This is a genomic window from Pseudomonas sp. MYb13 (assembly GCF_002980075.1).
Taxonomy (GTDB): Bacteria; Pseudomonadota; Gammaproteobacteria; order Pseudomonadales; family Pseudomonadaceae; genus Aquipseudomonas; species Aquipseudomonas lurida.
Map to the genome: position 1 here is coordinate 1 of NZ_PCQI01000011.1, position 57,671 is coordinate 57,671.

Sequence of the window (57,671 nt, forward strand, 5' to 3'; positions counted from 1 at the left end):
CCCAGCAGCCCCAACAACCCCGCCACCCACAGCACACCGCTGAACCCGCCCACAAACGCCTGCCGCGCCAGCGGCTGCACCTGTGCGCGTGCCGCCTCCGGCAATAAACCCATCGCTGCCGGCATATCACCCGCCACCACCCGCGACGCAATGCCTGCCACCTGCGCCTGCCACTGTGTGTCGACACTCGCGCTCAACAATTGCTCGCTATGGCTGCTCAACAATGCCCCATACACACCAATCGCCAGCATGATCGCGCTGAAACGCATCGTCGTGCTCATGCCCGAGGCCATGCCCGCACGGTCCCGTGGTACGCAGGCCATGATGTTTTTCTGCGTGTCGCCATTGAGCAGGCCGGCCCCCGCACCGGTGACCGCAATCGCCAGGGCAAAGGGCAGGTAGCCGCCGACATCGAGCGCCCAGGCGCTCAACAGGTTGCCGCTGCCCACCAAGGTCAAGCCGGTCGCCATCATCGTTGCTGGCGCGAAACGCGCAGCCAACCGTGCGCCGATCCTTGGGCAGATCAACATAGTCAAGGCAAACGGCAACATACCCAGGCCCGAGGCAATCGCGGAGAACCCCAGGCCGTTCTGCAGGTAGAACGGCAACAACGTCATCATCACCTGGGCACAGCCGGCGTAGGCAAACATCCCCAGCAGGGCCCCGATAAAGCGCGGGTGACGGAACAGTTGCAGGTCGACCATGGGCCGCTGTTGCATACGCTCGACGATGGCGAATACGCCGAGTAAAGCCGCGCCGCCGATCAGCCGGGCGTAGGTCAGCGGGTTGTCCCAGCCGATGCGATTGGCCTCGATCAACCCCCAGATCAGGCACAGCAGGCTGGCGCTGAAGGCCAGGCTGCCCCACGGGTCGAGACGCGCGGACTGGGTATCGCGCGATTCCGGAATCGCGCGCAGCACCAGCGCCATCAGCCCCAGGCCCACCGGCAGGTTGAGATAGAAAATCCAGCGCCAGCCCAGGTACTCGGTGATCAAGCCGCCGAGGGTCGGCGCGGCGGTCATCGCCACGCCCATGCACGCGCCCCAGAAGGCCCAGGCTTTTGCGCGTTCGACTTCATCGTGGAAGGTGTGGCCGATGGAGGCGAGCGCCGAGGTCAGTAGCAACGCCGCGCCGACGCCTTTGATGGCGCGCGCGATGTCCAGGAACAGCGCGCTGGGCGCGGCGCCGCAGCCAAGGGATGCGAGGATAAAGATGCCCAGGCCCCAGACCAGGGTCTTCTTGCGTCCGAAACGGTCGGCGATGCTGCCGGCGGGTAATAACAGTGCGGCGAAGGCCAGCATGTAGGCGCTGACGACCCACTCGATATCGGCAAAGTTCGCCCCCAGGTCCCGGGCGATGCTGGGCAATGTCACGGCGACGATGTTGGTGTCGAGCACGATCAGCGAACAAACGCCGGACGCCGTCAACAAGGTATAGCGTGGGCTGACCCGGCTCATCGTTGAATTACCTCACAAGCAATAGTGAAAACACGGTTGACGGACATCGAAAAGGCTCTCTAATGTTCAAGTACTGTGAGCTTATTCCCGTCCGGCAATGTCTTTGTTAGCCGCCATGAAGTACTTCATTACCTTTGAGCTAATCCTGTCATGGACATCCGCCATTTCCGCTACTTCCTGGCCGTTGCCCGGCAACGCAATTTCACGCGGGCCGCTGAGCAATTGGGCATTGCGCCACCGACCTTGAGCCGCCAGATCCAGGAGATGGAAGCGGCGCTGGGCACGCGCCTGTTTGTCCGCCAGCACCGCGAAGTCAGCCTCACCGAAGCCGGTGCCGCCTTGCTGATGGAGGCCGAAGCCACCGTACGCCAGTTCGAGTTCGCCCAGCGCAGTGCCCAGCGCGCCGGGCGCGGCGAGATCGGGCATATCGAGCTGGGCTACGTGGCTTCTGCGGTGTATTCCGGGCTGTTGCAGCGACAAATGCAGGCGTTCAGCCAGGCGTTTCCCGATGTCAGCGTCAATGTGCGCGAATGTGCGATGGCGATGTTGCCTGGCGCGGTGGCGGACGGGCGTGTCGACATCGGCTATATCCGCTCGCCCATGACCCTGCCGGAGGGTGTGGAGGCAGTCCCGCTGGACAGCGAGGGGTTCGTACTGGCGTTGCCCCAGCATTCCTGGCTGCTGGGGCTCAGGGCGATTGGCTGCGAGCACCTGCAGAACGAGACGTTTATCTTGCCGGAGCAAATCAGCGGCACCTTGCATGTGGCAGCGCAAGGCGGCTTTGCACCGCGCCTGGGGCCGCAACCGGGTGGGCTGGTGGCGGTGATGGCGTTGGTGTCGCTCGGGCAGGGCGTGGCGGTGGTGCCCGCATCGCTGGTCGGGCACGTGAGTTTACCAGGCGTGGTTTACCGCAGTATCCACGGCAGTGATGCGTCATCGTGGTTGTCGTTGATTCACCGGCGCTTCGAGAAGGCCCCCGTGGTGGCGCGGTACATCCAGCAGGTCAAGGGCTCAGTCGGGGCTGCACGGAATCCGCCAGGCGCGTGAAGATCAGGCGGCAGGATAACGTCCCACATGCAGCCCGCAGGGCGCGCTGTACAGGTTTTGTAATAGTTTTGCGTTGTGGGAAGTTTGTGTTTCGGTTGTAGCATTCAAGTCCTTTTGCTGATTCAGGACCTGCATGAACACCCTCTCGGAGCCTCCCAGTCGTCTTTCCCCAAGACAACCGCTGTCGCTGTTCCCACTCAAGCACCCCGTATTCCGATTGCTAACCTTGTCCCGGTCCCTGACCGTGCATCGCCGTGTCCGGTATTCTGAAATCTGTAAAGAGACTCTATAAATGGAATGGTTAGCGGATCCAACGGCCTGGCTCGGCCTGTTGACCTTGATTGTGCTGGAACTGGTGCTTGGCATCGACAACCTGGTGTTTATTGCGATCCTGGCGGACAAACTGCCGCCGGAGCAGCGCGACCGTGCGCGCCTGATCGGTTTGTCCCTGGCATTGCTGATGCGCCTGGGCCTGCTGGCGAGTATTTCCTGGTTGGTGACCCTCACCCAGCCGCTGTTCGAGGTGTTCGACAAGAGCTTCTCGGGCCGTGACCTGATCATGTTGTTCGGTGGTGTGTTCCTGCTGTTCAAGGCCACCATGGAATTGCACGAGCGCCTGGAAGGGCATGTGGCCCAGCGTACGGGCAACGCGGCCTATGCGATGTTCTGGCCGATCGTGGCGCAGATCGTGGTGCTCGACGCGGTGTTCTCCCTCGACGCGGTGATCACCGCCGTGGGCATGGTCGACGAACTGGCAGTGATGATGATCGCGGTGATCGTGTCCATCGGCCTGATGATCGTGGCGAGCAAGCCGCTGACCCGCTTCGTCAATGCGCACCCGACCGTGATCATGTTGTGCCTGGGTTTCCTGATGATGATCGGTTTTGCCCTGACCGCCGAGGGCCTGGGCTTCCATATTCCGAAGGGCTACCTGTACGCGGCCATTGGTTTCTCGATCCTGATCGAAGTGTTCAACCAGATCGCCCGTTCGCGCCGCAAGAAGTCCGCGCAAGGCGTGTTGCCGGTACGTGAGCGCACCGCCCATGCGGTGATGCGCTTACTGGGTGGCCGCAGCCTGGCGGTGGAAGAGGTGGATGAGGAGGTCGCCGATCTGCTGGGTGAACCGGATGCTGCGCAGGGTCCGCTGTTCGATCGACGTGAGCGCGTGATGATCAGTGGTGTGCTGCAACTGGCCGAGCGGCCGATCCGTACGCTGATGACGCCGCGTGCCAAGGTCGACTACATCGATCTGGCGGACGATCCTGACAGTATTCGCCTCAAACTGATGCATTCGTCCTACTCGCGGCTGCCGTTGATCCGCAACGGTGCTATCGATGAGCCATTGGGCTTTGTGCACAAGAAGGAATTGCTCAAGGAATACCTGGCCGGCAACGTGCCTAACCTGGAGCACCTGGCGCGCCGGGCGATCAATTTGCTGGAGAGCTTTTCGATTCTCAATGCCCTGGAGCAGATGCGCCAGGAGTCGACCCATATCGCGTTCGTGATCAACGAGTTCGGTGATTTCATGGGGGTGTTGAGCATGACCGATATCCTTGAGTCCATCGCGGGTGAGTTGCCGGATGCCAGCGAAATCGAGGGCCCGGATATCGTCGAGGAGGGCGATGGCTTCCGCGCCAATGGCGCCTTGAACCTTAACCTGGTTCGCCAGCGCACCGGCTTCAAGGCGACTGCGACCGAGGACTACCAGACGCTGGCGGGCCTGGTCATGAGCCTGCTCGACCGCCTGCCGGTAGTGGGCGATAGCCTGGAGCATGAGGGCTGGCGCCTGACGGTGGCGGCGGTGGAGGAGCGGCGGGTGACGCAGGTTTGCCTGGCGCCTTTACCCCAGGCGTAACCGCGGCTCGTCCGGCGTACTGCTCGAAGGCGCGTACCAGCGCTTGCTCGCCAAGACCGGGAAGGGCTTCGAGCAACGCCTGGTGGTGGTAGATCAGCAGCATCGGGATACGGTCGACACGGGGATGCCGTGGCGTGTCGACGCAATCAAGGATCAGGATTTTGACGTGGTCCTTGTAGCCTTGGCTGATTCGCATGAATCGCGGCATCGCATCACTGCATGCGGTGCAGTCATGTGACATGAACACCACAAAGACGGGCTGTACCGTATCCAGTTCGTGCTCAAAAGCGGCCTTGTCTGCAATCACGGCATTGACATAGTTCATCGACATTTCCCTCCAGGACCCTGGCTCACGCTAGGGCGGGAAATCGTCCCGGTCTACTGTCAATCTTCACAGGTCGCCGTCACGCTCCACACGCTCGCGCGCCTTGCGTGCCTGGCTCGCGCATTTCTTGTATTCCAGATTGTCCCTGGAGGCTTTCGCCTGGCGATAGCCATGATGATTCTGGCTGGTGTAGTTGGTGCTCAAGGCTTCATTGAGCTTGCGCAGTTCTTCCTTGCATGCACGACGATCATTACTGGCCGAGGCATTGCCGGCCACGAGAAGGGAGAGCACTAACAGGGTAACGCCGAATTTCATCAAAGCAGGTTCCTCATCGAATCGTCCTACAGGTGCCACGTAAAAGTTAGATTGAGGCTAGCCCAGCATCCTGATTTTTCCACGGTGCTCTCGCACTGCAACAGTGCGCAGTAACACCCTTGCAGGGCATGCGATTGGGCCTGTCACCGCGGTGTGGGGCCTTGGGTAGCAAAGCGATTGCAGGTAATGGCGCAACGCCTTAAGCCACGTCCACATTTATCCAGCTGATTTCTAAAGACTTTATTCCCATCATATTTTTCTGTTACTGCGTGTGGCACACTTTCTGCTGTCTATTCCGTTGTTACATACTAAGTTCCGGTATAGCGGAATACACAACCCCTGGAGTGCTTGTCATGCATCACCGACCTTCCGTGTTCAAAGCGTGTGTTTTTCTCTTCGCCGCATCGGCTTCCCTCGCCAGCATCGTGCAGGCGGCGGACAGCAAGCTCGATAATGTGCTCAAGCGTGGGCACCTGATCGTGGGTACAGGCAGTACCAATGCGCCGTGGCACTTCCAGGGAGCGGATGGCAAGTTGCAAGGTTTTGATATCGACATCGGCCGCATTGTGGCCAAGGGGTTGTTCAACGACCCAAGCAAGGTCGAGTTCGTGGTGCAGTCGTCCGACGCACGCATTCCCAACCTGTTGACCGACAAGGTCGACATGAGTTGCCAGTTCATCACCGTCACCGCCAGCCGTGCACAACAAGTGGCCTTTACCCTGCCGTACTACCGCGAAGGCGTGGGCCTGCTGTTGCCGAACAACAGCAAGTACAAAGAGATCGAAGACCTGCAGGCTGCCGGCGACGGCGTCACCGTGGCCGTGCTGCAAAACGTCTACGCCGAAGAGTTGGTGCACCAGGCATTGCCCAAGGCCAAGGTCGACCAGTACGACAGCGTGGACCTGATGTACCAGGCGGTGAACTCCGGTCGCGCCGATGCCGCCGCCACCGACCAGTCCTCGGTCAAGTACCTGATGGTGCAGAACCCAGGTCGCTACCGCAGCCCGGCTTACGCCTGGAGCCCGCAGACCTACGCGTGCGCCGTCAAGCGTGGCGACCAGGACTGGCTGAACTTCGTCAATACCGCGCTGCATGAAGCCATGACCGGCGTCGAGTTCCCCACCTACAAAGCCTCGTTCAAGCAATGGTTCGGTGTGGACCTGCCAGAACCCGCGATCGGCTTCCCGGTTGAGTTCAAGTAAATCGAAAACCTGGGGCGTCGCTGATGGCGCCCCAATCAGGTACTGCCGACCATGAACTATCAGTTGAACTTTGCCGCCGTGTGGCGCGACTTCCCCAGCTTGCTGGCGGGGCTCGGCCTGGGCCTTGAGCTGGCGCTGCTGTCGATCGCGATTGGCTGCGTGATCGGCCTGATGATGGCATTTGCCATGCTGTCGAAACACAGGGCATTGCGCGTGCTGGCTTCGGTGTATGTGACGGTGATCCGCAATACACCGATCCTCGTGTTGATCCTGTTGATCTACTTCGCCTTGCCCAGCCTGGGTATTCGCCTGGACAAGATCCCGTCGTTCATCATCACCTTGTCGTTGTACGCCGGTGCCTACCTGACCGAAGTGTTCCGCGCCGGGCTGCTGAATATTCCCAAGGGCTTGCGTGAGGCCGGGTTGGCGATCGGTTTGGGTGAGTGGCGGATCCGGGCCTATATCACGGTGCCAGTGATGCTGCGCAACGTGTTGCCCGCGCTGTCGAACAACTTCATTTCGCTGTTCAAGGACACTTCGCTCGCCGCCGCCATCGCGGTGCCGGAGCTGACTTATTACGCCCGCAAGATCAACGTCGAAAGCTACCGGGTGATTGAAACCTGGCTGGTCACGACGGTGCTCTACGTGGCTGCCTGTTACCTCATTGCCATGCTGCTCCGTTACCTGGAACAGCGTCTGGCGATCCGTCGTTAAGGAAGGTTTCCATGTACGAATCCCCCAGCTGGTTGCATGAGTTGTGGATCGCCCGGGATACCCTCTGGGCGGGCTTCCAGGCCAGTGTGTATGTGTCGGCGCTGGCCATTATCTTTGGCACCTTGATCGGTATCGTGGCGGGGTTGATCCTCACCTACGGCAAGTTCTGGATGCGTGCGCCGTTTCGCCTGTACGTCGACCTGATCCGTGGTACGCCGGTGTTTGTGCTGGTCTTGGCGTGTTTCTACATGCTGCCGGCACTCGGTTGGCAGATCACCGCGTTCCAGGCTGGTGCGGTCGGGTTGACCCTGTTCTGCGGCTCCCACGTCTCGGAGATCGTGCGCGGTGCGTTGCAAGCCATTCCCCGTGGGCAACTGGAAGCGGGCAAGGCGATCGGCCTGACGTTCTATCAGTCCCTGGGCTATGTGCTGTTGCCTCAGGCGCTGCGCCAGATCCTGCCGACATGGGTCAATTCCTCCACGGAAATCGTCAAGGCCTCGACCTTGCTGTCGGTGATCGGCGTGGCCGAGTTGCTGCTAAGCACCCAGCAAGTGATCGCGCGTACCTTCATGACCCTGGAGTTCTACCTGTTCGCCGGGTTTCTGTTCTTTGTCATCAACTACGCCATCGAGTTATTCGGGCGCTACATAGAAAAGCGGGTGGCCTTGCCATGAACCAACCTCAAACCAACCAACCGCTGCTGAACATCCGTGGCCTGCGAAAGCAATACGGCCAGGTGGAAGTGCTCAAGGGCGTCGACTTGTCCATGCAGCGTGGCAACGTGGTGACCCTGATCGGCTCCAGCGGCTCGGGCAAGACCACGCTGTTGCGCTGCGTCAACCTGCTGGAAGAATTCCAGGGGGGGCAGATCACCCTGGATGGCGAGTCCATCGGCTACAGCGAAATCGCCGGCAAGCGCGTGCGTCATCCCGAACGTGTGATTGCCCAGCATCGGGCGATGACTGGCATGGCGTTCCAGCAGTTCAACCTGTTCCCGCATTTGACCGCGTTGCAGAACGTCACCCTCGGCCTGCTCAAGGTCAAGAAGATGGGCAAGGACGAAGCTGTCGCGCTGGCCGAGAAATGGCTGGACCGCGTGGGCCTGCTGGAACGGCGCAATCATTTTCCCGGCCAGCTTTCCGGCGGCCAGCAGCAACGCGTGGCGATCGCCCGCGCGATTGCCATGAACCCCAGCCTGATGCTGTTCGACGAAGTCACCTCGGCCCTCGACCCGGAGCTGGTGGGCGAAGTGCTCAGCGTGATCAAGGGCCTGGCGGAGGAGGGCATGACCATGCTGCTGGTCACCCACGAAATGCGCTTTGCCTATGAAGTCTCGGACAAGATCGTTTTCATGAACCAGGGCCGCATCGAAGAGCAGGGTTCGTCGAAGGACATTTTCGAACGCCCGCAATCGCCGCGCCTGGCGGAATTTCTCAAGAACATTCGTTTTTAATCAGGAGCATCTTTTTATGAGCATCACTCGTTACGGTGCCGGCAGTACTGCTGGCGGTGGCCAGCCTCGTCCTTTCGCCCGCGCCGTGGAAGCGGACGGTTGGTTGTACGTCTCCGGCCAAGTGCCTGCGGTGGACGGCGAAATCATCACCGGTGGGATCATCGAGCAGACCCGCCAGACCATGCGCAACGTGGTGGCGATCCTCGAAGAAGCCGGCTATGAGCTCAAGGATGTGGTGCGTGTCGGCGTATGGCTGGAAGACCCGCGTGACTTCTGGAGTTTCAACAAGGTCTTCGGCGAATACTTCACCCCGGAACACGCCCCGGCGCGCGCCTGTGTACAGGCCAACATGATGGTGGACTGCAAGGTCGAGATTGATTGCGTGGCCTACAAGAAAAAGGGCTAAATTGCCCCACTCTTAAGCCCACCAGAGATCAAATGTGGGAGGGGGCCTGCCCCCTCCCGCAGTGGACCTGCGCCAGCCCTACCATTGCGACCGGACCGAAATTGCCATGACCGAAGACACCATCAAACGCCGCGCCAAAGGCCTGGACCGTGCATTCGATATCCTCGACTTCCTCAAGGAAATTGGCCAGCCCCTGCGCCCGAATGATATCGCCAGCGGCATCGGCAGCCCCAAATCCACCGTGTACGAACTGGTTGCGTCCCTGCTTGAGCGGCGCATCCTGGAGACGGTGGGCAAGGACGGTCACGTCTACCTCGGCCGGCAGTTGTATTTTCTGGGCCAGGCACACTTGCGCCATTTCGACCTGACCCGCGAGGCCGACCATGCCTTGCAGGAGATTGTCAGCCAGACCCACGAAACCGCGCAGATGTGCCTGCTCAACGGGCGCAAATACACCGTGGCGTTGATGCGCGAGGGCGAACGGCATTTCCGTATTTCCTCGGACATCGGTGAGAACGCGCCAATCCCGTGGACGGCCTCCGGGCGCCTTCTGCTGGGACACTTGAGTGACCAGCAGATCGTCGACCTGATCGACCACGATGACTTCATCCTGCCGGACGGCCAGCGCTTGCCGCTGGAGACCTTCCTGGCACAGATCCGCCAGGCCACCCTCGACGGTTTCTTCTCCTTCGACAGTGTGGCCGACACCTTTACCCATTGCTTTGCCGCCCCGGTGCGTGACGCCCAAGGTATCAGCATTGCGACCCTGTGCATCGTGGCGCCACGCGCCGATGCCAGCAAGAACTACAACGACTATCGCCGGGTGTTGATCGACAGCGCCAACAACCTGGCCCGGCGCATCAACGAATAGGAGTTTTCCATGTCTGCCAACAACGCCGTTGAAAAAGGCGCCGCCGCCGTCGGTGCCCACCTGGTCCGCGACGTCAGCCTGCCCGCCCTGGTGCTGCACCGCGACGCCTTGGAACACAACATCCGCTGGATGCAGGACTTTGTGAGCAAGAGCGGGGCGCAACTGGCGCCCCACGGCAAGACCAGCATGATGCCGGCGCTGTTCCAGCGTCAGGTCGCCGAAGGCGCCTGGGGCATTACCCTGGCCAACGCCGTGCAGACCCGCGCCGCCTACGCCGGTGGCGTACGCCGCGTGTTGATGGCGAATCAGCTGGTGGGCGCGCCGAACATGGCGCTGATCGCCGACCTGTTGGCCGACAAGGAATTCGAGTTCCACTGCATGGTCGATCATCCCGACAACGTCGCCGACCTGGGCCTGTTCTTCGCCGCCCGTGGCCTGCGTCTGAACGTGATGATCGAATACGGCGTGGTCGGCGGCCGTTGCGGTTGCCGCAGCGAGCAGGAAGTGCGCGACCTGGCCAAGGCGATCAAGGCTCAGCCCGCCCTGGCCCTCACCGGTATCGAAGGCTATGAAGGCGTGATCCACGGCGAGCACGCCATCAGCGGCATCCGCGATTTTGCCGCCAGCCTGGTGCGCCTGGCGGTGGACCTGCAGAACAACGGCTCTTTCGACTTGCCCAAGCCTATCGTCACGGCCTCGGGGTCGGCCTGGTATGACCTGATTGCCGAGTCGTTCGAAGAGCAAAATGCCGCCGGTCGCTTCCTCAGTGTGCTGCGCCCGGGCAGCTACGTGGCCCATGACCACGGTATCTACAAAGACGCGCAATGCTGCGTGCTCGACCGCCGCAGCGACCTCAGCGAAGGCCTGCGCCCGGCCCTGGAAGTCTGGGCCCACGTGCAATCGTTGCCGGAGCCGGGTTTTGCCGTGATCGCCCTGGGCAAGCGCGACGTGGCCTACGACGCCGGCCTGCCGGTGCCGCTCAAGCGCTACAAGGCCGGTATATTGCCGGCCGAAGGTGATGACGTGGGCGCGTGCAAGGTCACGGCGGTGATGGACCAGCATGCGTTCATGACCGTGGCGCCGGGGGTAGAATTGCGTATCGGCGACATCATTTCGTTCGGCACTTCGCACCCGTGCCTCACCTTTGACAAGTGGCAGGTCGGATGCCTGGTGGATGAGCAGTTGCAGGTGATCGAGTCCCTGCATACCTGCTTCTGAATCGCGTCGCGTCCATTGCAGGCACGTCCGCTCCCGCCTTTGGAAGGCATTCCAGAGGTGGGAGCGGGCTTGCCCGCGAAGGGGCCATCAGCCACACCAGAGATTAAACGGCATGAACACATCCCCCCGCATCGCCCTGATCGGCGAATGCATGATCGAACTGCAACACCGCGCCGACGGCAGCCTGCACCAGAGCTTCGGCGGTGACACCTTGAACGCGGCGGTCTACCTACGCCGCGAACTGGGTGGCACCGGCAGCGTCGACTACGTCACCGCCCTGGGCGACGACAGTTTCAGCGATGCCATGTGCCAGCAGTGGACGGATGAAGGCCTGGGCCTGGGCATGGTCCAGCGCCTGGCTGGACGTTTGCCGGGGTTGTACTGCATTCAGACCGACGCCAGCGGCGAGCGCAAATTCCTCTACTGGCGTAACGAAGCCGCCGTACGCGACTGCTTCACCACGCCCGCCGCCGAGCCGATCCTGGCTGCATTGCCGGACTATGACGTGGTGTATTTCAGCGGCATTACCCTGGCGGTGCTGGGTGAGGTCGGCCGCGGTCGGTTGCTGCAAGCCCTGATCGAAACCCGTCGTCGCGGGGGCAAGGTGGTGTTCGACAACAATTACCGGCCGCGTTTGTGGGCGAGTATCGAGGCGGCCCGCGCTGCGTATCACACGGTGTTGGCAGCCGTGGACATTGCATTGCTGACCGAGGATGACGAGCGCGCATTGTTTGGGTATGCCGACAGTGAGCAGGTGTTTGCGGCGTACCCGAGCATTGAAGAGGTCGTGCTCAAGCGTGGCGCCGATGAATGCTTGATCCGCTGCAATGGCGAGCGCTTTGCCGTGCCGGCGCTGAAGGTGGAAAAGGTGGTGGATACGACAGCGGCGGGGGATTCGTTCAGTGCGGCGTATCTGGCCGCTCGGCTCAAAGGCGGCTCTCCAGAGGACGCCGCTGTGGCCGGGCATTGGCTGGCCAGTCGCGTGATCCAACTGCCGGGGGCGCTGATTCCCAGGGGGTGAATGGCCGCCTGCGGCGGTTCGCGGGCAAGCCCGCTCCCACAGTGGGTTGCATGCTCTCGGTCAAAATGCAGTCAGTTGTGGGTGTCAGGCAACCGCTCAGTCGCGGTAAAACACCTGCACCAAGTGGTACCCAAACTTGCTTTTGATCGGCCCGTGAACCACTTTCACCGGCTTCTTGAAGATCACCGCATCAATCGCCCCCACCATCTGCCCGGGCCGCACTTCACCCAGGTCACCCCCGCGCTTGCCGGACGGGCAGGTGGAGTACTTCTTGGCCAGCACATCAAAGGCTTCGCCCTTGGCAATACGCTGCTTGAGCTGTTCGGCTTCTTCGCTGGTTTTCACCAGGATATGACGGGCTTGGGCTTTCATTGATCTCTACCAGGTGTGCGACGGCGCGCGATTATGCCTGAACTCATGGGTCAACGCTGATCATGCTGCGGATTTTGGTCGCCAGCACGTCGATGGAAAACGGCTTGGCCACCATGTCCATGCCGTCCTCCAGGAAGCCCTGGCGCTCGGCAGCTTTCTCGGCGTAACCGGTCATGAACAATACGCGCAGGCCTGGACGATGCTGGCGGGCGATCTCTGCCAACTGCCGGCCGTTCATGCCCGGCAGGCCGACATCGGTCACCAGCAAGTCGACGCGCAAATCCGATTCCAGCAGCGGCAGTGCGGTGCGCGCGTCCGCCGCCTGGTGCGCGGTGTAGCCCAGTTCGTCGAGTACATTGACCACCAGCATGCGCACCGCCGGGTCGTCCTCGACCACCACCACCGCTTCACCGGCCATGGCCACCGGCGCTTCGCTCGAGTGCGGCGGCAGGCTGCTTTCCAGCGCGGTGCCGTGCAGGCGCGGCAGGTACAGTCGCACACAAGTGCCCTGGCCCGGTTCGCTCTGGATGGTGACATGGCCGCCGGACTGCTGGGCAAAGCCGTAGATCATCGACAGGCCCAGGCCGGTGCCCTGGCCGATGGGCTTGGTGGTGAAGAAGGGGTCGAACGCCTTGGCGAGGATTTTCGGCGCCATGCCGGTGCCGTTGTCGCACACGCCGAGCATCACGTAGTCGCCGGCCTTGACCGGTTCCAGGGTGGTGATATCGGTGCCGTCCAGGTAGCTGTTGGCGGTTTCGATAAGTATCTCGCCGCCATCGGGCATCGCGTCACGGGCGTTGATCACCAGGTTGAGCAGGGCATTTTCGAGCTGGCTGGCGTCGGTGTTGACCGGCCAGATGTCGTTGCCCAGTTGCACCTTGAGTGCGATATGCGCGCCCTTGGTCCGTCGGAACAGGTCTTCCAGCGACGCCACCAATTGGTTGGGGTCGAGCGGGCGCCGGTCCAGCGACTGGCGTCGCGAGAAGGCCAGCAGCCGGTGGGTAAGGGCGGCGGCGCGGTGGGCGGAGGACACGGCGGCGTCGGCAAAACGGCCGATATCATCGCTGCGCCCGGCGGCGATATAGCGCTGCATCAGGTCCAGGCTGCCGATGATGCCGGTGAGCATATTGTTGAAGTCGTGGGCGATACCGCCGGTGAGCTGACCCACCGCTTCCATCTTCTGCGCATGGCGCAGCGCGTCTTCGGCGCGTTCGCGTTCGAACATTTCGTTTTGCAGGCGCTGGTTGGCCTCTGCCAGTGCCTGGGTGCGCTGGGTCACGCGTTCCTCAAGGTTTTCGTTGAGGTGGCGCAGCGCTTCTTCGGTGAGTTTGCGTTCGGTCTCATCGATCACAAAGATGTAGAAACCATTCACCGAGCCATCATTGCTGAAGCGCGGCAGGTACTTCATCAACGCATGCCGTGGCCGGCCGTCACGGTGCGGTGTCACGGTCATGAAGCTGCAAGCCTTGCCCTTGAGCGCGGCCGCGATCTTGTCCGCCCGCCCGGCATACACTTCGTCGCCGAGCACGTCGCGGATGGTCTTGCCGTACAGCTCCTGAGGCGTCATGCCGTACCACTCCAGGTACGCACTGTTGTTCAAGCGGAACCGCTCCTCATGGTCGACGTAGCCAATCAGCACTGGCATGGCGTTGATGATCAGTTGCAGTTCGGTCTGGCTTTGGCGCAAGGCCTGCTCGGTGTGTTTGCGCTCGGTAAGGTCCAGCGCCGCGCCGAGGAACCGCGCCGGGCGACCCTGGTGGTCCTTGTAGCAACGGCCTCGGGCAAACACCCAGCGCACCTGGCCGTCGGCTTGCAGCAGACGGTATTCCTCGGCGTATTCCGTGCCGAAGGTGATGCAGTGCTTGATGCTGCGGGCCACCATGCTGCGGTCTTCGGGGTGTACGCCTTGCAGGTAGTCACTGATGGGCAGCCGGCCGGCCTCGCTCGGGTCGACACCGTGCAGGTAGGCGAAGTGCGCGTCGGCGATAAAGAGGTCTTCGCCGATATCCCAATCCCAGGTCCCTACGGCGTCGGTGGCGGCCAGCGCCAGTTGCAGGCGTTGCTCGGTGTTCTGCCGGGCCCTGCGCCGCTCGTTGGTTTCGATGGCGGTGACCAGGATCCCGGCCACACTGCCGCTCTCATCGCGTATCGGGCTGTAGGTCAGGTCCAGCCAGATTTCAGTGTCGCGATTATGCCGCTGCAGCACGAAGCGCTGCTCGCTGAAGGTGCGCACCTGGCCGCTGAGCACGGCGTCGTAGACCGGCGCGGTAAAGCTTTCGAGCTCCGGCCAGGTCTGGTGCGCAGGCTGCCCCATGGCCTCGGGGTGTTTGTTGCCCGCGAGCAAGGCGAAACCGTCGTTGTAGAGCTGCGTGAGCTGGCTGCCCCACAACAGGAGCATTGGCATTGGCGAATGGACGACGATATCCACGGCGGTACGCAGGCTTTGTGGCCAATCATTGGCCTCACCGAGAGGGCTTTGTGCCCAGTCCAGCCGCGCGATCAATGCGGCGGCTTCGCTGCCGGTGGATGGTCCATTCATGAAAAAAACCCTGAGCGTAACGCTTTGAACGATGACAACACCCATTATCACGCGAGTCGGGAATGGGTGACCAGCCCCGAAAAATAGCATGCATTGTGAGTTTGTCTTCAAATGAGTCGGTCAGGGCTGAAACCTTTCATCCTTCCGCCAGCTCAGGGCGGTCGCGAAACTGGTCCAGGGCCTGTGGGTTGGCCAGGGCGTCCGTGTTCTTCACGGGCTCGCCGTGCACCACGTTGCGTACCGCCAATTCAACGATCTTGCCGCTGATGGTGCGCGGGATATCGGTGACCGCGAGTATCTTCGCCGGGACGTGCCGCGGTGTGGTGTTGGCGCGGATCACCTGGCGGATCCGTTGCTCCAGCGGTTCATCCAGGTCAACCCCGTCATCGAGGCGCACGAACAACACCACGCGCACATCGTCTTGCCAGCGTTGGCCGATGGCCAGGCTTTCCAGCACCTGCGGGACCTTTTCCACCTGGCGATAGATTTCGGCCGTGCCGATGCGCACGCCGCCCGGGTTGAGCACGGCGTCGGAGCGCCCGTGAATCAGCAGGCTGCCATTGGGGCGTTGTTCGGCGTAGTCACCTTGAGCCCAGATGCCAGGGAATTGGCTGAAGTAGGAGGCGCGCAGCTTCTGGCGGTCCGGGTCGTTCCACAGGCCGATGGGCATGGCCGGGAAGTGCCGGGTGCACACCAGCTCGCCTTTTTCACCAACCAGGGGGCGGCCCTGGTCGTCCCACACCTCGATGGCCATCGCCAGGCTCTTGCACTGCATTTCGCCGCGCCGCACGGGCAACACCGGGTTGCCGATCACAAAGCAGGAGACGATATCAGTGCCACCGGACATGGACGACAGGCACAGTTCGTCCTTGATCTCGCGGTACACGTAGTCGTAGCTCTGCGGCGACAGCGGCGAGCCGGTCGAAATCAGCCCCTTGAGGCTGCGCAGGTCGTGGCTCAGGCGCGGCCGCAGCCCGGCCTTTTCCAGCGTGGCGAGAAACTTGGGGCTGGTACCGAACACGCTGATTTTTTCCGCGTCGATCAGGTCGATCAGGCGCTCGGGGCCTGGATGAAACGGCGAACCGTCATACAGCACCGCCGTGGCGCCGATGGCCAGTACCGACACCAGCCAGTTCCACATCATCCAACCGCAGGTGGTGTAGTAGAACAGGCAGTCCTCGCGTGACAGGTCGGCATGCAGGCCGTGTTCCTTGAGGTGGGTGAGCAACACGCCGCCGGTGCCGTGGATGATGCACTTGGGCACACCCGTGGTGCCGCTGGAATAGAGGATGTACAGCGGATGATCGAACGGCACCGCGACGAATTCAGGCTCGCCGCCCGGCTGGTAGAAGTCCTGCCACAGCGCGGCGCCGGCTAGGGTTTGATAATCCTGCACCCGCGCCTGTGGCCTGGCGTACGGCACGATGATCAATTGCTCCAGGGACGGCAGGCGCGCGAGGATCTCATTGAGCTTGGCGGTCTGGTCGATGTCCTTGCCGGCATAGCGGTAACCGGCGCAGGTGATCAGCACCTTGGGTTCGATCTGGCCGAAACGGTCGATCACGCCCTGGGTGCCGAAGTCCGGGGATGAACACGACCAGATCGCGCCGAGGCTGGTGGTGGCCAGCATGCCCACCAGGGTCTGCCAAGTGTTGGGCATGCACGCCGCGACGCGGTCACCCACGCCGACGCCCGCGGCCCGCAGGCTTTGCTGCAGGCCGGCGACATGGGCGGCCAGCTCGGCGTAGGTCAATGCTTCGCGCTGGCCGTCTTCGCTGATGGCGATCACCGCAGGGTGATCATCGCGGCGGCGCAACAGGTGCTCGGCAAAGTTCAGGGTCGCGCCGGGAAACCACTGGGCGCTAGGCATTTCAGCGTCTTCGATCAGCACCGCCGTAGGTGGGCTGCGAAACTGCACGCCGAAGAACGCCACGATGGCCCGCCAGAAGTCCGGGCGCTGGTCGATGCTCCACTGGTGCAGGGCCGGGTAATCGTCGAGCTGCAGGCCGTAGCGCGCGTTGATGTAGCGTCGGAACTGGTCCATCCGCGTGTTGGCGATGCGTTCCGGGGAAGGTTGCCAGAGGATGTCGGACATACGCGAGTCTCTTGTTCTTATACAAATCGACCTGGTGTGGGAGCGGCGGTGCCTGCGCGACTGGGGTTTACTGCGCCAACCAGCCGCCGTCGATATTCCACGCCGCGCCGCGCACCTGGCTGCCGGCTTCGCTGCACAGGAACAACACCAGTTCGCCCAATTGTGGTGGCGTCACAAATGCCAGGGACGGCTGTTTCTCCGCCAGCAAATCATGTTGCGCCTGCTGCGGGTCCACGCCGCTGGCGGCGCGATCATCAATCTGTTTCTGCACCAGCGGCGTCAGCACCCAGCCGGGACAGATGGCGTTGCAGGTGACGTTGCTGGTGGCGGTCTCCAGGCCGACCACTTTGGTCAGGCCGATCACCCCGTGCTTGGCCGCCACATACGCCGCCTTGCCCACCGAACCGACCTGGCCGTGCACCGAGGCAATATTGACGATACGCCCCCAGCCCTTGGCCTTCATCCCCGGCAAGCTCAAGCGCGTGCTGTGGAACACCGACGACAGGTTGATCGCGATGATCGAGTCCCAGCGCTCGGCGGGGAAGTCTTCCACGGCCGCCACGTGCTGGATGCCGGCGTTGTTGACGAGGATGTCGACGCCGCCGAATTCACGCTCGGCATAGGCGAACATGTCGGCGATCTGCGCCGGGTCGCTGACGTCGGCCGGATGGTGGCCGACCTTGCCGCCCAAGGCCTGCACCTGGGCAACCACTGCGCTGGCGTCGCCGAAGCCGTTGAGGATCAGGTTGGCACCGGCCTTGGCCAGGCTCAAGGCGATGCCCAGGCCAATGCCGCTGGTGGAGCCAGTGACCAGGGCGGTCTTGCCGTTCAATGTCGTCATGAAAACCTCACACAATGCCAGTGGCGTAGAAAGTACCGATCACCACGAACACCGCGAGGGTCTTGATGATCGTGATACCGAAGATGTCCTTGTAGGCTTCGCGGTGGGTCAGCCCGGTCACCGCCAGCAGCGTGATCACCGCGCCGTTGTGGGGCAGGGTGTCCATGCCGCCGCTGGCCATGGCCGCGACGCGGTGCAGCACTTCAAGCGGGATATTGGCCGCATGGGCCGCCGAAATAAAGCTTTCGGACATGGCCGCCAAGGCAATGCTCATGCCGCCCGACGCGGAGCCGGTGATACCGGCGAGCAGGGTCACGGTGATCGCTTCGTTGACCAGCGGGTTGGGAATGCCCTTGAGCCAGTCGGCCAGCACCAGGAAGCCCGGCAGCGAGGCGATCACCGCACCAAAGCCGTATTCCGACGCGGTGTTCATCGCGGCGAGCAATGCACCGCTGACCGCGCTTTTGCTGCCTTCGGCGAGCTTGCTCTTGATCGCCGAGAAACCGAACACCAGCACCACGATAATCCCCACCAGCAAAGCCGCCTGCACCGCCCAGATCGCGGTGAGCTTGGCGATCTCGGTGGTGACCGGGGTACTCATGCCCGGCAGGCTGAGGCTGTGGGTCTTGCCGTACCACTGCGGGATCCAGTGGGTGAACAGCAGGTTCATCACGCCCACCAGGATCAGCGGCGACAGCGCGATCCATGGGTTGGGCAGGGTGAGGTTCTCGGCAGTCTCCGGCTCGTTACGCAGCTCGGTGCCGTACCCTTCACCCGCACGCTGGGCCTTGTTGCGCTGGCGGGCCAGGTACAGCATGCCGGTGCAGAACACGAAGATCGTACCGATCAGGCCCAGCCATGGCGCGGCCCAGGCCGTGGTGTTGAAGAACGTGCTGGGGATGATGTTCTGGATCTGCGGCGTGCCGGGCAGGGCGTCCATGGTGAACGAGAACGCGCCAAGGGCAATGGTCGCCGGGATCAGGCGCTTGGGGATATTGCTCTGGCGGAACATCTCCGCCGCGAACGGGTACACCGCGAACACCACCACGAACAGCGACACGCCGCCATAGGTGAGCAGGGCGCAGACCAGCACGATCACCAGCATGGCCTGGCGCGTGCCGAGCAAGCGAATGGCCGCCGCCACGATCGAGCGTGAAAAGCCCGACAGCTCGATCAGCTTGCCGAACACCGCACCCAGCAGGAACACCGGGAAATACAGTTTGATGAAGCCGACCATTTTTTCCATGAACACCCCGGTAAAGGCAGGCGCGACGGCAGAAGGGTCGGTAAGCAGGACAGCGCCGAGGGCGGCGATGGGGGCAAACAGGATAACGCTATAGCCACGGTAGGCAGCCAGCATCAGCAGCGCGAGGGCTGCCAGGGCAATGATCACACTCATGGTGTGTCTCCATCGGATTGTTATTTTTGTGGGGTGACGCGGTGGGAAGGGCTATAGCGAGATGTGTGCCAACAATCCAAGTGTTTGAAATATAAGGGTTAATTATAGATTTTGGATGACAGTCATCAATTTAGTCTCTTATTTGAGACAAATGCAGATCAAATGTGGGAGCGGGCTTGCCCGCGAAGGGGGTGAGCCAGAAAGAAACGCTTTGCTGATACACCGAATTCGCGGGCAAGCCCGCTCCCACATTGGAATGTCTTTGTATGTGGAATAGTGTCTCTTTATTGAGATTGCGTAAGGTCCAACGCCACCATCTTCTTGTAGAGCGTCGAGCGGCCAAGCCCCAACCGCTTGGCCGCCTCTACGACATTCCCGTCACAGGCCCTCAAGGCCGCGCTGATCACCTGTCGATCAAACCGCTCCCGCGCCGCACTGAAACTCTCCCCCTCCACCGGCGCCATCGCGCTGCCGCGTTGCACCGGGGTGAAGGTGCCTATTGCTGCCCGAATCTCGGCGGCATTCAACACCAGGTCATCACTCAGCAACGCGGCCCGTTCCAGTACGTTGCGCAACTCGCGGATATTCCCCGGCCACGCATGCTGTGCCAGCAGTGCCAACGCCTCACGATCCAGTTCATGCTGGCTACGCAGCTCCTCCAGGATTGCCTCGCTCAACGCCGGAATGTCTTCCAGTCGCTCACGCAACGGCGGCACCTGGATCGGCAGCACATTCAGGCGGTAATACAGGTCGGCACGGAACTCGCCGCGCTTGATCGCCGCTTCCAGGTCCAGGGAGGTGGCTGCAATTACCCGTACATCGCTGTGCAGCATCTCGTTGGAGCCGACCGGCTCGAATTCCTTTTCCTGCAACACCCGCAGGAGTTTGCTTTGCAGCGGCAGTGGCATGTCGCCGATTTCATCGAGGAACAAGGTGCCGCCCTGGGCAATCTGGAATTTGCCCGGACGGCCCTTGCGGTCGGCGCCGGTAAAGGCGCCTGGTGCGGTGCCGAAAAATTCGGCTTCCAGCAGGTCGGCGGGAATGGCGGCGCTGTTGATACTCACAAAGGCCTTGTGTGCACGGCTGGAGGCGCCGTGAATCGCCTGGGCCAGCAACTCCTTGCCGGTACCGGTCTCGCCCAGCAGCAGTACCGGCGATTCAGCGCTCGCACTGCGTCGCGCCCGGCGTTTCACTTCGAGGCTGGCCGCGCTGGTGCCAATGAAATGCGCGAAGTTGTACTTGCTCTGGCGTGAGCGCAGCAACGAGCGCGTCGAAGCCAACTCTTGCTGCATGCTCAGGTAGCGTTCGATCAGTGGCGAGAGGTTGCGCAGCTCATCGAACAACGCAAACCCGATCGCCCCGATCACCGCGCCGGCCTCGTTGTGGATCGGCAAACGCATCACCACCAACGGACCTTTGGGCGTGTCCTGGATATCCAGCAGGATCGGCTGATCATTGCGCACCACCTGGCGCAACAGGCTGTTGGAGATCACGTGTTCGCAGGGTTGGCCAATGGCTTCGTCGGCGCTCTTGAGCCCGAAACGCTTGGCGTAGCGCTCGTTCATCCACACGATATTGGCGTCGCGATCGACAATCACCGTGCCTTCGCTGGACTGCTCGATGATCTCGAACAGCGACTGGATGGCCAGGCCGCGCACCTGTTGGTAGTCCTTGAGGTTATCGGTGATGTTCATGTTCAGGCTACCAACACAAATTGGACATGGATTCGCGACCCTGGTGGGAGCGGGCGTGTTTACAAGGGGATGTGCGCCGCTGCCAGCAGCTCTTTGGTGTACGGATGTTGCGGTGCATCGAACACCTCATGGCTCGCGCCGCGCTCCACCACCTTGCCGTCCTTGATCACGATCATGTCATGGGCCATGGCGCGTACCACGGCCAGGTCATGGCTGATAAACAAGTAGGTCAGGCCGTATTTGTCTTGCAGTTCACGCAGCAACGCCACCACTTGTTTCTGCACGGTGCGGTCGAGGGCCGAGGTGGGTTCGTCGAGCAGCATCAGTGCCGGCTTGAGCACCAGGGCGCGGGCGATGGCGATGCGCTGGCGCTGCCCACCGGAAAACTCGTGGGGGTAGCGGTGGCGACTGGCGGGGTCGAGGCCTACGTCCTTGAGCACCTGGATCACTTGCGCATCGCGGTCGGCCAGGCTGCACGGTGCGTGCACCTCCAGGCCTTCGCTGATGATCTGCTCTACGGTCATGCGCGGGCTGAGGCTGCCGTAAGGGTCCTGGAACACCACCTGCATCTGCTTGCGCCACGGGCGCATTTGCTGAGGGTTCAGCGGGTCGAGGGCTTCCCCCTGGAAGCGGATACTGCCGGTGGAATCCAGCAGCCGCAGGATCGCCTGGCCCAACGTGGACTTGCCGGAACCGGACTCGCCAACAATTCCCAGGGTCTTGCCGCGTTGCACGCTGAGGCTGATGCCATCTACCGCCCGCAGGTAGGTCTTGCGTCGAAACAGCCCGCCGCTGAGGGGGAATTGCACGGTGAGGTCGTCCACCTGCAGTACCGTTTCGCGCACATCGCTGCACAGCGCCTCAGCATCCGGCTCCGCATCCAGCAGCAGGCGGCTGTACGGGTGCTGCGGCGCATTGAACAGGGTCTGGCAGTCGGCCTGCTCGACAATCTCGCCGGCCCGCATCACGCACACGCGCTGGGCAATGCTGCGCACCAGGTTAAGGTCGTGGCTGATCAGCAGCAACGACATGCCCAGGCGTTCCTGCAGGGACTTGAGCAGCAGCAGGATCTTGCGCTGCACCGTCACGTCCAGCGCGGTAGTGGGTTCGTCAGCGATCAGCAGTTCCGGCTCGCACGCCAGGGCCATGGCGATCATCACGCGTTGGCGCTGGCCACCGGACAGCTGATGGGGATAGGCCTTGAGTCGCTCCTGGGGTTTCTGGATGCCCACCAGCTCGAGCAATTCGAGGATGCGCGCCTGCGCCGCCTTGCCGCCCATGCCCTTGTGCAGCAGCAGGGTTTCACCGATCTGCTTTTCGATGCTGTGCAACGGGTTGAGGGAGGTCATCGGCTCCTGGAAGATCATTGCAATGCGGTTGCCGCGCAGCTTTTGCAAGGTGGCGGCCGAAGCCCCCACCAATTCCTGGCCGCGGTACGTGATGGAACCGGTGGTTTCGGTACCGGCCTGCGGGAGCAATTGCAGGATCGAATGGGCCGTCACCGACTTGCCCGAGCCTGACTCGCCTACCAGCGCCAGGCATTCGCCGGCGCGCACGTCCAGGCACAGGTTGCGCACCACCGTCTGGCCGCTGAAGGCGACACTGAGGTCGCGGATTTCGATCAGGTTCATATGCGGTCACTCATGAGCGTGGGTCGAAGGCATCACGTAATGCCTCGCCGATAAAGACCAGCAGCGACAGGATCAGCGCCAGTGTGAAGAACGCCGTCAGGCCCAGCCATGGCGCTTGCAGGTTCTGCTTGCCCTGGGCGATCAGTTCACCCAGCGAGGCGCTGCCTGCGGGCATGCCAAAGCCGAGGAAATCCAGGGCGCTTAGCGTAGAAATCGCCCCGGTCAGGATAAACGGCAGGTAGCTCAAGGTGGCGGTCATGGCGTTGGGCAGGATATGCCGGCGAATGATCTTGCCGTCGCCCAGGCCCAATGCCCGTGCGGCCTTGACGTATTCCAGGTTGCGCCCGCGCAGGAACTCGGCGCGCACCACATCCACCAGGGCCAGCCAGGAAAACAGCGCCATGATCCCCAGCAACCACCAGAAATTCGGCTCCACGAAGCCCGACAGGATGATCAGCAGGTACAGCACCGGCAGACCGGACCACACTTCAAGCACGCGCTGGCCAATCAAGTCCACCCAGCCACCGTAATAGCCCTGCAACGCACCCGCGGCAATGCCGATGGCGGCGCTGATTGCCGTCAGTGCCAGGGCAAACAGGATCGACACCCGTGCGCCAAAGATCACCCGCGCTAGCACATCGCGCGATTGGTCATCGGTGCCCAGCCAGTTGACCGCCGAGGGCGGACTGGGGGCAGGGCGGGTCAGTTCGTAGTTGGGCGTGTCGTCGCTGAACGGGATCGGCGGGAACAGCATCCAGCCGCCGTCCTGCTTGATCAGCTTTTGCACATAGTCACTGCGGTAGTCGGCCTGGAACGGCAACTGGCCGCCGAACTGTTGCTCGGTGTAACGCTTGAACACCGGGAAATACAGTTCGTTCTTGAAGCTCAGCACCAAGGGCTTGTCATTGGCGATCAACTCGCCGCCGAGGGTCAGGATAAACAGGCCGATAAACAGCCACAGCGACCACCAGCCACGACGATTCTTCTTGAACCGCTCGAAACGCCGACGCGCCACGGGAGACAGGTTAAGCATCAGGCGTTCCTCGCGGCAAAGTCGATACGCGGGTCCACCAGGGTGTAGCAGAGGTCACCGATGAGTTTTATCAGGAGGCCGAACAGCGTGAAGATAAACAGCGAGCCGAACACCACCGGATAATCGCGGGACACCGCTGCTTCGTAGCTCATGCGGCCCAGGCCATCGAGGGAGAAGATCACCTCGATCAGCAGGGAGCCGGCAAAGAATACGGCGATGAACGCCTGGGGAATGCCCGAGATCACCAGCAACATGGCATTGCGGAATACATGCCCGTACAGCACGCGTCGTTCGCTCAAACCCTTGGCGCGCGCGGTCACCACGTACTGGCGCGTGATTTCATTGAGGAACGAGTTCTTGGTCAGGATGGTCAGCGTGGCAAAGCCGCCGATGACCAGCGAGGTGACCGGCAGTACCAAGTGCCAGAAATAGTCGGCGATCTTGCCCACGGTGCTCAACTCGTCGAAGTTCTCCGACACCAGCCCGCGTACCGGGAACCAGTTCAGCGACGTGCCGCCGGCAAAGACCACGATCAGGAACATCGCGAACAGGAACGCCGGCATGGCATAGCCGATGACGATCGCGGTGCTGCTCCATACGTCGAAGCTGCTGCCATGGCGCACCGCCTTGCGAATCCCCAGGGGGATCGACACCAGGTAGGTGATCAGCGTGGCCCACAGGCCGAGGGAAATGGTCACCGGCATTTTTTCGAGGATCAGGTCGATCACCGTCTTGCCACGAAAGAAGCTGTTGCCGAAGTCCAGCTGGGCGTAACTCTTGAGCATCAGCCACAGGCGTTCCGGCGCGGGCTTGTCGAAGCCGTACTGCTTTTCGATGTCGGCAATCAGCTTCGGGTCCAGGCCACGGCTGGCGCGGGAACCGCCGCTGATGCCCTCGCCGGATGAGCCGCCAACGCCACCGCCGCCAATCCCTTGCAGGTGGGCGATGGCTTGTTCCACCGGGCCGCCGGGGGCGGCCTGCACGATCACGAAATTCACCAGCAAGATGATCACCAGCGTCGGGATGATCAGCAGCAGGCGCCGCACGATATAGGCAAACATCAGCGCGCACCTCCGCGTTTTTTCAGCTCAGCGTTCATTTGCTCGTTCGTCAGGGGCGTGGGGCTGATTTCCCACCAGGTTTCCAGGGCTTCGTCGTTTTTGGCCTCGATGGCCGGGCGGCCGAAGCGGTTCCACCACGCGGCCGAGGTGCCGGGCGGGTAGTAATTGGGGATCCACAGGTAATTCCATTGCAGCACCCGGTCCAGCGCGTGGGCGTAGGTGAGCATCTGCGCCTGGGTGTCGGCCTTGACCAGCCCCTTGATCAGGCTGTCGACGGCCGGGTCCTTGAGCACCATGTAGTTGTTGGCGCCGGGATCAAAGGCAGCGGCTGAGCCGAAGTAGTTGTACAGCTCCATGCCGGGTGACGTGGTGACCGGGAAGCCGGTGACGATCATGTCGTAGTCGCGCGCCATCACGCGGTTCACATACTGCGAGGAGTCGATACGGCGAATATTCAGGGTGATGCCTATCTGCGCCAGGTTGCGCTTGTACGGCAGCAACAGGCGCTCCATGCCGCTCTGGGCATTGAGGAACGTAAATTCCAGCGGCTCGCCTTCGGCATTCACCAGCTTGTCACCCTCGGGTTTCCAGCCGGCTTCCTCCAGCAATGCCAGGGCTTGCAACTGCTTGTCGCGGATCATGCCGCTGCCGTCGGTGACCGGCGCCTTGAACACTTGGGTAAACACCTCGTCCGGCACTTGGCCGCGCAACGGTTCAAGAATCGCGAGTTCTTCCTGGGTCGGCGGCTGGCTGGCGGCCAGCGGGCTGTTGGAGAAGAAGCTCTGCTGGCGGATGTACATGTTTCGCATCATCTGCCGGTTGGCCCATTCGAAGTCCCACAGCATCGCCAGGGCCTGACGCACGCGGCGATCCTTGAACATCGGTTTTTGCACGTTGAATACATAGCCTTGTGCCGGTTGCGGCATCTCCTTGGCCAAGTGCGCGCGTTGCAAGCGACCGTCATCCAGGGCGGGGCCGTTGTAGCCGATGGAATACCCAGTGGCGGAAAATTCGCGGTTGAAATCGTAGGCGCCGCCGCGCAATACCTGGCGGGCCACTTCGGTGTCGCCGAAGTATTCCAGGCTCAGGTGATCGAAGTTGTAGAGGCCACGGCTGACCGGCAAGTCCTTGCCCCACCAGTTCGGGTCGCGGGTAAAGGTGATGGTGCTGCCGGAGTCGATCTTACTGACCTTGTACGGGCCGCTGCCCAGTGGCGCTTCATACCCGCCGCCGTTGGCGAAGTCGCGGGTTTTCCACCAATGCTCGGGGAACACCGGCAGGGTGGCAATATCCAGGGGCAGCGTGCGGTTTTCATTGCTGGAGAAGTCGAAGCGCACCTGGCGATCGCTTTCGACTTCGACGTGCTTGACGTCGGCGAACAGGGTGCGAAAGCGCAGGCTGCCTTGGGTCATCAACAGGTCGAAGCTATAGCGCACGTCTTCGGCGGTGATCGGCTTGCCATCGGCGAAGCGTGCCTTGGGGTTGAGGAAGAACCGCAACGACAGGCCATCGTCGGCGCGTTCCATCTTCTCGGCGACCAGGCCGTAGACCGTGTAGGGCTCGTCCAGGGAACGCTGGGCCAGGGGCGCATAGAGCCAGCCGTCGACCTGGGAAACGCCGATGCCTTTGTCGATATAGGGCAACACATGGTCAAAGCGCCCGATCTCGATGGCCGAGCGGCGCAGGCTGCCGCCCTTTGGGGCATTGGGGTTGGCGTAGTCGAAATGGGTAAAGCCGGCGGGGTACTTGGCCGGTTCGCCGTACACCGTCAGGTACGGTTGGGGCGCCGCGATCACGGCGGAGCTGGCCAGCAGTAGGGCCAGGGTCGAGCTCAGCATGTAGGAAAAAGCCAATCGCATTGTCAGCCTTGAACGCCGTATGAAAAAGAAAAGGGATTTGTACGCTAACGGCATCAGCGTCGCCAGTCATCGCATGCACAACGGCCCACCAAAAGGCGGGCCGTTGTTTATAGCATCAGCACAGACTGGATCAGTCTTGGCGGCTGGTGACTTCCAGCAGGTGGTAGCCGAACTGGGTTTTTACCGGGCCTTGCACAGTGTTGACCGGGGCGCTGAATACGACGGTGTCGAATTCCTTGACCATCTGGCCTGGACCGAACGAACCCAGGTCACCGCCTTGGCGGCTGGATGGGCAGCTGGAGTTGGCTTTGGCGACTTCTGCGAAATCAGCGCCGCCTTCGATTTGGGCTTTGAGTTCGTTGCACTTGTCTTCGGTGGACACGAGGATATGACGGGCGGTGGCTTTGGCCATGGTATGTAACTCCTTGAGTAAAAAGGGTGAGCGTACCGGATTCAGGCGGTTATTTCCTGGCAAAGTTCCGTGGGCGGGATGGCTGGTAGGTTGATTGGGGGCATATCCGTTTCTGCGGTAACGGCGGGTCACTTTGGAAAAAGCCGGAATGCCGGCCCAGCCAAAAGTCACCAAGAGGGCTCTTGCCCCAAACCCCTGTCGAATTCCGGCCAGCGAGTTTAACGGGGCGCCTAAGATCAAGATCACAAGCGCGGCGGCCTTAGAGCCGACCGGTGACTCAGCGTCGACCTCGGTCAAAGGTGGGAGCTGGCTTGCCTGCGATAGCATCTACTGGGTGTGCCTGATGTACCGAGGTGTCTGCATCGCAGGCAAGCCAGCTCCCACAGAACAGTAATCTGCGGCCCACGGATTCAAGCCTGCGTTCAGGCACACCGAGCCTAAGCGAGGTGCCGAGTGTTGGGGCAAGAGCCCTTGGGTTATTTTGGACTGAGCCGGCATTCCGGCTTTTTCCAAAGTGACCCGACGTTACGGCAGAAACGAATAGGTGCCCAGTCAACCGCCAACAACAGGCACCAAAAACGCCGCTTCCAGCAACTGTCGCGTATACCCATGCTGTGGCGCAGCAAATATCCCCGCCGCATCCCCCTGTTCCACCACCTGCCCATGTTTCACCACCATCAACTGATGGCTCAACGCCTTGACCACCGCCAAGTCATGGCTGATAAACAGATAGGTCAAGTTGTACTTGGCCTGCAAACTACGCAACAACTCCACCACCTGCCGCTGCACCGTGCGATCCAGCGCGGACGTCGGCTCATCCAGCAAAATCAGGCGCGGTTTAAGCACCAGCGCCCGGGCAATGGCAATGCGCTGGCGCTGGCCACCCGAAAACTCATGCGGGTAGCGGTGCCGCGATTCCGGATCCAACCCCACTTCCTTGAGCGCCGCAATAATCGCCGCTTCTTGCTCGGCCGGCGTGCCCATCTTGTGGATACGCAACCCTTCACCGACGATCTCGCTGACACACATCCGCGGGCTCAAGCTGCCGAACGGATCCTGGAACACCACCTGCATTTCCCGACGCAACGGGCGTACCTGCTGCTGGGTGAGACGATCCAGTTGCTGGCCTTCAAACCGAATCCCGCCCTTGCTGGCGATCAGTCGCAAAATCGCCAGGCCCAAGGTGGATTTGCCCGAGCCACTTTCGCCGACGATGCCCAGGGTTTGTCCCTGGGGCAGGCTGAAGTTGATGCCGTCCACTGCCTTGACGTAATCGACAGTGTTGCGCAAAAAGCCCTTCTTGATCGGGAACCACACTTTCAGGTCATCGACTTCCAGCAACGGCGGGCCGATCACGTTGGTTGCCGGGCCGCCGCTGGGCTCCGCCGCCAACAGCTCCTGGGTGTACGGATGCTGGGGCGACTGGAACAGCGTTTCGCAATCGGCTTGCTCGACAATGCAACCCTTTTGCATCACACACACGCGGTGGGCGATGCGTCGCACCAGGTTCAAGTCGTGGCTGATCAGCAGCAGTGCCATGCCCAGGCGCGCCTGCAATTCCTTGAGCAATTCCAGGATCTTCAACTGCACCGTCACATCGAGCGCCGTGGTGGGCTCATCGGCGATCAGCAATTCCGGCTCATTGGCCAATGCCATGGCAATCATCACTCGCTGGCGCTGGCCGCCGGACAGTTCATGGGGCAAGGCCTTGAGGCGCTTGTGCGGCTCGGGAATGCCCACCAGTTCGAGCAACTCCAGGGTGCGCTGGGTGGCCACCTTGCCGGTGAGCCCCTTGTGCAGGCCCAGCACTTCGTTGATCTGCTTCTCGATGTTGTGCAGCGGGTTGAGCGAGGTCATCGGCTCCTGGAAGATCATCGCAATGCGGTTGCCGCGAATGTGGCGCAGGGTTTTTTCTTTCAGCGTCAGCAGGTCCTGCCCGGCATAGTTGATGGTGCCGGAGGGGTGTCGCGCCAGGGGGTAGGGCAGCAGGCGCAGGATCGAGTGGGCGGTCACCGATTTGCCGGAGCCGCTTTCACCGACCAGGGCCAGGGTTTCGCCGCGCTTGATATCGAAGCTGACGTTGTTCACCACGCGATGGTGATGGTCGCCCGTGACGAACTCGACGGAGAGGTCGCGGACTTCGATCAGATTGTCCTGATTCATCTCATTTCCTCGGGTCGAAGGCATCGCGAGCGGACTCGCCGATAAACACCAGTAAACTCAACATGATCGCCAGCACGGCAAAGGCACTCATGCCCAGCCACGGGGCTTGCAGGTTGGATTTGCCTTGGGCCACCAATTCCCCCAGCGACGGCGAACCGGCCGGCAGGCCAAAGCCGAGGAAGTCCAGGGCGGTGAGCGTGCCGATGGCGCCGGTGAGAATGAACGGCATGAAGGTCATGGTCGAGACCATCGCATTGGGCAGGATATGCCGGAACATGATCGCGCCGTTCTGCATGCCTAATGCCCGGGCGGCGCGTACGTATTCCAGGTTGCGCCCGCGCAGGAACTCGGCACGCACCACGTCCACCAGGCTCATCCAGGAAAACAGCAGCATGATCCCCAGCAACCACCAGAAGTTGGGCTGCACGAAGCTGGCGAGGATGATCAACAGGTACAACACCGGCAGGCCGGACCAGATCTCCAGGAAGCGCTGTCCGGCCAGGTCGACCCAGCCGCCGTAGAACCCCTGCAAGGCCCCGGCGATCACGCCGATGATCGAGCTGAGCACGGTAAGGGTGAGGGCAAACAGCACCGACACGCGAAACCCGTAGATCACCCGCGCCAGCACATCGCGGCCCTGGTCATCGGTACCCAGCAAATTCACTGAAGAGGGCGGCGCGGGGGCGGGCACCTTGAGGTCATAGTTGATGCTTTGGTAGCTGAACGGGATCGGCGCCCACAAGGTCCAGGCATCCTTGGCCTTGAGCAGTTCCTGGATATACGGGCTCTTGTAGTTGGCCTCCAGCGGGAATTCACCGCCAAAGGTGGTCTCCGGGTAGCGCTTGAGCGCCGGGAAGTACCAGCCACCGTCGTAGTGCACGGCCAGCGGCTTATCGTTGGCGATCAGCTCGGCGCCCAGGCTCAGCACGAACAGGATCAGGAACAGCCACAGCGACCACCAGCCGCGCTTGTTGGCCTTGAACCGCTCGAACCGGCGGCGATTGAGGGGGGACAGGTTCATCTCAATGCTCCCGGCTGGCAAAGTCGATACGCGGATCGACCAGGGTGTAGGTGAGGTCGCCGATCAGTTTCACGATCAGCCCCAGCAGGGTGAAGATAAACAGCGTGCCGAACACCACCGGGTAGTCCCGGTTGATCGCCGCTTCAAAGCTCATCAGCCCCAGGCCGTCGAGGGAGAAGATCACCTCCACCAGCAACGAGCCGGTGAAGAAGATGCCGATGAACGCCGAGGGGAAACCGGCGATTACCAACAGCATCGCGTTGCGGAACACATGGCCGTACAGCACGCGGTGGTTGGTCAGGCCCTTGGCTTTGGCCGTGATCACGTATTGCTTGTTGATCTCGTCGAGAAAGCTGTTTTTGGTCAGCAGGGTCATGGTCGCGAAGTTGCCGATCACCAGCGCTGTGATTGGCAGCGCCAGGTGCCAGAAGTAATCGAGGATCTTGCCGCCCCAGCTCAGCTCGTCGAAGTTGTTCGACGTGAGCCCACGCAAAGGGAACCAGTCGAAATAACTGCCCCCGGCAAACACCACGATCAGCAGGATCGCAAACAGGAACGCCGGGATCGCGTAGCCGACGATGATTGCCGAACTGGTCCACACGTCGAAATGGCTGCCGTGGCGCGTGGCCTTGGCGATCCCCAGGGGGATCGACACCAGGTACATGATCAGCGTGCTCCATAACCCGAGGGAGATGGACACCGGCATCTTTTCCTTGATCAGGTCGATGACTTTGGCATCACGGAAGAAGCTGTCGCCAAAATCCAGTTGGGCGTAGTTCTTGACCATGATCCACAAACGTTCCGGCGCCGATTTGTCGAAGCCGTACATCTTCTCGATTTCCTTGATCAGCGCCGGGTCCAGGCCCTGGGCGCCGCGGTAGCTGCTGGAACCGGCGACCGAGACTTCGGCACCACCGCCGGCAATGCGGCTGGTGGCCCCTTCAAAGCCTTCGAGCTTGGCGATCATCTGTTCCACCGGGCCACCGGGGGCGGCCTGGATGATGACGAAGTTGATCAGCAGGATCCCGAACAGCGTGGGAATGATCAGCAGCAGGCGGCGAAAGATATAGGCCAGCATTTAATCGCCTCCGCTCGCCGGGTCGGCGGTCTGGGTGGTGTCGAGTGAGACTGCCGGTTTGGCGTCGGGTTTGGCCCACCAGGTGGCGGTGCCGACATCGTAGCGCGGCGGGACTTTGGGGTGGCCCAGGTGGTCCCAGTACGCCACGCGGAAGGTCTTGATGTGCCAGTTCGGGATCACGTAGTAGCCGAACTGCAATACGCGGTCCAAGGCCTTGGCATGCGCTACCAGGCTTTTGCGCGAATCGGCGTCGATCAGCTCTTCCACCAGTTGGTCGATGGCCGGGTCCTTGAGGCCCATGTAATTGCGGCTGCCTGGTTTGTCGGCGCTGGAGGACTTCCAGAATTCCCGTTGTTCGTTACCCGGTGAGGTCGACTGCGGAAAGCTGCCCACCAGCATGTCGAAGTCCCGCGAGCGAATGCGGTTGACGAATTGCGAGACGTCAACCCGGCGGATCACCAAGTCAATGCCCAGGTCGGCCAGGTTGCGCTTGAACGGCAGCAGGATGCGTTCGAACTCGGTCTGGGCCAGCAGGAACTCGATTTTCACCGGCTTGCCGGTGGTGTCGACCATCTTGTCATCGACGATGCGCCAGCCGGCTTCCTGCAGCAGTTGATAGGCTTCGCGTTGCTGGGTGCGGATCATGCCGCTGCCGTCGGTCTTGGCCGGTTCGAAGGCCTGGGTGAAGACTTCGGGCGGGATCTTGTCGCGCAGCGGCTCGAGGATCTTCAGCTCGTCCGGGCCGGGCAGGCCGGTGGCGGCCATCTCCGAGTTTTCGAAGTAACTGCGGGTGCGGGTATAGGCGCCGTTGAACAGTTGCTTGTTGCTCCACTCGAAATCCAGCAACAGGCTGATGGCCTTGCGCACGCGCACGTCCTGGAACATCGGTTTGCGCATGTTGAACACGAAGCCCTGCATCCCGGTCGGGTTGCCGTTGGGGATTTCTTCCTTGATCAGGCGGCCTTCGGTCACGGCGGGAATGTTGTAGGCATTGGCCCAGTTCTTCGCGCTGAATTCCAGCCAGTAGTCGAACTGCCCGGCCTTCAAGGCTTCCAGTGACACGGTGCTGTCGCGGTAATAGTCGGTAATGCGGTTGTCGAAGTTGTAGAAGCCCTTGGCGACCGGCAGGTCCTTGGCCCAATAATCCTTGACCCGCTCGTAGCGGATCATGCGCCCGGCCTTCACCTCGGCGACCTTGTACGGCCCGCTGCCCAGCGGTACTTCGAGGTTGCCCTTGGCGAAGTCGCGGGTGGCCCACCAATGCTTGGGCAATACCGGCAGTTGCCCAAGGATCAGCGGCAGTTCGCGGTTGTTGGTGCGCTTGAACTTGAACAGCACCTTCAGCGGGTCTTCGGCTACCACTTCGTCGACGTCGGCGTAATAGGTGCGGTAGATCGGCGAGCCTTCCTTGATCAGTTCCTGGAAGGTGAACACCACGTCTTCGGCGCGGATCGGGTGACCATCATGGAAGCGCGCTTCGGGGCGCAGGTAGAAGCGCACCCAGCTGTTGTCCGGGGCTTTTTCGATCTTGCCGGCGACCAGGCCGTATTCGGTGATGGGTTCATCCAGGCTTTGCATGGCCAGGGTGTCGTAGATCAGGCCGAGGTTGTCGGCCGGTACGCCCTTGCTGATGTAGGGGTTGAGGCTGTCGAACCCGCCCATGGCCGACTCGCGGAATGTGCCGCCCTTGGGCGCATCCGGGTTGACGTAGTCGAAGTGCTTGAAGTCGGCGGGGTATTTCGGCGGTTCGTTGTACAGCGTCAGCGCATGTTGCGGGGCGGCTTGGGCCACGGTGCACAGCAGCAGGCTGCCGAGCAGGGCAGTACGCAAATACATCATTGGGCTTTCTCCGAAGCTTTCAGCCACCATGCACTCAGGCCCAGGCTGTAGGGCGGCGTGGTGACAAAGGCGAACCGGTTGCGGTACGCCAGGCGATGATAGTTGAGGTACCAATTGGGAATGCTGTAGTGCTGCCACAGCAGCACCCGGTCCAGGGCACGGCCGGCCGCCAGTTGCTCCTCGCGGGTCTTGGCTGCCAGCAGTTGTTCGAGCAGGTGGTCGACAATCGGGTTGGCGATGCCTGCGTAGTTCTTGCTGCCTTTGATCGCGGCCTGGCTGGAGTGGAAGTACTGCCACTGCTCAAGGCCCGGGCTCAAGGTCTGGTTGAGGGTGATCAGGATCATGTCGAAGTCGAACTGATCCAGGCGCTGCTTGTACTGGGCGCGGTCGACGGTACGCAGGCGCGCGTCGATGCCAATGCTGATCAGGTTTTCGACGTAGGGTTGCAGGATGCGCTCCAGGTTCGGGTTGACCAGCAGGATCTCGAAGCGCAGCGGTTGGCCGTCCTTGTTGAGCAGCCGTTGGCCCGACAGTTTCCAGCCCGCTTCGCCGAGCAAGGCCAGGGCATTGCGCATGGTCTCGCGGGGAATGCCACGCCCGTCGGTCTGGGGCAGGCTGAAGGGTTGGGTAAACAGGTTGGCCGGCAATTGCTCGCGAAAGGGCGAGAGCATCAGCCATTCATGGCCGGTTGGAACGCCGGTCGCGGAGAATTCGCTGTTGGGGTAATAGCTCAAGGTGCGTTTGTAGGCGCTGCTGAACAGCGTGCGGTTGGTCCATTCGAAGTCGAACATCAGCCCCAGGGCTTCGCGTACCTTGGTCTGGCTGAAGGTCGGCCGCCGCGTGTTCATGAACAGGCCCTGGCTCTGGGTAGGAATCTGGTGGGCGATCTGCGCCTTGATCACCTCACCCCGGTTCACCGCCGGGAAGTTGTAGCCATTCGCCCAGTTCTTGGCCTGGTGTTCGATATAGATATCAAATTCACCGGCCTTGAAGGCTTCGAAGGCCACATCGCTGTCGCGGTAGAACTCCACCTCGACCTTGTCGTAGTTGTAGAAACCCTGGTTGACCGGCAGGTCCTTGCCCCAGTAGTCCTTGACGCGTTCGAACACCAGTTGCCGACCAGGACTGACCTTGGTGATGCGGTATGGCCCGCTGCCCAAGGGCGGTTCGAAGGTAGTGGCCTTGAAGTCGCGGTTTTTCCAATAGTGCTGGGGCAACACCGGCAGCTCGCCCAGGCGCAGGATCAGCAACGGGTTGCCGGCACGCTTGAACACGAAGCGAATGCGGTGACGGTTGAGGATATCCACGCGCGCCACTTCCTGCAGGTTGGTGCGGTATTGCGGATGGCCTTCGGTCAGCAGGGTGCGATAGGAAAATGCCACGTCATAGGCGGTGATCGGCTTGCCATCGTGGAAACGGGCTTCCGGGCGCAGGTTGAATACCACCCAACTGCGGTCTTCGCTGTATTCCACCGATTGGGCGATCAGCCCATAACTGGAGGTAGGCTCATCGCCAGAGGGCGCGTAGAGCCCCGTGCCGACCATCAACGGCTCATTCAGCTCATTGACGCCGTATTGCAGGAAGTTGGGGGTGGAGACCGGGCTGGAGCCCTTGAACGTGTAGGGGTTGAGGGTATCGAAGGTGCCAAAGGCCATGACCCGCAAGGTCCCGCCTTTCGGCGCTGCAGGGTTTACCCAATCGAAGTGGGTGAATTTGGCCGGGTACTTGAGCCTGCCGAACTGCGTATAACCGTGGCTCTCGGTAATCGTCGCGTTCGCCGCAAAGCTCAAGGCCAGACTTATTAGTAGAAGGAGGGGATGCTTCAAGTCAGGGATCCGATCCAGGCAGCTTGGGCTTTATGATCGGTACAGTAACAGCTTGTTCCGGTTGGAAAAAGGCCGTTGGGAAGGCCCTGCCGAGGGCTGGTGCGGTATTGGAGGGGGTGGCGATCAAATGGGGGCGCTGGCTTGCCTGCAATAGCCTCGGCTCGGTATCACTGATACACCGAGGCGTTTGCATCGCAGGCAAGCCAGCTGCCACGCAGGCTCGCTTTTACCCGGCTTATCGTGGCCCGGAAACCACCAGCATCTGCCCAGGCTTGAGCGCCTGGCCAGTACGCGGGTTCCAGCGCTTGAGATGTTGCATCTCGACATTGAAGCGCTTGGCGACGATGTACAGCGAGTCGCCTTTCTTGACCTTGTATTGCACCGGCTTCTTGCTGTCAGCCTTGGCCACGAGCTTGCGCGTGTCCTGCATCACCAGGGTCTGGCCGACCTTGAGGGCCTGGCCGTTGAGCTTGTTCCAGCGCTGCAGGTCATGCACGTCGACCTTGTTGGCCTTGGCGATCAGCGTCAGGTTGTCGCCACTGCGCACTTTATAACTGCGGGTACGCCCGGCAACGCGCGCGGTCTCGACTTCGTCGAACACCTGCTTTTTGGGGCGCATCGCCAGTAACTCTTCCGGCTTCATCGTCGAAAGGGTGCTGGTGAGCAGCTGTGCCTTGGAACTTGGCACCAGCAAATGCTGGGGACCGTCCAGGGTGGTGCGTTGTTTCAGCGCCGGGTTGAGCTGGAACAGCTCGTCTTCGTCGATCTCGGCCAGCGCGGCGACCCGCGACAGGTCCATGCTTTGCTTGACTTCAACCACTTCGAAATACGGCGTGTTGGCAATCGGGTTCAGGTTGACGCCATAGGCCTCGGGCGCCAGCACCACCTGGGACAGCGCCAGGAACTTGGGCACGTAGTCCTTGGTTTCCTGGGGCAGGGGCAGGTTCCAGTAGTCGGTCGGCAGGCCAAGCTTCTCGTTGCGCTCGATCGCCCGGCTCACCGTGCCTTCGCCGGCGTTATAGGCGGCGAGCGCCAGCAACCAGTCACCGTTGAACATGTCGTGCAGGCGGGTCAGGTAGTCGAGGGCAGCGGTGGTGGAGGCGGTGATGTCGCGTCGGCCGTCGTAGGCGCGGGTCTGGCGCAGGTTGAAGTAGCGCCCGGTGGAGGGGATGAACTGCCACAAACCGACCGCATCGCTGCGCGAATAGGCCATCGGGTTGTAGGCGCTTTCTATCACTGGCAGCAGCGCCAGCTCCAGGGGCATGTTGCGTTCTTCAAGGCGTTCGACGATGTAGTGTATGTAGAGGCTGCCGCGTTCTCCGGCGTTCTCCAGGAAGGAAGGGTTGCTGGCGAACCACAATCGCTGTTGCTCGATTCGCGGGTTGACGCCTACGCCTTCCTGTAATTGAAAGCCCCGTCGCATGCGTTCCCAGACATCCTGGGGCGCTTCGGGAGTGGGCTTCTCTGAAAGCCAGATGACCGGCTTCTGCTTGATCTTGGCGTTAAGGTTAGGCTTGGGTTGCACGGTGGATTGTGCGGTGAAATTGGTTGATTGGCAGCCCGCCAGCGTGGCGGACACAGCCACCGCCACAGCTTGAGCCAGGCGGGTCAATGCGTCTGAATGGTTGGATTTACGAATAGATGACGACATTGGCTGGAAGTAAGTTCCGGGCAAAAATGTCGGGCGATTCTAGAAACCCGTTTGGTTCCGGTCAACCATTCAGAAAATACGTATCAGATCGCTTCCGCTTAGAACTTATCTTTCCAAGCCCTCAGGCTAGCAAACACCTCGGCCCCAGAGCGGTTGTCGCGGCCATTCCGTTCGTCCGCTTTTTGTTTAACGGATGTTTCAGAGGTGCGCAGAAAAGGGTTGGTCAGCCGTTCCAAGGCCAGGTTGGAAGGCAGCGTGATCTCGCCACGGGCCCGGAGTTGGCGGACGCTTTCCATCCGTTCGGCGATATCGGCGTTGTCCGGTTCCACCGCCTGGGCGAACGTGAGGTTACTTTGGGTGTACTCGTGGGTGCAGTACACCAGGGTGTCGGCGGGCAGGGCGGCCAACCGTTCGAGGGAGGCGTACATCTGTTCCGGCGTGCCTTCGAACAGGCGACCGCAACCGGCGGCGAACAGGGTGTCGCCGCAAAACAGGACGCCCTGGTGATAAAAGGCAATATGGCCCAGGGTGTGGCCGGGCACCGTATAAATGTCGAAGTCCCAGCCGAGCACCGTGATGCGGTCGTTGTCGTTCAACGCCACGTCGCGTGCCGGGATCTTCTCGCCGGCCGGGCCGTAGACCTTGGCGTCGGTCACGCCTTTGAGCTGTTCGACACCGCCGACGTGATCATGGTGGTGGTGGGTGATGAGGATATCGCTGAGGCGCCAGCCAGGGTTCTGCTTGAGCCAGGCCAGCACAGGTGCCGCGTCGCCGGGGTCGACCACGGCGCAGCGTTGGGTGCTTGGGTCCTGTAACAACCAGATGTAGTTATCGGTGAAGGCGGGCAGGGCACTGATCTGTATCATTCTTCGATTCGCCAAGCTGAACACATTGGTGCATCTTAGAACGTCTAGGCGAGTTGGAGAATGCAATGACTGATAAAGCGTTCGCCCAGGCTGATCCTGAGTGGCTGGCCCTGATCAGCGCAGCCCGTGAATGGCTGTCCGGTCCCATCGGGCAATTTCTGCTGGACGAAGAGCGGCGCATGCTCGAGGACGAGTTGGGCCGGTTCTTTGGTGGCTACCTGGTGCATTACGGCCCTTCGGCCGAAACGCCGCCCTCTGCACCCCAGGTGCAGCGCAATGTGCGCTTGGGGGCACCGTTGCCGGGGGTGGAGATTGTCTGCGAAGAACAGGCCTGGCCGTTGAGCGAGCACGCCGCTGACGTGGTGGTGTTGCAGCATGGCCTGGATTTCTGCCTGTCGCCCCATGGCTTGCTGCGCGAAGCGGCGAGCAGCGTACGACCCGGTGGCCATTTGTTGATTGTGGGGATCAACCCCTGGAGCAGTTGGGGCTTGCGCCATGCGTTCGCCCACGACGGCCTGCGCCAGGCGCGCTGTATCTCGCCGCAACGGGTGGGCGACTGGCTGAACCTGTTGGGCTTCGCGCTGGAGAAACGCCGCTTCGGGTGCTATCGTCCGCCGCTTGCGTCGACCAAGTGGCAAGGCCGCCTGGCCGGTTGGGAGCGCCGCGCAGGTGCCTGGCAGTTGTCGGGTGGCGGTTTCTATCTGCTGGTGGCGCGCAAGATCGTGGTTGGGCTGCGGCCGGTGCAGCAGGTGCGTCGCGAGCCGATGGGCAAGCTGGTGCCGATCCCGATGGCCAAGGTCAACCGCAAGCAAAGCGATGCGTAACCCTTTTCTAGCATGAATACCGAGTAACCGATGACCGATAGCGTAGAACTCTTCACCGATGGCGCCTGCAAGGGCAACCCGGGCCCTGGCGGCTGGGGCGCGTTGCTGGTGTGCAAGGGCGTGGAGAAAGAGTTGTGGGGAGGTGAAGCCAACACCACTAACAACCGCATGGAGCTGATGGGCGCCATTCGCGGCCTGGAAGAACTCAAGCGCCGTTGCAACGTGCTGCTGGTGACCGATTCGCAATACGTGATGAAAGGCATCAACGAGTGGATGGTCAACTGGAAGAAGCGCGGTTGGAAGACGGCGGCCAAGGAACCGGTGAAAAATGCCGACCTGTGGCAACTGCTCGATGAGCAATGCAACCGCCACGACATTACCTGGAAATGGGTGCGCGGGCACATCGGCCACCCCGGCAACGAGCGCGCCGACCAGCTGGCCAACCGAGGCGTAGACGAAGTGCGTGGCTACAAGCAGAGCTGATCGCGACTCACGTGTTAACATCGCGCGCCTTGATTCACACCACACTGCATACCACACCGTTGAGAGCTGAACCCTGATGGCCATCCGATCTGTTGTACTCGATACCGAAACCACCGGCATGCCGGTGACCGACGGCCACCGGATCATTGAAATCGGCTGTGTCGAATTGATGGGTCGTCGCCTCACTGGTCGCCACTTCCACGTCTACCTGCAACCGGACCGCGACAGTGATGAAGGCGCAATCGGCGTCCACGGTATCACTGACGAATTCCTCAAGGGCAAGCCGCGTTTTGCCGAAGTGGCCGATGAGTTCTTCGAGTTCATCAATGGCGCGCAGCTGATCATCCATAACGCGGCGTTCGACGTCGGCTTCATCAATAACGAATTCGCCCTGATGGGGCAGACTGATCGCGCAGACATTTCGCAGCACTGCACCATCCTCGATACCTTGATGATGGCCCGTGAGCGTCACCCGGGCCAGCGCAACAGCCTCGATGCCTTGTGCAAGCGCTATGGCGTCGACAACTCCGGCCGTGAACTCCACGGCGCCTTGCTCGACTCCGAGATTCTCGCCGACGTCTACCTGACCATGACCGGCGGGCAGACCAGCCTGTCCCTGGCCGGTAATGCCTCCGATGGCAGTGGCTCGGCGGAAGGCTCGGGTAACCGTCCTTCGGAAATCCGCCGCCTGCCGGCTGATCGCAAGCCCACGACCATCATTCGCGCCAGTGAGCAGGACCTGGCCGAGCATGTGGCGCGGCTGGAGGCGATTGCCAAGTCGGCGGGTGCGCCAGCGTTGTGGACCCAACTGACCCAACAATAACCCTGGTTGCACATCCTCCACCTGTGGGAGCCGCTATCGCGCGCAAGCCAGCTCCCACAGTCGATCTTAAGTGCCTTTGAAATCTTCATTCGCCACATCCACTCCCAGCTTCTACCCTTGAGTGCATAGCCCTCAGGACTACAAGCACTCATGTATAAAGACCTGAAGTTCCCCGTCCTTATCGTGCACCGCGACATCAAGGCCGACACCGTTGCCGGTGACCGGGTCCGAGGCATCGCCCGAGAGCTGGAACAAGAGGGCTTCAGTATCATCGAGGCAGTGGACTACGCCGAAGGCCGACTGGTGGCTTCCACCCATCATGGCCTGGCCTGCATGCTGATCGCCGCCGAAGGGGCTGGCGAGAATACCCATCTGTTGCAAAACATGGTCGAGCTGATCCGGCTCGCGCGCCTGCGGGCGCCCAACTTGCCGATCTTTGCCCTGGGCGAGCAAGTCACCCTCGAGAATGCGCCGGCCGATGCCATGAGCGAACTCAACCAACTGCGTGGCATTCTCTACCTGTTCGAAGACACCGTGCCGTTTCTCGCCCGTCAAGTCGCCCGCGCGGCCCGCACTTACCTGGATGGCCTGTTGCCGCCGTTCTTCAAAGCGCTGGTGCAGCACACCGCTGACTCCAACTATTCCTGGCACACCCCTGGCCACGGCGGCGGCGTGGCCTATCGCAAGAGCCCGGTGGGGCAGGCGTTCCATCAGTTCTTCGGGGAGAACACCCTGCGTTCGGATTTGTCGGTGTCTGTGCCCGAGCTGGGATCGCTGCTGGACCACACTGGGCCCCTGGCTGAAGCCGAAGCCCGCGCCGCGCGCAACTTTGGCGCCGACCACACCTTCTTCGTGATCAACGGCACGTCCACCGCCAACAAGATCGTCTGGCACTCCATGGTCGGGCGCGATGACCTGGTGCTGGTGGACCGCAACTGCCACAAGTCGGTGCTGCATTCGATCATCATGACCGGCGCCATCCCGCTTTACCTGTGCCCGGAGCGTAACGAGCTGGGGATCATCGGCCCGATTCCCCTGAGTGAGTTCAGCCCCGAATCGATCCGCGCCAAGATCGACGCCAGCCCGTTGACCCGTGGGCGTGCGCCGAAGGTGAAGATGGCGGTGGTCACCAACTCCACCTATGATGGCCTGTGCTACAACGCCGAATTGATCAAGCAACAATTGGGCAACAGCGTGGAGGTGCTGCATTTTGACGAAGCTTGGTACGCCTACGCGGCGTTTCATGAGTTCTTCGCCGGCCGCTATGGCATGGGCACTTCGCGTACGCCGGACAGCCCGCTGGTGTTCACTACCCACTCCACCCACAAGCTGCTGGCGGCATTCAGCCAGGCTTCGATGATCCATGTGCAGGACGGCGGCGCGCGCCAGTTGGACCGTGACCGTTTCAATGAAGCGTTCATGATGCATATCTCCACCTCGCCTCAATACAGCATCATTGCCTCGCTGGATGTAGCCTCGGCGATGATGGAGGGCCCGGCCGGGCGATCGCTGCTGCAGGAAATGTTCGACGAGGCGCTGAGCTTCCGCCGGGCACTGGCCAACCTGCGCCAGCACATTGCTGCCGAGAATTGGTGGTTTTCCATTTGGCAGCCGCCGTCTGTGGCGGGTATCGACCGGGTCGTCACCGCAGATTGGCTGCTGCATCCCCAGGATGACTGGCATGGCTTTGGTGATGTCGCCGAGGACTACGTGCTGCTGGACCCGATCAAAGTGACGCTGGTGATGCCCGGCCTCAACGCTGGCGGCGCCCTGAGCGATTGCGGGATTCCGGCGGCCGTGGTCAGCAAGTTCCTCTGGGAGCGTGGCCTGGTGGTCGAAAAGACCGGGCTGTATTCCTTCCTGGTGCTGTTCTCCATGGGCATTACCAAAGGTAAATGGAGTACCTTGCTCACCGAGTTGCTGGAGTTCAAGCGCAGCTATGACGCCAACATCAGCCTGGCCAGTTGCCTGCCATCCGTGTTTGCCCAGGGCCCGACACGCTATCAGGGCCTGGGCCTGCGCGACCTGTGCGACCAACTGCATAGCTGTTACCGTAGCAACGCCACCGCGAAACACCTCAAACGAATGTATACGGTGCTACCGGAAATCGGCATGAAACCCGCCGACGCCTACGACCAACTGGTCAAGGGGGAAGTGGAGGCGGTTTCCATCGATGCCTTGCCAGGGCGCATCGCAGCCGTGATGCTGGTGCCTTACCCGCCCGGTATTCCGTTGATCATGCCGGGCGAGCGCTTTACCGAGTCAACGCGCTCGATCATTGACTACCTGGCCTTCGCCCGGACGTTCGATAGCAGTTTTCCCGGTTTTGTCGCCGATGTTCATGGGTTGCAACACGAAGATGACGGCAGAGGTCGTTGTTACACCGTCGATTGCATCAAGGGTTAGGGATGTTTATGCAAGCTGTAATGAACCCGAAGTATCCGGGGCTCAGTGTTCGGGTCGCCGACGAAGGCTTTGATGCCTACGTGTGGGGCAATGACTTCAGCTTCGAGGTCAGTGGCTATGGTGAGCCGCAGATGGGCAAGCGTGTCGATCAATGGCCCGTGGAGCGCATCCTGCCGTACCGCAAGTGCTATGGCATTGACCCGGAGGAATTCGCCAGTTTTCGCGATGCCCCCGACAGCGCCATCTTCATGGCTTACCTTGACGATCGACCGGTTGGGCACATCGTGGTCAGCACCAATTGGAACGGCTTTGCCCATGTCGACGAATTGGCCGTGGTCTTGCCTGCACGGCGCCATGGGGTGGCCAAGGCGCTGTTGGATGTGGCGCAGTTCTGGAGCCGCAAGAAAAACCTGCCCGGCATGATGCTCGAAACCCAGAACAACAACCTCGGCGCCTGTCGGTTGTACGAGCGTTGTGGCTACGTGATGGGCGGCATCGACCACCTGCGCTATCGCGGTATCGACCCGCAAACCCGTGAAGTGGCGATTTTCTGGTATCGGTTGTTCAAGAGCGACGTCGACAAGGCTTAACCCAGCAACAAGCCTTCAGCCTTCTGTGTGACGATCTCCAGCAGCGCATTCAGCGCCGGGGAGGTCACGCCATCCTTGAGGGTCAGCGCATACAGGCTGACCACGATCGGCGGCGACACCGGGCAGGCATCCAGCCCAGCCTCGCGTGCGCCGAACGCGGTAAACGGGTCGACAATCGCCAGGCCTTCGCCTGCTTCGACCATGCTGCGCATCATCTGATAGGTTTGAACACGGGTCTGCACCACAGGAAGCGGGCGCAACGCTTGCAGCTTGGCGTCCAGCAGGCGGCTGAGCGGGTCCTGGCCTTCGAGGCCGATCATCGATTGCCCCGCCAGGTCCTGTAAGGCGATGTACTTCTGCTTGGGCTTGAGCCAGCCATGGGGGGCGAGCAACTGCAGTTTGCCCTGGGCCAGCACGGTGCTGTGGATCTGTGGGTGTTCCGGGTCATGCAGGCTCAAGCCTACCTCGGCTTCGTGCAGCAGCAGGCTCCTGACGATCTCGCGGGTCGGCTGGCTCGACAGGTTGCACGGAGTGTCCTGGAAGCGCCGGCGCAGCACCGCAATGCTTTGCGGCAGCAGTTGATTGGCCAGGGGGGGCGTGCAGAGGGCGCGCAGGGTTGGCGCTTGATGGTGTTTCAAGCGGCCGGCCAGGCGTTGAACCGGTTCCAGCGCCTCATACACATGGGCGATTCCTGCCTGCAGCTCCAGGGTTTCCCGGGTGGCTTGCAAGCGTCCGCGCACGCTGGCGAACAGCATGAAGCCCAATTGCGCCTCGGCTTCCTTGAGCGCCGCGTCCACATCGCCCACGGGGAGTTGCAACCACTCGGCGGCCAGGCCAGGGTGTCCGGTCTGCAAGATGGCCTGAATCACTTCGATATGACGTAAACGCATCGCCGGAGTCTATGTGCAGCGGGCCGGGGATTCAATAGAATGGCTGCGCTGATCATCAACGACCAAAAGCCGGCTACCGGCGTTAACAACAAAAACAGGTCTGGTCTCAAATGCCTCTACCCTCGATTCTCGGGGTAACGGCCAAGCAACTGCTGGTCTTGGTGACCGTGGGGTGCGTGGCTGCTTATCTCTTCAATACTCAAAACGAAACCCTGCCGGAAAACCTGGCGCTTGAAGCCTTTATCCGGTCCCAGGAACAGGTCGTCGATCAGGTGGGCGCGGTGCTGGGCATTGAACTGGTCAGGCAAGTGGTTGCGCATCCCGGTTACAACACGGCGGGCTATCAGCGTTCTATGTTCGCGGTGGAGGGCGAGCGCGGGCGGTTGGTGGTGACGTTGAAGAAGGTCGAGGGGGAGCAGGGCATCGAGGTCACGGAGATCCGTCGTCCGTGATCACCCCAGCCCAGTCAATGCCGTCAATGGCCAGGACTGAGCAGGTGGATAGGGCAAGATCTTATGACGCGAGGGTGTTTTGCGACTCGCGCACGAGAATGGTGCCCGATTGAATCAACTTGAATTCGTCGCCTTCCAGCTTTTCTACACGGTCGCCAATGGCCAGCTTGTAGGTGGTGGTAGGTGCCGAGCCAGCCAGGTCGCCTTGCGCCGGGTTGGATTCCTGGAACTCATGCACCGAATACACGCGTCCTTCTGCGTCTCTGGCATGAAACTGTCCGACTAGTACTGCTGCCATCTGTTTAGAACCTCTGGAGATAAACACTCTATTTGCGGTTCTGTAGACCGTCATGGAGCGGGGTAGTTTACTTACGGAATAAAAATACTATTCGCTGATCTTTTCAGGCTATTCCTACGCATCACGCTGCGAAGCAAGCGGCCTCGGGATTATCAAAACCCTCTGGTGAACACGTCGCGAAGACTCTATAACTACAAGCTCCTTTAGTCAGACGTCGGGAAACCCCAATGAGCAAGGTCTACACCGTAGCCGTCCTGGTTGGCAGCTTGAGAAAAGACTCGATCAACCGCAAGGTCGCCCTGGCATTGGCCGAACTGGCCCCTGCCAACCTGAAGTTGAACATTGTGGAAATTGGCGATTTGCCGCTCTACAACGAAGACATTGACACCGCGACTCCGCCGGCAGCCTACAGTACTTTCCGCAAGCACGTGAGCTCATCCGACGCGGTGTTGTTCGTGACGCCGGAATACAACCGCTCCGTCCCCGCTCCGCTGAAGAATGCCATCGACGTCGGATCCCGTCCCTATGGGCAAAGCGCCTGGAGTGGCAAACCGGGTGCGATCATCAGCGTATCGCCGGGTGCCATCGGTGGGTTTGGGGCCAACCATCACCTGCGCCAGTCGCTGGTCTTCCTCGATGTCCCGTGCATGCAGCAGCCGGAAGCTTATCTGGGCGGCGCGGGCAGCGTGTTCGATGACGCTGGGCAGGTGTCTGAAAAGACCAAGCCGTTCCTGCAGGCGTTCATTGATGCCTACGGTCAGTGGGTGGAGAAACAGAAGGGCTGATACAAACTTGCCAGTAGGGGCCGGCAAGCCGGCACCTACAGGAGAGGGGGTTAGCGCAGCCAGTTGGTGCGTGCCAGTTCGATCACTTCATCGCCACGTCCGCTCATGACCGCCTTGAGCATGTACAGGCTGAAACCCTTGGCCTGTTCCAGCTTGATGGTCGGCGGCATGACCAATTCCTGGGTCGCAGTGACCACGTCCACCAGCACCGGCCCGTCATGGGCCAGGGCGCGGCGCAGGGCGGGTTCCAGGTCCTCTGACTGCTCCACGCGAATACCCAGGATGCCCATGGCGTTGGACATGGCCGCGAAGTCCGGGTTTTTCAGCTCGGTGCCCGCGTCCAGGTAGCCTGCCGCTTTCATTTCCATGGCGACAAACCCCAGTGACGAGTTATCGAACACGATGACTTTCACCGGCAGTTTCAGCTGTGCCAGCGAGATAAAGTCCCCCATCAACATGGCAAAGCCGCCATCGCCGGACATCGAAATCACTTGGCGATCCGGGAAAGCTGCCTGTGCGCCGATGGCCTGGGGCATCGCGTTGGCCATGGAACCGTGGTTGAACGAACCGATCAGGCGACGCTTGCCGTTCATCTTCAAATAGCGCGCCGCCCATACGGTCGGCGAACCGACGTCGGCAGTGAAAATGGCATCTTCATCCGCCAGTTCGCTGAGCAGGCGTGCCACGTACTGCGGGTGGATCGGCCGATTGGCCTTCGACGGTTGTGCTAGGTCGTCCAGCCCCTGGCGGGCTTTTTCATAATGCTTCAAGGAGGTCTCGAGAAAGCTGCGATCGGTCTTGCGTGTCAGGCGAGGCAGCAGGGCGCCGATGGTTTCACTGACATCGGCGGCAATGCCCAGGTCCAGCGTGGCACGACGACCCAGGGCCTGCGGGTTGCGGTCAACCTGGATGATCTTGGCGTCGGTCGGGTAGAACTGGCGGTAGGGGAAGTCGGTGCCGAGCATGATCAACGTGTCGCAGTCGAGCATGGCGTGGTAGCCCGAGCTGAAGCCGATCAGGCCGGTCATGCCCACATCGAACGGGTTGTCCCACTCCACATGTTCCTTGCCGCGCAGGGCATGCACCACAGGAGCACCCAGCGCGTCGGCCAAGGCGACGACCTGGTCATGGGCGCCCGCGCAACCGCTGCCGCACAGCAGGGTGACTTTCTGGCTGCTGTCCAGGATGTCGGTGAGGCGTTGCAGGTCCTGCTCCGCAGGCAGGGTGCGCGGCGCGTGCAGGGCCGGCCAGGGCTTGAGTGTGTCCTCGACCTCCAGCAGCGACACATCGCCGGGAATCACCACGACCGCCACGCCACGGTTGAGGATCGCCGAACGCATGGCGCGATGCAGCACGTGGGGCATCTGCTCGGGGTTGGAGACCAGCTCGATAAAGTGGCTGCACTCCTTGAACAGTTCCTGGGGATGAGTTTCCTGGAAGTAGTTCAGGCCGATCTCCGACGACGGGATCTGCGCGGCAATCGCCAGCACCGGCACATGGTTGCGATGGCAGTCGAACAGGCCATTGATCAAGTGCAGGTTGCCCGGTCCGCAGCTGCCGGCGCACACCGTCAGCTCGCCCGTGGCGGCCGCTTCGGCACCCGCGGCGAACGCCGCCACTTCCTCGTGACGCACATGCATCCATTCGATGCTGTCCATGGTGCGCAGGGCGTCTGTGAGGCCGTTGAGGCTGTCGCCGGTCAGGCCCCAGATGCGCTTGATGCCCGCCTGTTCAAGGGTGGTCGCCAACTGCTGGGCCAGGTTGATTTTCGCCATGAAGAACTCCAATCGTCAGTGAGGTTAAAAACTGCTGATCAATAGGGGACAGTTCGATCACGGCGAATGCTCCGCTCTTAACGTGAAGATTGCGTCATGGCCGCACGGTATTGCCGCGTGCGGCGGGCAATGAACCATTGGTCGCGGACCAGCGCGACGCACGGGGCGACTCTGGCCCTGGGCAGCAGGCCGCGGCTGAGTCGGCGCATCTGGTAGCGCACTACGGCGAGGACAGCGAGGGAGGCCAGGGGTTTGCGCTTCCAGTCGATCGGCTTGAGCTGCGGGTTGGGGTCGCGACCTTCGCGCCAGTGTTGGATCAGTTGCGGCTCCAACGTCAGGGCCGTGGCGATACCGGCCATGGCGATGCCGCTGTCCAGCACGTGCTGCACGACCGGTAGGCGGCGAATCCCGCCGGTAACCATGACCGGCATGGTGGCGATGGTTGCAAGCGACGTGGCCATTTCCAGGAAGTACGCTTCGCGGGCCAGGGTACGACCGTCCCGTGCCTCGCCTTGCATGGCCGGTGCTTCGTAGCTGCCACCGGACAACTCCAGCAGGTCGAGAGGCAGTGGGTTGAGCATTTCGACCACGGCACGTGCATCGGCCTCTGCGAAGCCGCCGCGCTGGAAGTCTGCGGAGTTGAGTTTGACGGCCACGCAGAACGAAGGGCTGACACTGGCGCGTACCGCACGGACCACTTCCAGGAGCAAGCGCGCGCGGTTTTCCAGCGAGCCGCCCCAGCGGTCGGTGCGCTGGTTGCTCAAGGGTGAGAGAAACTGGCTGATCAGGTAGCCGTGGGCACCATGGATTTGCACGCCGGTAAACCCGGCTTTCTCGGCCAGGCGTGCGCTGGTGGCGAAGCGTTTGATCACGTCCTGGATATCGCCTTCGGCCATGGCCTTGGGTTTGGCGAACATCTTCGAGAAACCGCCCAGGTCAAGCGCGACGGCGGAAGGTGCCACGGCTTGCTGGCGCAAGTTGGCCGGGGTCTGGCGCCCCGGGTGGCTGAGCTGTACCCAGAAGTGCACGTGCCTGGCCCGAGCCACATCGGCCCATTCGCGAAAGCTGTCCAGCTGCTGCTCGTCCTCGAGGGCGACGCCGCCCGGGCCGGTCATGGCGCGGCGGTCGATCATCACGTTGCCGGTGATCAACACGCCGGGCTCACCATCCGCCCAGGCCTTGTACAGCTGCATCAATTCACGCGAAGGCGCCTGCCGGTGATCCGCCATGTTTTCTTCCATCGCAGCCTTGGCGATACGGTTGGAGAGGACTTGGCCGTTGGGCAGTTGCAAGGGTTCAAAGGGGGACATGGATTGACTCCTGGGCGGGGGAGGCCTCAGGCTAAGCTTAAAGTTAACTTTAATGTCAAGCAGGGGCGGCGATGAATATTGGTGAGCTGGCAAGACAGAGTGGGCTGGCGGCGTCGCGCATACGGTTCTACGAGTCCGAGGGCCTGATCAGCCAGGTAGGGCGCCAGGCCAATGGCTATCGACGCTATGCGCCTGAGGCCTTGCAGGCACTGCAACTGATCCAGAGCGCGCAACAGGCCGGGTTTACCTTGCAGGAGCTCAAGGCACTGATGCCGGCGCCGGGTGAGCACAAGCGTGAGGCATTGATCGAGGCGCTGGAGCGCAAGGTTGCACAGATCGAAGGCATGCAGGCGCAGTTGGCGCATAGCAAGGCGCAATTGCTGGGCGTAATTGAGGTGGTGCGGGCGCAGCCGGAAGGCGTGCCGTGTTCCATGGGGCAAAAAAAGGTGCTGGCGTCGATCAAGACCAAGCCATAAAAAAAGCCCTGGCATGCCAGGGCTTTTTTATGTGCGCACGCTTAGCGGCGACGGAACAGCGGCAGTGGCTCATCCGTTGCAGCCTGGTACGTCACCGAGAAGTCCTTGAGGCTTTCCAGCGCGTCGTAGGGGTCTTTGTCGGCGCGCAAGGCGAAGGCATCGAACCCGCAGCGGCGCAGGTAGAACAGTTGGTCGCGGAGCACGTCGCCAATCGCACGCAGCTCGCCTTTGTAACCGTAGCGGTCACGCAGCAATCGGGCGTTGGAGTAGTTGCGACCGTCGGTGAAGGCCGGGAAGTTCAGGGCGATGACCTGGAAGTGTGCCACGTCTTCACCGATTTCCTCGGCTTCTTCGTCGGCGTCCAGCCACACGCCCAGGCCACCGTCGCGGGCCTTGAGGGCGTGACCGTGTTCGCGCCACAGGGCCAGTGGCACGATCAAGTCGTCGCAGTTTGAAATGCCGTCGAAGCTCGCGTCCTTGGGCAGCAGGTGCCAGGTTTCGTCGACGACTTCGTTGTTCTTAATGATTCGCTGCATAGACGCGCTCCTTGAACAGGTCAATGCCGATGCGCTGGTAGGTGTCGATGAATCGCTCATCTTCGGTGCGCTGTTCGATGTACACGTCGATCAGCTTGCCGATCACCTCGGGCATGGCTTCCTGGGCGAAGGATGGGCCGAGGATCTTGCCCAGGCTCGCATCGCGGCTGGCGCTGCCACCCAGGGACACTTGGTAGAATTCTTCGCCTTTCTTGTCAACGCCCAGGATGCCGATGTGGCCGACGTGGTGGTGACCACAGGCGTTCATGCAACCGGAGATGTTCAGGTCGAGCTCGCCGATGTCGAACAGGTAGTCCAGGTCGTCGAAGCGGCGCTGGATCGATTCGGCAATCGGGATCGACTTGGCGTTGGCCAGCGAGCAGAAGTCGCCGCCCGGGCAGCAGATGATGTCCGTCAACAGGCCGATGTTCGGGGTGGCGAAACCCCCTTCGCGCAGTTCGCCCCACAGGGTGAACAGTTGGCTCTGCTCGACGTCCGCGAGAATGATGTTCTGCTCGTGGGAGGTGCGCAGTTGGCCAAAGCTGTAGCGCTCGGCCAGGTCGGCGACGGCGTCCAGCTGCTTGTCGGTGATATCGCCCGGTGCGACACCAGTGGGCTTGAGCGACAGGGTCACTGCGACATAACCCGACTTCTTGTGCGCCAGGGTGTTGCGAGTGCGCCAGCGTGCAAAGCCTGGGTGCTCCTTATCGAGCGCTGCCAACTCGGCGTCCTGATTGGTCAGGGCCTTGTACTCAGGGTCGACGAAATGCTTGGCCACACGGTGCACTTCGGCTTCGGTCAGGGTGGTCTGGCCGCCGCGCAGGTGTTCCATCTCGGCGTCGACTTTCTGGGCGAAGACCTCGGGAGTCAGCGCCTTGACCAGGATCTTGATCCGGGCCTTGTACTTGTTGTCACGACGGCCGTAGCGGTTGTAGACCCGCAGGATCGCGTCGAGGTAGCTCAACAGGTCCTGCCACGGCAGGAATTCATTGATAAAGGCACCGACCACTGGGGTACGGCCGAGGCCGCCACCCACCAGGACACGGAAGCCCAGCTCGCCGGCGTCATTGTGCACCGGCTCCAGGCCGATATCGTGCACTTCGATGGCGGCGCGGTCCGAGGTCGAGCCATTGATGGCGATCTTGAACTTGCGCGGCAGGTAGGCGAATTCGGGGTGGAAGGTGGTCCATTGGCGGACGATTTCGCACCAGGGGCGTGGGTCGATCAGCTCGTCGGCAGCAACACCGGCGAATTGGTCAGTGGTCACGTTGCGCAGGCAGTTACCGCTGGTCTGAATAGCGTGCATCTGCACGGTAGCCAGTTCAGCCAGGATGTCCGGCACATCTTCCAGGGCCGGCCAGTTGAACTGTACGTTCTGGCGGGTACTGATGTGGGCATAGCCTTTGTCGAAGTCGCGGGCAATCTTGGCCATCATGCGCGCCTGGCGCGACGTCAGTTGGCCATAGGGCACGGCCACCCGCAGCATCGGCGCAAAGCGCTGAACATAAAGGCCATTTTGCAGGCGCAGAGGGCGGAACTCTTCTTCGCTCAGTTCACCTGCTAGGTAGCGTCGGGTCTGATCACGGAACTGCTTGACGCGGTCCTCGATGATGCGCTGATCGTATTCGTCGTATACGTACATATAGGTCCTGTTCTCGGCAAATCTGCGCGCACGGCCGCGCACTCCCAACGGAGCCGGCGCACGATACCAGTTTGCGTTTATGCGCAAAAGTGATGTTTGAGTATATGCAAATAACCAAATTGACTAATGAGAACCGTTATTGCCATACCCACATTTGTCATGCGGGCAATCATCAACTTTACTGTGCTCGTGTCTTCGTTCAATCACCTATAAAACCGACAAGAGGCGATGCGATGAGCAATCCGACAAAAGCCCGTAAACCCGACAGTACCGTGGACGCCTGGGCCATTCTGTTCCTGATTATCCTGGTGGTAGGGACCGCGGTGTTCTGGGTCAGCCACCAATAAAGACGGTCGATTGAGTCTCGATTGACTGTCGGATTGCCACTATCATGGCGTCCACTGTTCAAGGCTCAAATAACCATGTTCAAGGTTTTTATTGCGTGTGTGTGGTTGCTGGTATCGACGGTAGGGGCCATGGCCCATGCCACGTCGGTGGTGTTTCTCAACCCAGGCACATCGACGGAAACCTTCTGGGTCAGCTACGCGCAATTCATGCAGGCCGCAGCCAAGGACCTCGGCCTGGATTTGCGCGTGCGTTATTCCGAGCGCGATACCAACAACACGCTGGTCCAGGCGCGTGAAGCCCTGCAAGGCAGCGAGCGGCCCGATTACCTGGTGCTGGTGAACGAGCAATACGTCGCACCGCAAATCCTGCGCATGGCCGAGGGCAGCGGGGTCAAGCTGCTGGTGGTCAACAGCGCGCTGACCGCCGACCAAATGCAATTGCTGGGCTCGCGCAGCGGCATTCAGTTGATCGGTAGCCTGGTCGCCGACGACGAACAGGCGGGCTACCTGATGCTCAGCGATCTGTTGCGCCAGCATGGTCCGGTTGCCCCCGGCCAATCCCTCGACCTGCTGGCATTTTCCGGGTCCAAGACCACCCCGGTGGCTCAGTTGCGCGAGCGCGGCATGCGCCGGGCACTGGCCGAGCATCCCGAGGTGCGCCTGCGCCAGTTGGTCTACGGTGAATGGAGTCGCCAGCGCGCCTTCGAGCAAGCCACGCTGCTATTCAAGCGCTACCCGCAGACGGCGCTGGTGTGGTCGGCCAACGACCAGATGGCGCTGGGGGCCATGCAGGCGCTGCAGGCCAGTGGTGGAATGCCCGGCAAGGACGCGTTGTTCAGTGCAGTCAACAGCTCACCCGAGATCTTGCAGGCGCGCCTGGAGGGGCAGGTGTCGAGCTTGGTCGCCGGGCACTTCACCGTGGGCGGGTGGGCCATGGTATTGATCAATGACGATGCCAAGGGCGTAGACATTGGCGCCTATGGCGGGCGTGACCGTCAGCTGGCGTTGTTCCAGCTGATTGATGCCGGCCAGGCGCGACGCTTGCTGGGCCCAACACCGTCGGTGAATTTTCGTGCGCTGTCTGCGCAAGGCAAGCCGACGTCCTACCGTTACCCTTTCAGCCTGCAGTTGTTACTGCGCTAGACCCCGGCCAGGTGCAGCACCAGTTTGACGATCGCAAACAGGGCCAGTGCAAACACCGCCGTGAACAGGATGCCCAGGATCACGAAGTGACTGGGCTTGCCGTGGGAAAAGTCACGGGCGCGATTCTTTCCGCTCTGTACGCCGAATGCTGCGGCCATCACGCTATGCAACATCTGCCAGAACGTTGGTGGCTTGTTGGGTGAGTCGTCCATAAAACCCTCGCCATGCGGATCAAGTCGATCCTGAGCAAGCATAGTCAATTCCCGTGGGCAGGCCACAACAGTGCACCGCTTCGAGGCGCCTGGGGCGTGATTTTCTGATGCATATTCATGACGCATCAGGAAACCGCAACATGCCCACACCCTCACTTCACGCTTCGTTCATCCAGTCCCGCCTGCCTGGGTGGATCAAACACCTGGCCGCGCCCGACATCGAGGCGTTGAACCGCGCCCGCGACCCGGTGCAGCGCTTCCAGGCGACATACCCCTAGGCGTTCGCCGCCGCCAGCCCGCTCCTGCGCCAGGCCCTGATCGACAGCGGCGTGCGGCGCCAGGCGTCAAGCCAGGCACTGGCCACGGTGCTGAAAGACTTGAAAGGCATCACCGAATTTGCCGAGCCGCTGTTGGTCGAGGCGTTACGCAAGCGGTTCGGCGTGGCGCCGGATGTCAACGGCACCGCGCTTTTTCATATGCGCGCGCCCAATCGCCTGGAACAGCAGTCGCTGTTGCAAGCGGCGCTGCGCAATTTCGAGGCCGATGAGCCGTTCGATGAGGTCGCGCTGCAGGAGACCAGTGCGCTCGCGCCGGCGGGGTCGCTGGAACAAATCCTTTACGATGAAAGCCAGCGTTATCCGTTTGCGAAAGTGCGCTACCACGTGCGCGACAAGCTGGCGATCAAACCTGCGGAATTCGCCGACCTGTGCCGTCAACTGGATCTGGGCCGGCAATATCAGCAACACCTGAGCACTGTGTTTGGCGCGCCAGCCAGCACTGCACAGGTGCGCCGGCAGACGATAGAGGCCAACAAGGATGCATGGCGGGTGCACGCTCACACCGCCCGAATGCGTTCGGTGATCAGTGCCAGCGCCTACGCGGCGTTGCTGGCGATAATCGATGGCATGCCCACCCCCAGGCTCGACGGTGCGCAGGTCACTTACAGCCAGTTGAACCTGCTGGGCTCTGACGTGAGCGACCTGGTGATCATCGGTAGCGTCTCGCGCAAACCGCTACCGGGGTTGGACACGCTGATTGACCTGTTTTTGCCGCAAGCCAAGCTGATCAAACCGCTGATCGGCGATAGTCGCATCATTGTGTGCATCCCCGGCGATCCGCTCGACCCGATCAGGGAGTATGCCTCGCTCAAGGCCTTCTCCACGCAGTTGGCAATCAAGCTGCGCTCACCAGGTTATCAGCGTTTTTTTGCCGGCCGGCTGCCCCTGGATGAAGCCCAAACCTTCTTGCGACGCCTCAAAAGCCAGTTGAAGACCAACCGCTGGAATCCGAACCCTGTGCCGCCTGGGCCGAACTACAACCCCGCTGCCTTCGCCTCGGGGATGTACGAAGAAGTCTGGAGCGACGATGTCGATCTGCATGCCAAAGAGGCGTTCATAGAGACCGACGTGTTCGCTCATCTCTACGACAAGCACCTTGAACGGGTCACGTCCAACGCCAAGCTGCTGGCCGTACCCACCGCGCAGGTGGATCACGACGCCTGGCGCAATCGCCTCAAGCATTGGGCCGAATGGGGGTTGAACGTACTCAACGTCGCGGCGTTCTTCGTGCCCGGGCTGGGCGAAGTGATGATGGCCATCACTGCCGTGCAGATCGGCTATGAGGTGTACCAAGGCGCTGAAGCGTGGAGCGTCGGAGACAGCGCGCAAGCCTGGGCGCATCTGACCTCGGTCATGCAGAACGTCGCGTCCATGGCGGCGCTGGGCGCGGTGGCGGGCAGGGCGCGGACGCTGGTGCCGTCGCCATTCGTCAACGGCATGCGCCGCGTGGTGACGCCGTTCGGCAAACTGCGCCTGTGGCATCCGGACCTTTCGACCTATAAAAGCAGCGTCTCGCTCAAGGGCCTCACGCCCAATGCCTTGGGGCAGTACACAGTGGCCGGTAAGACCTACATCTCGCTGGAGGGCAGCGCCTTCGAAAAGCACTTCGATCCAGCGCTCAAGGAGTGGCGGATCAAGCACCCCGTCAACCAGGATGCCTACCAGCCGATTGTGCGGCACAACGGACGTGGTGCCTGGCGCCATACGCTGGAGCGGCCATTGGAATGGTCGCGCCTGAAGCTGCTGCGTCGAACCGGGCCGCACATGGAGCACCTCAGCGATGCACAGGTGGAGCAAATCGCCGATGTCAGCGGGTTCAACGACGATGGCCTGCGGGCGATGCACGTGGATCATCAGGTACCACCACCGGAGTTTTTGGAGATGGCCCGGTTGTTCGAGGTCGACCGGCAAACGGACGAGGTGATCGGCAACATCCGCGCGGGCGCCTGCCTTGGAAAGCATTGCCAGTTCATGGCGCCGCTGGCCGTGGAGATGCCCGAATGGCCGGCGGGGGAAGTGGTCGAAGTGTTCAGCGGCCCGGAACCCTGGGGCGCTTCACAGCGCTTCGGGACAGGCAGCACCCGGCCATCGATCACAATCACGCAGGCAGAGGTCAATGCGGGGAAATTGCCTGAAAAAATACTCGCAGGTCTCGATCAAGCGCAGATCACCCGCGTGTTGGGCAGTGAAGGCGCCCGGCCAGGTGTGCAGCCTGTACAGATATTGAGGGAACGTCTGGCCGATCAGGCGCAAGCCCGCAAAAAGGCCTTGTTCGAAAGCCTGTTGAGCGCTCAAGCGGTCACGGACGCCGATACCCAGGTGCTGCAACGCAGCTTTGCGTCGCTGTCGCCAGAAGCCGCGCAGCAGGTACTGGGCGATGCCAGTGCCGCAGAACTGAACCAGTTGCGCAGCACCGGGCGCGTTCCGTTGCGCTTGGCCAAGGACATTCGTGTGCGTCTGCACCAGAGTTTTTAAGCCGGGCACTGGCAGGCCTATATTTGGAAAGCCTGGCCAGCACGGCCAGCGACCGCCTGGCGCTGCACTGCCTGGAGCAACTGCCCGGCTGGTCGACGGACATCCGCGTGGAAGTGCGTGCCCGCGGGATCAGGGGGCCGCTGGTGGACAGCATCGGCAGCGAACAAGCCGCGACGCGTTTTTACCTGATCAAGGGTGACGATCAGTTTCGTACGTTCGAGGCTGGCGGCAGGGCGCTGAACAGCGTACCCAAGCATGGCCGCAATCTGTTCGAGTCGCTGCTGCACGTGGTGCCCGAGACGGTGCGTGGGGCGTTGCAGGGCGAGCAAGGCGCGGCATTGCGCAAGCAGGTGGCGGACTATGCGTGCCGCCATCGTGATGAGATGTCGCGCATCCTCAAGCGTGATCCGCTCAAGGGCGCAGGCGCACGCAGGGTACGGCGCCCCTCCGGGCTGCTGGGGTACGCCGCCAGCGGTGACACCGTCGGGTTTGCCGATGAGCCGTTGGTCGCCAGGGTGCGGGATGTCTATCCCAACCTTGATGATCGACAGGCGGCGCAGTTCATCCGGAGCCGCCAGTTGGCGGGTGATACCGATCAGCAGGTGTTCCATCTGTTGGAAAACCGGAGCCGGGAGTTCGAAGGCCTGCGTACGGTGCTGCAAACCTGGGTCGGTGAAGGCACGGTGCGGTTTCCACAGGGGCCGAACTGGCCGACCCGACGTGTCTTCGCCGACCGCATCATCGGCTGCTGGCGAAACGGTCTGGTTCGAGGGCTGGCGCCGGCATTCGACCTTGATCTGTTGGGTGCTGATTCGTTGCCGCCGTGGGGTGCGGACTTTTCCCATGTGCGCCGGGTCAGGGCAGGCAGTGCCCAACTGGTCGATGGCACGCTGGTACAGCGCTTCTCTGCGCTTGAGTCGCTGGACATCGCCCTCGAGGCGGCAGACATGCCGGCCCTGGCAAGCAGATTGCCCGCGTGGCATGGCATCGTCGACATCAAACTCGAACTGCCGCTGATGTCGGGTGAGTATTCACCCGCATTGACCCAAGCGATCCAGCAAATGACTCAACTGACGTACTTGCACTTGATTGGTCACCTCCCGGCGCTCGATTATGGCGCGCTGCCACATTTGCGCACCTTGAGGCTGGCAGGCAGCCTGCACGAATGGCCGGCAGGGCTGCAGGCCATCGATGGTCTTGAACTGGTGGACCTGAGCGATGTGCAGATCTCTTCGCTGCCCAGCGCGCTGTTCACGGGGCACGAGCGCTTGTGGCGTCACCTGCGACTGAACTGGAAGGCGTTGGAGCCGGCGGCGTTCCGGCAGGCCTTTGAGTACGTGCGTGGCAACGTGGACCATCTCATGGATGAGCCGTATAGGGTCGCCCAATACAGTGAGCGTCGGCTGGAGGAACTGGTTGCGCACGACCCGGCATTCGCCGGCAACGCCCTGGCCGCATTCAGGCGCGATGGCCTCGCAGGCCAGGCGTTGCTGGATAAAGTCGAGGCGCTGCATGACGACTATCGCACCTGGAATGCATCGCTGGTGGAGTGGTTGCGTGTGGAGGGGAGGCGCGTCGAAGGCGAGCAAATGCCCCTGCGTGATCGTCAGGCTTTGGCGAACCGGCTCCGTGCTTGCTGGCGCGATGCACTGGCGGCCCGGTATGCGCCCCGTGAACCGGTGGCAGGTCCGTCCCGTGGCCGTGGCGAACCGGTAAGAGAGACGCTGGACCTGAGCGAGTACGGCGCGCTGGGTGATTTGCCGGCGCTGGGCGATACAGCGTTTCCGCAGATACGCCGCGTGATTCTGCGAGAGGCAAAACTCACGACAATGCAGGTGAATGACTTCCTGGGCCAATTCCCTCAGGTGCGCGAACTCGACCTGAGTGGCAACCGCTTGACCGAACTGCCCGCGGTGCTGGAAAGCTTCGGGGCGCTGACCGACCTGAATCTTGCCGGCAATGAACTCAAGATCACCGCACCGACCCAGGCGCGGTTGAACCGCTTGAGCACGCTGCAACGCCTGGACCTGTCGAGGAACCGCGTCGGTCACCTGGACGTCACGTCGATGACCAACCTGGTGTACCTGAACCTGGCGCAGACCCAGGTCGCGACCTGGCCCGAGGGCATACTGGGCCTGCCACGGCTGGGCTTTCTCGACCTCAGCCATAGCGCGATAACCGGCATTCCCGAGGCGGCGCTGGTGGGGCACGATGTGCTGCTGGCGGGGACCACGTTGCGCGGTTGCCGCTTGAGTTCATCGGCGCTGGCCACGGCGCAGGCATTTGCTGAGCGCACCGGCCCCGGGCATCCCTTGGCGAGCATGTTCGCCAGGCCGTTCGGGATCGACAGGGCGGTGCTGGCGGCGGGCAGGACAGGCGGCGATCCGGCGTTCTTCCCGGTAGAGGCGTCGCAGCAACCGGACTTGCTGGTGCCACTACCGCTGGAGCCGGGAGGCGACGAGGCGCCACTGACCAGCGCCGCGCGCCTGCAACGGCTTGATCCGCAGCTTGACCTGGCGCAGGCCGGCAAGCGAATCGACGCCTGGCTGGCACAGGGCATCAGTGCCACGCAGATCGAAACTGCGCTGCGCCAGTGGCAGGT

49 protein-coding genes and 1 pseudogene (1 of these 50 running past the window's edge) are annotated in these 57,671 nt (G+C 61.7%); 22 read left to right on the forward strand and 28 right to left on the reverse strand.

What is annotated here, in order from left to right; all coding sequences use genetic code 11:
- The coding region (locus tag CQ002_RS19005) for an MFS transporter (RefSeq protein ID WP_105720649.1) at positions 1-1,457 on the reverse strand (1,457 nt) is incomplete at its 3' end.
- A 150-nt stretch (positions 1,458-1,607) separates the two neighbouring features.
- On the opposite strand from CQ002_RS19005, the gene CQ002_RS19010 reads away from it, so the two are divergent.
- The gene (locus tag CQ002_RS19010; protein ID WP_105162059.1) at positions 1,608-2,504 is read left to right on the forward strand and encodes a LysR family transcriptional regulator; all 897 of its coding nucleotides are present in this window, start codon (positions 1,608-1,610) and stop codon (positions 2,502-2,504) included.
- A 292-nt stretch (positions 2,505-2,796) separates the two neighbouring features.
- Positions 2,797-4,359, forward strand: a complete 1,563-nt coding sequence (locus tag CQ002_RS19015; protein WP_034104489.1) for a TerC family protein — start codon at positions 2,797-2,799, stop codon at positions 4,357-4,359.
- Positions 4,360-4,465: 106 nt separating this feature from the next.
- Here CQ002_RS19015 and CQ002_RS19020 read toward each other — a convergent pair.
- Positions 4,466-4,690, reverse strand: a pseudogene (locus tag CQ002_RS19020) (thioredoxin domain-containing protein); the annotation flags it as partial.
- A gap of 60 nt (positions 4,691-4,750) precedes the next feature.
- Positions 4,751-4,999, reverse strand: a complete 249-nt coding sequence (locus CQ002_RS19025) for a hypothetical protein (RefSeq protein ID WP_034104493.1) — start codon at positions 4,997-4,999, stop codon at positions 4,751-4,753.
- 353 nt (positions 5,000-5,352) lie between these two features.
- On the opposite strand from CQ002_RS19025, the gene CQ002_RS19030 reads away from it, so the two are divergent.
- The 8 genes from CQ002_RS19030 to CQ002_RS19065 all read left to right on the forward strand — a co-directional run bounded on the left by CQ002_RS19030 (position 5,353) and on the right by CQ002_RS19065 (position 11,884).
- Entirely contained in the window at positions 5,353-6,201 is an 849-nt protein-coding gene (locus CQ002_RS19030; protein WP_034104495.1) for a transporter substrate-binding domain-containing protein, read from the forward strand.
- 51 nt (positions 6,202-6,252) lie between these two features.
- Positions 6,253-6,915, forward strand: a complete 663-nt coding sequence (locus CQ002_RS19035; RefSeq protein ID WP_034104497.1) for an amino acid ABC transporter permease — start codon at positions 6,253-6,255, stop codon at positions 6,913-6,915.
- 11 nt (positions 6,916-6,926) lie between these two features.
- A complete protein-coding gene (locus CQ002_RS19040) occupies positions 6,927-7,589 on the forward strand; it encodes an amino acid ABC transporter permease (RefSeq protein ID WP_025857548.1) in 663 nt (220 codons plus the stop codon).
- Positions 7,586-8,368, forward strand: a complete 783-nt coding sequence (locus tag CQ002_RS19045; protein WP_034104500.1) for an amino acid ABC transporter ATP-binding protein — start codon at positions 7,586-7,588, stop codon at positions 8,366-8,368. Before CQ002_RS19040 ends, CQ002_RS19045 begins: the two co-directional genes overlap by 4 nt.
- Positions 8,369-8,384: 16 nt before the next feature.
- Complete coding sequence (locus tag CQ002_RS19050) at positions 8,385-8,774, forward strand: RidA family protein (protein WP_010210958.1); 390 nt, start codon at positions 8,385-8,387, stop codon at positions 8,772-8,774.
- 106 nt (positions 8,775-8,880) lie between these two features.
- The gene (locus tag CQ002_RS19055) at positions 8,881-9,645 is read left to right on the forward strand and encodes an IclR family transcriptional regulator (protein WP_034104792.1); all 765 of its coding nucleotides are present in this window, start codon (positions 8,881-8,883) and stop codon (positions 9,643-9,645) included.
- A gap of 9 nt (positions 9,646-9,654) precedes the next feature.
- Positions 9,655-10,863: an amino acid deaminase gene (locus tag CQ002_RS19060; RefSeq protein WP_034104502.1), complete on the forward strand. Its 1,209-nt coding sequence runs from the start codon at positions 9,655-9,657 to the stop codon at positions 10,861-10,863.
- Positions 10,864-10,975: 112 nt separating this feature from the next.
- Positions 10,976-11,884, forward strand: a complete 909-nt coding sequence (locus tag CQ002_RS19065) for a sugar kinase (RefSeq protein ID WP_034104504.1) — start codon at positions 10,976-10,978, stop codon at positions 11,882-11,884.
- Between the two features lie 96 nt (positions 11,885-11,980).
- On the opposite strand, the gene CQ002_RS19070 is transcribed toward CQ002_RS19065, so the two are convergent.
- The 18 genes from CQ002_RS19070 to gloB form a co-directional block, all read right to left on the reverse strand.
- Entirely contained in the window at positions 11,981-12,256 is a 276-nt protein-coding gene (locus tag CQ002_RS19070; protein WP_003174397.1) for a peptidylprolyl isomerase, read from the reverse strand.
- A 43-nt stretch (positions 12,257-12,299) separates the two neighbouring features.
- Positions 12,300-14,795 (reverse strand): PAS domain-containing sensor histidine kinase, encoded by a 2,496-nt coding sequence (locus CQ002_RS19075; protein WP_034104506.1) that lies wholly within the window; start codon positions 14,793-14,795, stop codon positions 12,300-12,302.
- 136 nt (positions 14,796-14,931) lie between these two features.
- A complete protein-coding gene (locus CQ002_RS19080) occupies positions 14,932-16,890 on the reverse strand; it encodes an acetoacetate--CoA ligase (protein ID WP_105162060.1) in 1,959 nt (652 codons plus the stop codon).
- Positions 16,891-16,957: 67 nt separating this feature from the next.
- On the reverse strand, positions 16,958-17,731 hold the full coding sequence (gene hbdH / locus CQ002_RS19085; RefSeq protein ID WP_034104510.1) for a 3-hydroxybutyrate dehydrogenase: 774 nt from the start codon (positions 17,729-17,731) through the stop codon (positions 16,958-16,960).
- Between the two features lie 7 nt (positions 17,732-17,738).
- Complete coding sequence (locus CQ002_RS19090; protein ID WP_034104512.1) at positions 17,739-19,130, reverse strand: GntP family permease; 1,392 nt, start codon at positions 19,128-19,130, stop codon at positions 17,739-17,741.
- Positions 19,131-19,414: 284 nt separating this feature from the next.
- Positions 19,415-20,824 (reverse strand): sigma-54-dependent Fis family transcriptional regulator, encoded by a 1,410-nt coding sequence (locus CQ002_RS19095; RefSeq protein WP_034104514.1) that lies wholly within the window; start codon positions 20,822-20,824, stop codon positions 19,415-19,417.
- Between the two features lie 59 nt (positions 20,825-20,883).
- Positions 20,884-22,455: an ABC transporter ATP-binding protein gene (locus tag CQ002_RS19100; RefSeq protein ID WP_105162061.1), complete on the reverse strand. Its 1,572-nt coding sequence runs from the start codon at positions 22,453-22,455 to the stop codon at positions 20,884-20,886.
- 10 nt (positions 22,456-22,465) lie between these two features.
- Complete coding sequence (locus tag CQ002_RS19105) at positions 22,466-23,488, reverse strand: ABC transporter permease (RefSeq protein ID WP_034104518.1); 1,023 nt, start codon at positions 23,486-23,488, stop codon at positions 22,466-22,468.
- Positions 23,488-24,549, reverse strand: a complete 1,062-nt coding sequence (locus CQ002_RS19110; protein ID WP_034104519.1) for a microcin C ABC transporter permease YejB — start codon at positions 24,547-24,549, stop codon at positions 23,488-23,490. Before CQ002_RS19110 ends, CQ002_RS19105 begins: the two co-directional genes overlap by 1 nt.
- Positions 24,549-26,408, reverse strand: a complete 1,860-nt coding sequence (locus tag CQ002_RS19115; RefSeq protein WP_105162062.1) for an extracellular solute-binding protein — start codon at positions 26,406-26,408, stop codon at positions 24,549-24,551. Before CQ002_RS19115 ends, CQ002_RS19110 begins: the two co-directional genes overlap by 1 nt.
- Positions 26,409-26,538: 130 nt before the next feature.
- Positions 26,539-26,820, reverse strand: coding sequence for a peptidylprolyl isomerase (locus tag CQ002_RS19120; RefSeq protein ID WP_003174386.1), 282 nt, complete (start codon positions 26,818-26,820; stop codon positions 26,539-26,541).
- Positions 26,821-27,372: 552 nt separating this feature from the next.
- A complete protein-coding gene (locus tag CQ002_RS19125; protein ID WP_034104521.1) occupies positions 27,373-28,983 on the reverse strand; it encodes an ABC transporter ATP-binding protein in 1,611 nt (536 codons plus the stop codon).
- A 1-nt stretch (position 28,984) separates the two neighbouring features.
- Entirely contained in the window at positions 28,985-30,004 is a 1,020-nt protein-coding gene (locus CQ002_RS19130) for an ABC transporter permease (protein WP_012723835.1), read from the reverse strand.
- Between the two features lies 1 nt (position 30,005).
- A complete protein-coding gene (locus CQ002_RS19135; protein WP_034104524.1) occupies positions 30,006-31,082 on the reverse strand; it encodes a microcin C ABC transporter permease YejB in 1,077 nt (358 codons plus the stop codon).
- Complete coding sequence (locus CQ002_RS19140; protein ID WP_034104526.1) at positions 31,083-32,921, reverse strand: extracellular solute-binding protein; 1,839 nt, start codon at positions 32,919-32,921, stop codon at positions 31,083-31,085.
- On the reverse strand, positions 32,918-34,747 hold the full coding sequence (locus CQ002_RS19145; protein ID WP_069023439.1) for an extracellular solute-binding protein: 1,830 nt from the start codon (positions 34,745-34,747) through the stop codon (positions 32,918-32,920). The genes CQ002_RS19140 and CQ002_RS19145 overlap by 4 nt, the downstream gene beginning before the upstream one ends.
- Before the next feature lie 235 nt (positions 34,748-34,982).
- Positions 34,983-36,398 carry a lytic transglycosylase domain-containing protein gene (locus CQ002_RS19155; protein ID WP_034104530.1) on the reverse strand — a complete coding sequence of 472 codons (1,416 nt, stop codon included), beginning with the start codon at positions 36,396-36,398 and terminating at the stop codon, positions 34,983-34,985.
- Positions 36,399-36,496: 98 nt separating this feature from the next.
- The gene (gloB, locus tag CQ002_RS19160) at positions 36,497-37,264 is read right to left on the reverse strand and encodes a hydroxyacylglutathione hydrolase (RefSeq protein ID WP_034104532.1); all 768 of its coding nucleotides are present in this window, start codon (positions 37,262-37,264) and stop codon (positions 36,497-36,499) included.
- A gap of 65 nt (positions 37,265-37,329) precedes the next feature.
- Between gloB and CQ002_RS19165 the strand changes: the two genes are divergently transcribed.
- From CQ002_RS19165 to CQ002_RS19185, 5 genes are all read left to right on the forward strand, one after another.
- Entirely contained in the window at positions 37,330-38,088 is a 759-nt protein-coding gene (locus tag CQ002_RS19165; protein ID WP_034104534.1) for a class I SAM-dependent methyltransferase, read from the forward strand.
- A gap of 30 nt (positions 38,089-38,118) precedes the next feature.
- The gene (rnhA, locus tag CQ002_RS19170; protein WP_003173571.1) at positions 38,119-38,571 is read left to right on the forward strand and encodes a ribonuclease HI; all 453 of its coding nucleotides are present in this window, start codon (positions 38,119-38,121) and stop codon (positions 38,569-38,571) included.
- Between the two features lie 82 nt (positions 38,572-38,653).
- Complete coding sequence (gene dnaQ / locus CQ002_RS19175) at positions 38,654-39,394, forward strand: DNA polymerase III subunit epsilon (protein ID WP_164403584.1); 741 nt, start codon at positions 38,654-38,656, stop codon at positions 39,392-39,394.
- Between the two features lie 150 nt (positions 39,395-39,544).
- Entirely contained in the window at positions 39,545-41,800 is a 2,256-nt protein-coding gene (locus tag CQ002_RS19180) for an Orn/Lys/Arg decarboxylase N-terminal domain-containing protein (RefSeq protein ID WP_105162063.1), read from the forward strand.
- Between the two features lie 8 nt (positions 41,801-41,808).
- Entirely contained in the window at positions 41,809-42,390 is a 582-nt protein-coding gene (locus CQ002_RS19185; RefSeq protein WP_069078708.1) for a GNAT family N-acetyltransferase, read from the forward strand.
- Here the strand turns inward: CQ002_RS19185 and CQ002_RS19190 are convergent.
- Positions 42,387-43,280 carry a LysR substrate-binding domain-containing protein gene (locus CQ002_RS19190; protein WP_034104542.1) on the reverse strand — a complete coding sequence of 298 codons (894 nt, stop codon included), beginning with the start codon at positions 43,278-43,280 and terminating at the stop codon, positions 42,387-42,389. The two genes, CQ002_RS19185 and CQ002_RS19190, sit on opposite strands and share 4 nt — an antisense overlap.
- Before the next feature lie 110 nt (positions 43,281-43,390).
- Here CQ002_RS19190 and CQ002_RS19195 point away from each other — a divergent pair, with 110 nt between their 5' ends.
- Entirely contained in the window at positions 43,391-43,732 is a 342-nt protein-coding gene (locus tag CQ002_RS19195) for a hypothetical protein (RefSeq protein ID WP_098466356.1), read from the forward strand.
- A 61-nt stretch (positions 43,733-43,793) separates the two neighbouring features.
- Here CQ002_RS19195 and CQ002_RS19200 read toward each other — a convergent pair whose 3' ends face one another.
- Positions 43,794-44,030 (reverse strand): hypothetical protein, encoded by a 237-nt coding sequence (locus CQ002_RS19200; RefSeq protein WP_034104547.1) that lies wholly within the window; start codon positions 44,028-44,030, stop codon positions 43,794-43,796.
- Between the two features lie 227 nt (positions 44,031-44,257).
- Here CQ002_RS19200 and CQ002_RS19205 point away from each other — a divergent pair, with 227 nt between their 5' ends.
- On the forward strand, positions 44,258-44,815 hold the full coding sequence (locus CQ002_RS19205; protein ID WP_034104549.1) for an NADPH-dependent FMN reductase: 558 nt from the start codon (positions 44,258-44,260) through the stop codon (positions 44,813-44,815).
- Positions 44,816-44,865: 50 nt separating this feature from the next.
- On the opposite strand, the gene poxB is transcribed toward CQ002_RS19205, so the two are convergent.
- Together poxB and CQ002_RS19215 are read right to left on the reverse strand one after the other, a co-directional pair.
- Positions 44,866-46,590, reverse strand: a complete 1,725-nt coding sequence (gene poxB, locus CQ002_RS19210) for a ubiquinone-dependent pyruvate dehydrogenase (RefSeq protein WP_034104550.1) — start codon at positions 46,588-46,590, stop codon at positions 44,866-44,868.
- Positions 46,591-46,667: 77 nt separating this feature from the next.
- On the reverse strand, positions 46,668-47,900 hold the full coding sequence (locus tag CQ002_RS19215; RefSeq protein ID WP_105162064.1) for an NADH:flavin oxidoreductase/NADH oxidase family protein: 1,233 nt from the start codon (positions 47,898-47,900) through the stop codon (positions 46,668-46,670).
- 71 nt (positions 47,901-47,971) lie between these two features.
- Here CQ002_RS19215 and CQ002_RS19220 point away from each other — a divergent pair, with 71 nt between their 5' ends.
- The gene (locus CQ002_RS19220) at positions 47,972-48,376 is read left to right on the forward strand and encodes a MerR family transcriptional regulator (RefSeq protein WP_105162065.1); all 405 of its coding nucleotides are present in this window, start codon (positions 47,972-47,974) and stop codon (positions 48,374-48,376) included.
- Between the two features lie 41 nt (positions 48,377-48,417).
- Here the strand turns inward: CQ002_RS19220 and CQ002_RS19225 are convergent, their stop codons facing one another.
- On the reverse strand, positions 48,418-48,912 hold the full coding sequence (locus tag CQ002_RS19225) for a DUF934 domain-containing protein (protein WP_034104555.1): 495 nt from the start codon (positions 48,910-48,912) through the stop codon (positions 48,418-48,420).
- The gene (locus CQ002_RS19230; RefSeq protein WP_098466359.1) at positions 48,896-50,554 is read right to left on the reverse strand and encodes a nitrite/sulfite reductase; all 1,659 of its coding nucleotides are present in this window, start codon (positions 50,552-50,554) and stop codon (positions 48,896-48,898) included. The genes CQ002_RS19225 and CQ002_RS19230 overlap by 17 nt, the downstream gene beginning before the upstream one ends.
- A gap of 422 nt (positions 50,555-50,976) precedes the next feature.
- Here CQ002_RS19230 and CQ002_RS19240 point away from each other — a divergent pair, with 422 nt between their 5' ends.
- Positions 50,977-52,044 carry an ABC transporter substrate-binding protein gene (locus CQ002_RS19240; protein ID WP_105162067.1) on the forward strand — a complete coding sequence of 356 codons (1,068 nt, stop codon included), beginning with the start codon at positions 50,977-50,979 and terminating at the stop codon, positions 52,042-52,044.
- On the opposite strand, the gene CQ002_RS19245 is transcribed toward CQ002_RS19240, so the two are convergent.
- Positions 52,041-52,256, reverse strand: a complete 216-nt coding sequence (locus tag CQ002_RS19245; protein ID WP_034104561.1) for a DUF2970 domain-containing protein — start codon at positions 52,254-52,256, stop codon at positions 52,041-52,043. The genes CQ002_RS19240 and CQ002_RS19245 overlap by 4 nt on opposite strands.
- Positions 52,257-52,396: 140 nt before the next feature.
- Between CQ002_RS19245 and CQ002_RS28610 the strand changes: the two genes are divergently transcribed.
- The 3 genes in view from CQ002_RS28610 to CQ002_RS28620 are tightly spaced (at most 51 nt apart) and all read left to right on the forward strand, a layout consistent with a single transcriptional unit that may run on beyond the window.
- Complete coding sequence (locus tag CQ002_RS28610) at positions 52,397-52,534, forward strand: hypothetical protein (RefSeq protein ID WP_234010423.1); 138 nt, start codon at positions 52,397-52,399, stop codon at positions 52,532-52,534.
- Positions 52,535-52,585: 51 nt separating this feature from the next.
- Positions 52,586-55,069 carry a dermonecrotic toxin domain-containing protein gene (locus CQ002_RS28615; protein WP_234010424.1) on the forward strand — a complete coding sequence of 828 codons (2,484 nt, stop codon included), beginning with the start codon at positions 52,586-52,588 and terminating at the stop codon, positions 55,067-55,069.
- A 23-nt stretch (positions 55,070-55,092) separates the two neighbouring features.
- Positions 55,093-57,671, forward strand: the 5' portion of a protein-coding gene (locus tag CQ002_RS28620) for an NEL-type E3 ubiquitin ligase domain-containing protein (RefSeq protein ID WP_234010426.1). Its footprint extends 1,702 nt past the window's final position; only the first 2,579 of its 4,281 coding nucleotides appear in the window; its start codon is at positions 55,093-55,095; its stop codon lies beyond the right edge, outside the window.

Bases quoted from the DNA above. Each gene is read 5' to 3' on its own strand.
- CQ002_RS19010 (WP_105162059.1), top strand. From the start codon at position 1,608: ATGGACATCCGCCATTTCCGCTACTTCCTGGCCGTTGCCCGGCAACGC.
- CQ002_RS19015 (WP_034104489.1), top strand. From the start codon at position 2,797: ATGGAATGGTTAGCGGATCCAACGGCCTGGCTCGGCCTGTTGACCTTG.
- CQ002_RS19025 (WP_034104493.1), bottom strand. From the start codon at position 4,999: ATGAAATTCGGCGTTACCCTGTTAGTGCTCTCCCTTCTCGTGGCCGGC.
- CQ002_RS19030 (WP_034104495.1), top strand. From the start codon at position 5,353: ATGCATCACCGACCTTCCGTGTTCAAAGCGTGTGTTTTTCTCTTCGCC.
- CQ002_RS19035 (WP_034104497.1), top strand. From the start codon at position 6,253: ATGAACTATCAGTTGAACTTTGCCGCCGTGTGGCGCGACTTCCCCAGC.
- CQ002_RS19040 (WP_025857548.1), top strand. From the start codon at position 6,927: ATGTACGAATCCCCCAGCTGGTTGCATGAGTTGTGGATCGCCCGGGAT.
- CQ002_RS19045 (WP_034104500.1), top strand. From the start codon at position 7,586: ATGAACCAACCTCAAACCAACCAACCGCTGCTGAACATCCGTGGCCTG.
- CQ002_RS19050 (WP_010210958.1), top strand. From the start codon at position 8,385: ATGAGCATCACTCGTTACGGTGCCGGCAGTACTGCTGGCGGTGGCCAG.
- CQ002_RS19055 (WP_034104792.1), top strand. From the start codon at position 8,881: ATGACCGAAGACACCATCAAACGCCGCGCCAAAGGCCTGGACCGTGCA.
- CQ002_RS19060 (WP_034104502.1), top strand. From the start codon at position 9,655: ATGTCTGCCAACAACGCCGTTGAAAAAGGCGCCGCCGCCGTCGGTGCC.
- CQ002_RS19065 (WP_034104504.1), top strand. From the start codon at position 10,976: ATGAACACATCCCCCCGCATCGCCCTGATCGGCGAATGCATGATCGAA.
- CQ002_RS19070 (WP_003174397.1), bottom strand. From the start codon at position 12,256: ATGAAAGCCCAAGCCCGTCATATCCTGGTGAAAACCAGCGAAGAAGCC.
- CQ002_RS19075 (WP_034104506.1), bottom strand. From the start codon at position 14,795: ATGAATGGACCATCCACCGGCAGCGAAGCCGCCGCATTGATCGCGCGG.
- CQ002_RS19080 (WP_105162060.1), bottom strand. From the start codon at position 16,890: ATGTCCGACATCCTCTGGCAACCTTCCCCGGAACGCATCGCCAACACG.
- hbdH (WP_034104510.1), bottom strand. From the start codon at position 17,731: ATGACGACATTGAACGGCAAGACCGCCCTGGTCACTGGCTCCACCAGC.
- CQ002_RS19090 (WP_034104512.1), bottom strand. From the start codon at position 19,130: ATGAGTGTGATCATTGCCCTGGCAGCCCTCGCGCTGCTGATGCTGGCT.
- CQ002_RS19095 (WP_034104514.1), bottom strand. From the start codon at position 20,824: ATGAACATCACCGATAACCTCAAGGACTACCAACAGGTGCGCGGCCTG.
- CQ002_RS19100 (WP_105162061.1), bottom strand. From the start codon at position 22,455: ATGAACCTGATCGAAATCCGCGACCTCAGTGTCGCCTTCAGCGGCCAG.
- CQ002_RS19105 (WP_034104518.1), bottom strand. From the start codon at position 23,488: ATGCTTAACCTGTCTCCCGTGGCGCGTCGGCGTTTCGAGCGGTTCAAG.
- CQ002_RS19110 (WP_034104519.1), bottom strand. From the start codon at position 24,549: ATGTTTGCCTATATCGTGCGGCGCCTGCTGCTGATCATCCCGACGCTG.
- CQ002_RS19115 (WP_105162062.1), bottom strand. From the start codon at position 26,408: ATGCGATTGGCTTTTTCCTACATGCTGAGCTCGACCCTGGCCCTACTG.
- CQ002_RS19120 (WP_003174386.1), bottom strand. From the start codon at position 26,820: ATGGCCAAAGCCACCGCCCGTCATATCCTCGTGTCCACCGAAGACAAG.
- CQ002_RS19125 (WP_034104521.1), bottom strand. From the start codon at position 28,983: ATGAATCAGGACAATCTGATCGAAGTCCGCGACCTCTCCGTCGAGTTC.
- CQ002_RS19130 (WP_012723835.1), bottom strand. From the start codon at position 30,004: ATGAACCTGTCCCCCCTCAATCGCCGCCGGTTCGAGCGGTTCAAGGCC.
- CQ002_RS19135 (WP_034104524.1), bottom strand. From the start codon at position 31,082: ATGCTGGCCTATATCTTTCGCCGCCTGCTGCTGATCATTCCCACGCTG.
- CQ002_RS19140 (WP_034104526.1), bottom strand. From the start codon at position 32,921: ATGATGTATTTGCGTACTGCCCTGCTCGGCAGCCTGCTGCTGTGCACC.
- CQ002_RS19155 (WP_034104530.1), bottom strand. From the start codon at position 36,398: ATGTCGTCATCTATTCGTAAATCCAACCATTCAGACGCATTGACCCGC.
- gloB (WP_034104532.1), bottom strand. From the start codon at position 37,264: ATGATACAGATCAGTGCCCTGCCCGCCTTCACCGATAACTACATCTGG.
- CQ002_RS19165 (WP_034104534.1), top strand. From the start codon at position 37,330: ATGACTGATAAAGCGTTCGCCCAGGCTGATCCTGAGTGGCTGGCCCTG.
- rnhA (WP_003173571.1), top strand. From the start codon at position 38,119: ATGACCGATAGCGTAGAACTCTTCACCGATGGCGCCTGCAAGGGCAAC.
- CQ002_RS19180 (WP_105162063.1), top strand. From the start codon at position 39,545: ATGTATAAAGACCTGAAGTTCCCCGTCCTTATCGTGCACCGCGACATC.
- CQ002_RS19185 (WP_069078708.1), top strand. From the start codon at position 41,809: ATGCAAGCTGTAATGAACCCGAAGTATCCGGGGCTCAGTGTTCGGGTC.
- CQ002_RS19190 (WP_034104542.1), bottom strand. From the start codon at position 43,280: ATGCGTTTACGTCATATCGAAGTGATTCAGGCCATCTTGCAGACCGGA.
- CQ002_RS19195 (WP_098466356.1), top strand. From the start codon at position 43,391: ATGCCTCTACCCTCGATTCTCGGGGTAACGGCCAAGCAACTGCTGGTC.
- CQ002_RS19200 (WP_034104547.1), bottom strand. From the start codon at position 44,030: ATGGCAGCAGTACTAGTCGGACAGTTTCATGCCAGAGACGCAGAAGGA.
- CQ002_RS19205 (WP_034104549.1), top strand. From the start codon at position 44,258: ATGAGCAAGGTCTACACCGTAGCCGTCCTGGTTGGCAGCTTGAGAAAA.
- poxB (WP_034104550.1), bottom strand. From the start codon at position 46,590: ATGGCGAAAATCAACCTGGCCCAGCAGTTGGCGACCACCCTTGAACAG.
- CQ002_RS19215 (WP_105162064.1), bottom strand. From the start codon at position 47,900: ATGTCCCCCTTTGAACCCTTGCAACTGCCCAACGGCCAAGTCCTCTCC.
- CQ002_RS19220 (WP_105162065.1), top strand. From the start codon at position 47,972: ATGAATATTGGTGAGCTGGCAAGACAGAGTGGGCTGGCGGCGTCGCGC.
- CQ002_RS19225 (WP_034104555.1), bottom strand. From the start codon at position 48,912: ATGCAGCGAATCATTAAGAACAACGAAGTCGTCGACGAAACCTGGCAC.
- CQ002_RS19230 (WP_098466359.1), bottom strand. From the start codon at position 50,554: ATGTACGTATACGACGAATACGATCAGCGCATCATCGAGGACCGCGTC.
- CQ002_RS19240 (WP_105162067.1), top strand. From the start codon at position 50,977: ATGTTCAAGGTTTTTATTGCGTGTGTGTGGTTGCTGGTATCGACGGTA.
- CQ002_RS19245 (WP_034104561.1), bottom strand. From the start codon at position 52,256: ATGGACGACTCACCCAACAAGCCACCAACGTTCTGGCAGATGTTGCAT.
- CQ002_RS28610 (WP_234010423.1), top strand. From the start codon at position 52,397: ATGCCCACACCCTCACTTCACGCTTCGTTCATCCAGTCCCGCCTGCCT.